This window comes from Stenotrophomonas rhizophila (assembly GCF_007667275.1).
GTDB classification, from domain to species: Bacteria; Pseudomonadota; Gammaproteobacteria; order Xanthomonadales; family Xanthomonadaceae; genus Stenotrophomonas; species Stenotrophomonas maltophilia_AE.
In genome coordinates this window covers 453,214-510,010 of record NZ_VDQT01000003.1, presented here as the reverse complement: position 1 = coordinate 510,010, position 56,797 = coordinate 453,214, and the positions used below count along the sequence as shown (strand labels likewise).

General features: G+C 66.9%; 48 protein-coding genes and 3 pseudogenes (2 of these 51 running past the window's edge). 21 read left to right on the top strand and 30 right to left on the bottom strand.

The features are described 5' to 3' along the window. The 3 genes from FSZ13_RS12860 to FSZ13_RS12850 form a co-directional block, all read right to left on the bottom strand. Window positions 1-667, bottom strand: partial view of a thiamine pyrophosphate-dependent enzyme gene (locus FSZ13_RS12860; RefSeq protein ID WP_145480256.1) — the beginning only. It extends 1,613 nt beyond the left edge of the window; only the first 667 of its 2,280 coding nucleotides appear in the window; it begins with the start codon at window positions 665-667; its stop codon lies off the left edge, out of view. Between the two features lie 89 nt (window positions 668-756). Next, complete coding sequence (locus tag FSZ13_RS12855) at window positions 757-1,299, bottom strand: GNAT family N-acetyltransferase (RefSeq protein WP_145480253.1); 543 nt, start codon at window positions 1,297-1,299, stop codon at window positions 757-759. A gap of 96 nt (window positions 1,300-1,395) precedes the next feature. Beyond that, the gene (locus FSZ13_RS12850) at window positions 1,396-2,220 is read right to left on the bottom strand and encodes a glycine zipper 2TM domain-containing protein (protein ID WP_145480251.1); all 825 of its coding nucleotides are present in this window, start codon (window positions 2,218-2,220) and stop codon (window positions 1,396-1,398) included. 161 nt (window positions 2,221-2,381) lie between these two features. Here FSZ13_RS12850 and FSZ13_RS12845 point away from each other — a divergent pair, with 161 nt between their 5' ends. Then, entirely contained in the window at window positions 2,382-2,603 is a 222-nt protein-coding gene (locus FSZ13_RS12845; protein WP_145480249.1) for a DUF6116 family protein, read from the top strand. Beyond that, entirely contained in the window at window positions 2,600-3,364 is a 765-nt protein-coding gene (locus FSZ13_RS12840; RefSeq protein ID WP_145480247.1) for a TatD family hydrolase, read from the top strand. Before FSZ13_RS12845 ends, FSZ13_RS12840 begins: the two co-directional genes overlap by 4 nt. Before the next feature lie 59 nt (window positions 3,365-3,423). Here FSZ13_RS12840 and FSZ13_RS12835 read toward each other — a convergent pair whose 3' ends face one another. Next, window positions 3,424-4,215 (bottom strand): tRNA threonylcarbamoyladenosine dehydratase, encoded by a 792-nt coding sequence (locus FSZ13_RS12835; protein WP_145480245.1) that lies wholly within the window; start codon window positions 4,213-4,215, stop codon window positions 3,424-3,426. A 93-nt stretch (window positions 4,216-4,308) separates the two neighbouring features. Here FSZ13_RS12835 and FSZ13_RS12830 point away from each other — a divergent pair, with 93 nt between their 5' ends. Together FSZ13_RS12830 and FSZ13_RS12825 are read left to right on the top strand one after the other, a co-directional pair. Beyond that, entirely contained in the window at window positions 4,309-4,746 is a 438-nt protein-coding gene (locus tag FSZ13_RS12830; protein WP_145480243.1) for a cytochrome c, read from the top strand. Window positions 4,747-4,865: 119 nt separating this feature from the next. Beyond that, window positions 4,866-5,360: a glycine zipper 2TM domain-containing protein gene (locus FSZ13_RS12825; RefSeq protein WP_145480241.1), complete on the top strand. Its 495-nt coding sequence runs from the start codon at window positions 4,866-4,868 to the stop codon at window positions 5,358-5,360. Window positions 5,361-5,444: 84 nt separating this feature from the next. Here the strand turns inward: FSZ13_RS12825 and FSZ13_RS12820 are convergent, their stop codons facing one another. After that, window positions 5,445-5,654 carry a cold-shock protein gene (locus FSZ13_RS12820; RefSeq protein ID WP_145480239.1) on the bottom strand — a complete coding sequence of 70 codons (210 nt, stop codon included), beginning with the start codon at window positions 5,652-5,654 and terminating at the stop codon, window positions 5,445-5,447. Window positions 5,655-5,890: 236 nt separating this feature from the next. Here FSZ13_RS12820 and FSZ13_RS12815 point away from each other — a divergent pair, with 236 nt between their 5' ends. Next, window positions 5,891-6,376, top strand: coding sequence for a DUF456 domain-containing protein (locus FSZ13_RS12815; RefSeq protein ID WP_145480237.1), 486 nt, complete (start codon window positions 5,891-5,893; stop codon window positions 6,374-6,376). A gap of 134 nt (window positions 6,377-6,510) precedes the next feature. Further along, entirely contained in the window at window positions 6,511-7,668 is a 1,158-nt protein-coding gene (locus FSZ13_RS12810) for a phospholipase A (RefSeq protein WP_145480235.1), read from the top strand. A 27-nt stretch (window positions 7,669-7,695) separates the two neighbouring features. Here the strand turns inward: FSZ13_RS12810 and FSZ13_RS12805 are convergent, their stop codons facing one another. Both FSZ13_RS12805 and FSZ13_RS12800 read right to left on the bottom strand, forming a co-directional pair. Beyond that, on the bottom strand, window positions 7,696-8,331 hold the full coding sequence (locus FSZ13_RS12805) for a glutathione S-transferase family protein (RefSeq protein WP_145480233.1): 636 nt from the start codon (window positions 8,329-8,331) through the stop codon (window positions 7,696-7,698). A gap of 136 nt (window positions 8,332-8,467) precedes the next feature. Beyond that, window positions 8,468-9,985, bottom strand: a complete 1,518-nt coding sequence (locus tag FSZ13_RS12800) for a fumarate hydratase (protein WP_145480231.1) — start codon at window positions 9,983-9,985, stop codon at window positions 8,468-8,470. A gap of 230 nt (window positions 9,986-10,215) precedes the next feature. On the opposite strand from FSZ13_RS12800, the gene FSZ13_RS12795 reads away from it, so the two are divergent. Further along, window positions 10,216-12,087, top strand: coding sequence for an ABC transporter ATP-binding protein (locus FSZ13_RS12795; RefSeq protein WP_145480229.1), 1,872 nt, complete (start codon window positions 10,216-10,218; stop codon window positions 12,085-12,087). 141 nt (window positions 12,088-12,228) lie between these two features. Beyond that, window positions 12,229-13,008, top strand: coding sequence for a ferredoxin--NADP reductase (locus FSZ13_RS12790; protein WP_145480227.1), 780 nt, complete (start codon window positions 12,229-12,231; stop codon window positions 13,006-13,008). Window positions 13,009-13,128: 120 nt separating this feature from the next. Here FSZ13_RS12790 and FSZ13_RS12785 read toward each other — a convergent pair whose 3' ends face one another. After that, window positions 13,129-13,611 carry a glutathione peroxidase gene (locus FSZ13_RS12785; RefSeq protein ID WP_145480225.1) on the bottom strand — a complete coding sequence of 161 codons (483 nt, stop codon included), beginning with the start codon at window positions 13,609-13,611 and terminating at the stop codon, window positions 13,129-13,131. A gap of 273 nt (window positions 13,612-13,884) precedes the next feature. On the opposite strand from FSZ13_RS12785, the gene FSZ13_RS12780 reads away from it, so the two are divergent. Continuing rightward, window positions 13,885-16,050, top strand: a complete 2,166-nt coding sequence (locus tag FSZ13_RS12780; RefSeq protein WP_145480223.1) for a M3 family metallopeptidase — start codon at window positions 13,885-13,887, stop codon at window positions 16,048-16,050. A 116-nt stretch (window positions 16,051-16,166) separates the two neighbouring features. Here the strand turns inward: FSZ13_RS12780 and cfa are convergent, their stop codons facing one another. From cfa to FSZ13_RS12765, 3 genes are read right to left on the bottom strand one after another with little or no spacing between them, the layout of a single operon-like run. Beyond that, on the bottom strand, window positions 16,167-17,285 hold the full coding sequence (gene cfa, locus FSZ13_RS12775; RefSeq protein ID WP_145480221.1) for a cyclopropane fatty acyl phospholipid synthase: 1,119 nt from the start codon (window positions 17,283-17,285) through the stop codon (window positions 16,167-16,169). 13 nt (window positions 17,286-17,298) lie between these two features. Continuing rightward, on the bottom strand, window positions 17,299-18,159 hold the full coding sequence (locus FSZ13_RS12770) for a DUF3298 and DUF4163 domain-containing protein (protein ID WP_186308929.1): 861 nt from the start codon (window positions 18,157-18,159) through the stop codon (window positions 17,299-17,301). A gap of 59 nt (window positions 18,160-18,218) precedes the next feature. Continuing rightward, entirely contained in the window at window positions 18,219-18,521 is a 303-nt protein-coding gene (locus FSZ13_RS12765) for a GNAT family N-acetyltransferase (protein ID WP_145480219.1), read from the bottom strand. 211 nt (window positions 18,522-18,732) lie between these two features. On the opposite strand from FSZ13_RS12765, the gene FSZ13_RS18485 reads away from it, so the two are divergent. Next, window positions 18,733-18,909 (top strand): hypothetical protein, encoded by a 177-nt coding sequence (locus tag FSZ13_RS18485; protein WP_186308928.1) that lies wholly within the window; start codon window positions 18,733-18,735, stop codon window positions 18,907-18,909. 110 nt (window positions 18,910-19,019) lie between these two features. Here FSZ13_RS18485 and FSZ13_RS12760 read toward each other — a convergent pair whose 3' ends face one another. The 3 genes and pseudogenes from FSZ13_RS12760 to FSZ13_RS18875 all read right to left on the bottom strand — a co-directional run. Beyond that, entirely contained in the window at window positions 19,020-19,643 is a 624-nt protein-coding gene (locus FSZ13_RS12760; RefSeq protein ID WP_102944669.1) for a rhomboid family intramembrane serine protease, read from the bottom strand. Between the two features lie 8 nt (window positions 19,644-19,651). Next, a pseudogene (locus FSZ13_RS18880) lies at window positions 19,652-20,506 on the bottom strand (MFS transporter); the annotation flags it as partial. A 117-nt stretch (window positions 20,507-20,623) separates the two neighbouring features. Next, a pseudogene (locus tag FSZ13_RS18875) lies at window positions 20,624-21,334 on the bottom strand (MFS transporter); the annotation flags it as partial. 131 nt (window positions 21,335-21,465) lie between these two features. Between FSZ13_RS18875 and FSZ13_RS12745 the strand changes: the two are divergent. Further along, window positions 21,466-22,308, top strand: a complete 843-nt coding sequence (locus tag FSZ13_RS12745) for an endonuclease/exonuclease/phosphatase family protein (protein WP_145480217.1) — start codon at window positions 21,466-21,468, stop codon at window positions 22,306-22,308. 70 nt (window positions 22,309-22,378) lie between these two features. On the opposite strand, the gene FSZ13_RS12740 is transcribed toward FSZ13_RS12745, so the two are convergent. Then, window positions 22,379-22,990, bottom strand: a complete 612-nt coding sequence (locus FSZ13_RS12740; RefSeq protein WP_145480215.1) for a superoxide dismutase — start codon at window positions 22,988-22,990, stop codon at window positions 22,379-22,381. 294 nt (window positions 22,991-23,284) lie between these two features. Between FSZ13_RS12740 and FSZ13_RS12735 the strand changes: the two genes are divergently transcribed. Continuing rightward, complete coding sequence (locus FSZ13_RS12735; protein ID WP_145480213.1) at window positions 23,285-23,764, top strand: ribonuclease domain-containing protein; 480 nt, start codon at window positions 23,285-23,287, stop codon at window positions 23,762-23,764. Then, the gene (locus tag FSZ13_RS12730; protein ID WP_145480211.1) at window positions 23,761-24,174 is read left to right on the top strand and encodes a barstar family protein; all 414 of its coding nucleotides are present in this window, start codon (window positions 23,761-23,763) and stop codon (window positions 24,172-24,174) included. Before FSZ13_RS12735 ends, FSZ13_RS12730 begins: the two co-directional genes overlap by 4 nt. 15 nt (window positions 24,175-24,189) lie before the next feature. Here FSZ13_RS12730 and FSZ13_RS12725 read toward each other — a convergent pair whose 3' ends face one another. Next, the gene (locus FSZ13_RS12725) at window positions 24,190-25,986 is read right to left on the bottom strand and encodes a hypothetical protein (RefSeq protein WP_145480209.1); all 1,797 of its coding nucleotides are present in this window, start codon (window positions 25,984-25,986) and stop codon (window positions 24,190-24,192) included. A gap of 9 nt (window positions 25,987-25,995) precedes the next feature. Beyond that, window positions 25,996-26,595 (bottom strand): NfuA family Fe-S biogenesis protein, encoded by a 600-nt coding sequence (locus FSZ13_RS12720; RefSeq protein ID WP_145480207.1) that lies wholly within the window; start codon window positions 26,593-26,595, stop codon window positions 25,996-25,998. Window positions 26,596-26,686: 91 nt separating this feature from the next. Here FSZ13_RS12720 and FSZ13_RS12715 point away from each other — a divergent pair, with 91 nt between their 5' ends. The 3 genes from FSZ13_RS12715 to zupT all read left to right on the top strand — a co-directional run bounded on the left by FSZ13_RS12715 (window position 26,687) and on the right by zupT (window position 28,391). Continuing rightward, complete coding sequence (locus FSZ13_RS12715; RefSeq protein ID WP_145480205.1) at window positions 26,687-27,037, top strand: 4a-hydroxytetrahydrobiopterin dehydratase; 351 nt, start codon at window positions 26,687-26,689, stop codon at window positions 27,035-27,037. Between the two features lie 17 nt (window positions 27,038-27,054). Next, window positions 27,055-27,477 (top strand): energy transducer TonB, encoded by a 423-nt coding sequence (locus FSZ13_RS12710; protein WP_145480377.1) that lies wholly within the window; start codon window positions 27,055-27,057, stop codon window positions 27,475-27,477. 104 nt (window positions 27,478-27,581) lie between these two features. Beyond that, entirely contained in the window at window positions 27,582-28,391 is an 810-nt protein-coding gene (gene zupT, locus FSZ13_RS12705) for a zinc transporter ZupT (RefSeq protein ID WP_145480203.1), read from the top strand. An 86-nt stretch (window positions 28,392-28,477) separates the two neighbouring features. Here zupT and FSZ13_RS12700 read toward each other — a convergent pair whose 3' ends face one another. Further along, complete coding sequence (locus tag FSZ13_RS12700; RefSeq protein ID WP_145480201.1) at window positions 28,478-29,455, bottom strand: RluA family pseudouridine synthase; 978 nt, start codon at window positions 29,453-29,455, stop codon at window positions 28,478-28,480. A 413-nt stretch (window positions 29,456-29,868) separates the two neighbouring features. On the opposite strand from FSZ13_RS12700, the gene FSZ13_RS12695 reads away from it, so the two are divergent. Beyond that, window positions 29,869-33,402 (top strand): Rne/Rng family ribonuclease, encoded by a 3,534-nt coding sequence (locus tag FSZ13_RS12695; protein ID WP_186308941.1) that lies wholly within the window; start codon window positions 29,869-29,871, stop codon window positions 33,400-33,402. A gap of 157 nt (window positions 33,403-33,559) precedes the next feature. After that, window positions 33,560-34,885: an RHS repeat-associated core domain-containing protein gene (locus tag FSZ13_RS12690; RefSeq protein ID WP_145480197.1), complete on the top strand. Its 1,326-nt coding sequence runs from the start codon at window positions 33,560-33,562 to the stop codon at window positions 34,883-34,885. An 8-nt stretch (window positions 34,886-34,893) separates the two neighbouring features. On the opposite strand, the gene FSZ13_RS12685 is transcribed toward FSZ13_RS12690, so the two are convergent. The 10 genes from FSZ13_RS12685 to FSZ13_RS12640 form a co-directional block, all read right to left on the bottom strand. Beyond that, window positions 34,894-35,736: an endonuclease/exonuclease/phosphatase family protein gene (locus tag FSZ13_RS12685; RefSeq protein ID WP_428999994.1), complete on the bottom strand. Its 843-nt coding sequence runs from the start codon at window positions 35,734-35,736 to the stop codon at window positions 34,894-34,896. Next, window positions 35,733-38,867: a discoidin domain-containing protein gene (locus tag FSZ13_RS12680; RefSeq protein ID WP_260844171.1), complete on the bottom strand. Its 3,135-nt coding sequence runs from the start codon at window positions 38,865-38,867 to the stop codon at window positions 35,733-35,735. Before FSZ13_RS12680 ends, FSZ13_RS12685 begins: the two co-directional genes overlap by 4 nt. Before the next feature lie 47 nt (window positions 38,868-38,914). Next, on the bottom strand, window positions 38,915-39,751 hold the full coding sequence (locus FSZ13_RS12675; RefSeq protein ID WP_145480192.1) for a carbohydrate ABC transporter permease: 837 nt from the start codon (window positions 39,749-39,751) through the stop codon (window positions 38,915-38,917). Then, a complete protein-coding gene (locus FSZ13_RS12670) occupies window positions 39,748-40,629 on the bottom strand; it encodes a carbohydrate ABC transporter permease (protein WP_068853081.1) in 882 nt (293 codons plus the stop codon). Before FSZ13_RS12670 ends, FSZ13_RS12675 begins: the two co-directional genes overlap by 4 nt. Then, the gene (locus FSZ13_RS12665) at window positions 40,626-41,834 is read right to left on the bottom strand and encodes a sugar ABC transporter substrate-binding protein (protein ID WP_429000000.1); all 1,209 of its coding nucleotides are present in this window, start codon (window positions 41,832-41,834) and stop codon (window positions 40,626-40,628) included. The genes FSZ13_RS12670 and FSZ13_RS12665 overlap by 4 nt, the downstream gene beginning before the upstream one ends. A gap of 120 nt (window positions 41,835-41,954) precedes the next feature. Then, the gene (locus FSZ13_RS12660) at window positions 41,955-43,568 is read right to left on the bottom strand and encodes a glucoamylase family protein (protein ID WP_145480188.1); all 1,614 of its coding nucleotides are present in this window, start codon (window positions 43,566-43,568) and stop codon (window positions 41,955-41,957) included. A 206-nt stretch (window positions 43,569-43,774) separates the two neighbouring features. After that, complete coding sequence (locus FSZ13_RS12655) at window positions 43,775-46,834, bottom strand: TonB-dependent receptor (RefSeq protein ID WP_145480186.1); 3,060 nt, start codon at window positions 46,832-46,834, stop codon at window positions 43,775-43,777. An 82-nt stretch (window positions 46,835-46,916) separates the two neighbouring features. Then, the gene (locus FSZ13_RS12650; protein WP_145480183.1) at window positions 46,917-47,954 is read right to left on the bottom strand and encodes a LacI family DNA-binding transcriptional regulator; all 1,038 of its coding nucleotides are present in this window, start codon (window positions 47,952-47,954) and stop codon (window positions 46,917-46,919) included. A 148-nt stretch (window positions 47,955-48,102) separates the two neighbouring features. Then, window positions 48,103-48,372, bottom strand: a complete 270-nt coding sequence (locus FSZ13_RS12645; RefSeq protein ID WP_145480181.1) for a BolA family protein — start codon at window positions 48,370-48,372, stop codon at window positions 48,103-48,105. Next, a complete protein-coding gene (locus FSZ13_RS12640) occupies window positions 48,369-48,668 on the bottom strand; it encodes a YciI family protein (RefSeq protein ID WP_145480179.1) in 300 nt (99 codons plus the stop codon). The genes FSZ13_RS12645 and FSZ13_RS12640 overlap by 4 nt, the downstream gene beginning before the upstream one ends. A gap of 351 nt (window positions 48,669-49,019) precedes the next feature. On the opposite strand from FSZ13_RS12640, the gene FSZ13_RS12635 reads away from it, so the two are divergent. The 3 genes and pseudogenes from FSZ13_RS12635 to FSZ13_RS12625 all read left to right on the top strand — a co-directional run bounded on the left by FSZ13_RS12635 (window position 49,020) and on the right by FSZ13_RS12625 (window position 52,607). After that, window positions 49,020-49,925: a segregation and condensation protein A gene (locus FSZ13_RS12635; protein ID WP_145480177.1), complete on the top strand. Its 906-nt coding sequence runs from the start codon at window positions 49,020-49,022 to the stop codon at window positions 49,923-49,925. Window positions 49,926-49,940: 15 nt separating this feature from the next. Further along, window positions 49,941-50,878 (top strand): annotated as a pseudogene (scpB, locus tag FSZ13_RS12630) (SMC-Scp complex subunit ScpB). After that, a complete protein-coding gene (locus FSZ13_RS12625) occupies window positions 50,871-52,607 on the top strand; it encodes a pseudouridine synthase (protein WP_145480175.1) in 1,737 nt (578 codons plus the stop codon). Before scpB ends, FSZ13_RS12625 begins: the two are co-directional and overlap by 8 nt. Window positions 52,608-52,686: 79 nt before the next feature. Here FSZ13_RS12625 and FSZ13_RS12620 read toward each other — a convergent pair whose 3' ends face one another. Then, window positions 52,687-53,121, bottom strand: coding sequence for a hypothetical protein (locus tag FSZ13_RS12620; protein ID WP_145480173.1), 435 nt, complete (start codon window positions 53,119-53,121; stop codon window positions 52,687-52,689). A gap of 42 nt (window positions 53,122-53,163) precedes the next feature. Beyond that, window positions 53,164-56,797, bottom strand: the 3' portion of a protein-coding gene (locus tag FSZ13_RS12615) for a DUF1592 domain-containing protein (protein WP_145480171.1). Its footprint extends 497 nt past the window's final position; the window shows 3,634 of its 4,131 coding nt (coding positions 498-4,131); its start codon lies off the right edge, out of view — the gene reads right to left on this strand; its stop codon occupies window positions 53,164-53,166.

Here is a 56,797-nt window from a genome sequence, read left to right as displayed (position 1 = left end):
CGGCGGTGTTGAATGCGGTCTGTGCGGTGGCGTGGTTGGCAGAGGCGTCGCCGAAGGAGCAGATCACCACGCTGTCGTCCGGAATCGGCAGGCGGTGGCCGATGCGCCGCGCGGTTTCGATTGCCAGCGCCGTGCCCAGCGCCTTGGGCAGGTGCGAGGCGATGGTGGACGTCTGCGGCAGCACCCACAGCGGCTTGCTGCCCCACACCTTGTGCCGACCGCCGCTGGCGGGGTCGTCGCGGCTGGCCGCGAACGACAGCGCCGCGTCCATGACCGGATCCATGCCCGGCAGCTGGCGGAAGCGCTCGGCCATGAACGCGCCGGAGCGGTAGTGCAGGAACGCCGGATCGGTATGCCGTGCCAGCCGCGCCACCAGCGCATTGCCCTCATGGCCGGACGACCCGATGGTGTAGAAGACCTTGTTCTGCACCCGCAGCACGCGCGCCATCAGGTCCAGGTGGCGGCTAGCCAGCTGCGAGTCGAGCAGCGCGTCGAAGCCTTGCGCGTCCAGGCTGCTGCCGGGAACGATCGGCGCATCCGGTGCCGGCCGCGCGCGGGGCTCGCCGTGCCACTGGCGGACGAACTCGATGAAATTGACGTCGCAGATCTCGGCCCGGTTCAGGGCCTTCATGCGCGCGGGAATCGGATCGGGAACCACGGCAACCATGCACACCCTCCAGCAGAGCCGAACGGACGACCGCGCCGAGCATCGCCGCAACCGGCGCTGCTTGCCAAGCGCAGGTGCACAAAACCTGGCTAGCCCGCCCGGGCCCTCCATTGCTGCCGCGACTGCCCCCAGATCTCGATCGGCTTGCCGTCGTGCGGCGGCGGCAGCTCGCCGATCCGCAGCAGGCGGCTGCCAAGTTTGCGCGCGACGACCTTGGAGTTTTCGTTCGCCGCGTCGATGGTGTGGATCACCTCGTCCCACCCCAGCGTGTCGAACGCCCAGTCGATGGCGGCCACCGCGGCCTCCGGTGCGTAGCCCCTGCCCCAGCTGGCGTGGCGGATGCTCCAGCCCACTTCGGTCCCCGGCCAGTCCAGCGGCTGCCACGGCCCCATGCGGCCCACCCAGTCGCCCGTGCTTTTCTCGATCACCGAGAACATCGAGAAGCCATACAGATGCCAGCTGCCCGCCAGGCAGCTGAAACTGCGCCAGGCCTGGGACGGGGCCTGCACCCCGCCCAGGTGCTGCATCACCTGCGGATCGGTGCAGAACGCGAGGAAGGCGTCGAAGTCCTCCGCGCGCGGCGGGCGCAGGATCAGCCGGTCGGTTTCCAGGCGCAGGTCGAAGATGCTCATGCGGGTGTCCCGTGGGTAAGCCGGGACCGATTCTCGCAGAACGGAAAAGGCCGGCAAGATGCCGGCCTTTCCAGGGTTGCCGGGCAGGGTCCGGCGCTACTGCTGGTTGGTATCCAGCGCGGCGGTCTGGGTGACCAGCTGGCCATCCACCACCGGCAGGCGGTCGCTGGCCGGCTTGTTGGCCATCTTGACGGTCTTTTCGACGCCATCGTAGCGGTAGGTCACGTTGTAACCGGTCACCGCATTGGTGGTGCCCATGGCGATGCGGTTGCCCGGCTTGCTGGCCATGCGCATGGTGCCGGTGGTGCCATCTTCGTTGCGGTAGGTCACGTTGTAGCCGGTGACCTTGGTCGACTCGGAGGTGGCCGTTTCAGTGTGGCACTGGCGCTCGGTACGGTTGACCACGCGGCCGCCGACGTGGCGCTTGTCGACCTGGTTGCCGATCATGCCACCGGCCACGGCGCCGGCCGCGGTGGCCGCCTTGCGGCCGTTGCCACCGCCGACCTGGTTGCCGAGCAGGCCACCAATGACCGCACCGGCCACGGTGCCGCCGACGTTGCCGTCGCGCTCGGGCAGGCGCTCCTGCACCACCACGTCCTCGCAGACTTCATGCGGGGTCTGCGTGGTCGAGGTTTCGCGCACCGGCTCGGTGCCGATCACGGTGGCGTAGGCCTTTTCCTTCTGGGTCAGTGGATCGACCTTGACCACGTCGGCGTATTCCAGGCGACCGGCCTTGTCCACGGCGACGTTGTCGGTGAGCGCACCGTCATCGGCGAGCGGCGTCGTGTCGAGGTTCGGGCGGGTCTGCGCGGCAGTAACCGGGTCGGCAGGGTTACCGCTTTTCATGAAGGCGGCGGTGGCGATGCCACCCACCAGCAGGGCGCCCGCAGCGACCAGGACAGTAGTAGTTGTGCTTTTCATAACCGACTCCCTGCGGACGATCCGCAACGTTCTTGATGCGGATTCCAGCATGCACTCCCTGAACAGAATCTCCACATGACGCATACACCTCACTTACCCATTCAGGTTCTGTCGTCGCAGGGCTCGTGATAGCGTTTACATCATCTGTCGAGGAGAGTGCGATGCCCGGTCCCCTGCTGCTGCCAGTCATGAAGTGGGCGCGCGGACTGCGCTACCCCACGCTGTTCAAGGTCACCGCCGCGCTGTTTGCAGTGACCTTGTTCATTCCAGACCCGATTCCGTTCGTGGATGAAATCCTGTTCGGGCTGGGCACCCTGCTGCTGGCCAACTGGAAACGTCGCAGCGACACCCTGCCCCCGCGCCTGGACCGGCGCGACGCGTGAACCTGTTCGACAGCCACTGCCACCTGGACGCCGACGAATTCGACCACGATCGTGCGCAGGTCATCGCGCGCGCGCAGGCCGTGGGCGTGCATGCGCAGGTGCTGCCGGCGGTGACCGCCGCCAGCTGGCCCAAGCTGCGCGACAGCGCGCGGCTCGCCGAGGGACTGTTCCCCGCCTACGGGCTGCACCCGATGTTCCTCGACCAGCACCGGCCGGAGCACCTGGACCAGCTGCGCGAATGGATCGCCCGCGAGCGTCCCTGCGCGGTGGGCGAATGTGGGCTGGATTTCTTCGTCGATGGCCTGGATGCCGACCAGCAGCAGTTCTATTTCGACGGGCAACTGCGGATCGCCCGCGCGTTCGACCTGCCGGTGATCGTGCATGCGCGGCGCGCGGTGGATGCGGTGATCGCCGCAATCAAACAGGTGGGCGGCCTGCGCGGGGTGATCCACAGTTTCCCGGGCAGCCCGGAACAGGCCGCGCAGCTGCACAAGCTGGGTTTCCTGGTCGGCCTCGGCGGGCCGCTGACCTATGACCGCGCGCAGCGCCTGCGGCGACTGGTGGCACAGCTGCCATTGGAGCAGCTGCTGCTGGAAACCGACGCCCCGGACCAGCCGGACGCCGGCATCCGCGGCGAGCGCAACGAGCCGGCGCGATTGACGGTGATTGCAGAAACCGTGGCGCGGCTGCGCGGCGAGCCGGTCGAGGCGATTGCAGAGCAGACCACGGCAAACGCACGCAGGCTGTTCGGCCTGCGGTAGAGCCACGCCCTGCGTGGCTGCGGGGTATACGGCGAAGAGCAGCCACGCAGGGCGTGGCTCTACGGCTTCTTCTTCAGCAGCATCTCCAACGCCTTGCCTACCGCCGCGAACGCAAACGCACCGGTGATGTGCGTGGCCGCGCCCAGGCCGGCACCGCAATCCAGCTTCAGCGCGGCATCGGCGCCCAGCTGCGGGCGCACGCCGCACACGCTGCCATCGGCCTGCGGGTATTTCACGTTCTCCAGCGAATACACCGCCGGCACCCCGAAGTAGCGCGAGGCGTTCTTCGGGAAGTTGAAGTCGCTGCGCAGTTTCTTGCGGATCAACGCCAGCATCGCGTCGTGCTCGGTCCGCGACACGTCGCGGATGCGGACCAGGGTGGGGTCGGTACGGCCGCCGGCAGCGCCCACGGTCAGGATCGGCAGCTTGCGACGGCGACACCACGCGATGGTTTCCACCTTGACCCGGAAACTGTCGCAGGCGTCGATCACCAGGTCGAAGCCGCGGTCCAGCAGCGCCTCCATGTTCGAGACGGTCAGGAACGACGCAATCGCATCGACCTCGATGTCCGGGTTGATCGCGCGGCAGCGTTCGGCCATCGCCTCGGCCTTGTTGCGCCCGTAGTGCCCGGCCAGGGCCGGCAGCTGGCGGTTGGTGTTGGAGACGCAGATATCGTCGGCGTCGATCAGGGTCAGGTGCCCCACCGCCGTGCGCGCCAGCGCTTCCACCACCCACGAGCCGACCCCGCCCATGCCGACCACCGCCACCCGGCGGCGCGACAGATGGTCCACGGTGCCCACTCCATACAACCGGTCGATGCCGGCAAAGCGTTCGCGCAATACGTCGTTCATGGCTGCCATTTTAGACGGGCCGGTGCCCGGCATGTACGCCCGCCACGCGCCGCGGGTAGGATGCAGCGAGCCACCCACAAGGAAGCCACCGCGATGAACACGCCTGCCCCCACCCGCCGTCCGTCCGCGGCCTACCGCTATCTGTTCGTTGCCGGGCTGGGCCTGGTCGTGGGCCTGGTCGCCACGGTGATGGTGTCGCGCGCGATCCAGGCGCGGCAGGATCCGTTCCCCGGCAGCCTGATGCAGGTGATGCAGCGCCAGGTCGCCCTGCTCGGCGACGCGCAGGCACAGAACCGCTGCAGCCTGGCCGACAGCGTGCCGCGCCTGCAGACACTGCGCTCGCTGTCCAACGACCTGGACCTGGCCTTCCCGGACCTGCGCGACAACGCGCAGTTCCAGCAGCATGCCAGCGGCCTGCGCGCGACCCTCAACACCGCGCTCGCCGCCCCGCCGACCGACTGCGCGGCCATGGGCACGCTGGTGGAAAAGATCCAGGCCGACTGCAAGGCCTGCCATCAGGATTTCCGTTGATTCATCTGCCAGCCACGAAGTGAGGACTGGATTGGCGCCCTGTTCACGCAGCACAGGACAGGATCTGCGCCATGCGCCCCAGACGCATTCGACCACCCCTTCTGGCCAGGAGAACCACCATGAAGATCCAACTCATTGCTGCAGCCGCCGTTGCCACCGTCGCACTGGCTGGCTGCGCCACCTCGCCCGGGTACGGCGGTGGCGGCTACAACAACAGTTACAACAACAGCGGCTACAACAACGGTGGCAACTACAACACCAACCGCTGCGCCGACTGCGGCATCGTGACCCGGATCAACCAGGTGGCTTCCGGCCGCACCGCACCGAGCGCGACCGGCGCGATCCTGGGCGGCCTGGTCGGCGCGGTGGCCGGGCATGAAATCTCCGACCATACCGGCGGCAGCAAGGGCAACCAGAACATCGCCGCGGCCGCAGGCGCGGTGGGTGGCGCGCTGGCCGGCAACCAGATCCAGAAGAACGTCACCAGCGACACCTTCGACATCACCGTGCGCATGGACGACGGCCGCACCGTGGTGGTCAACCAGCGCGACCTGGGCGGGATCCGCGAGAACACCTACGTGCGCGTAGTCAACGGTCGGGTGGTCATCCGCTGAGCCAGCGACGCTGGCACAGGCAAGAAAGAAGGCCCGCTTTCGCGGGCCTTCTTCGTTGTCAGGCGCCGGTTCTGGTCAACTGGATCAGGCCGGCTGGACCTTGTCGGCCTGCAGGCCCTTCTGGCCCTGCACCACTTCGAAGCTCACCGCCTGCCCTTCCTTCAGGCTCTTGAAACCTTGGGTTTCAATGGCGCGGAAGTGCACGAACACGTCTTCGCCGTTGGCGCGGCTGATGAAACCAAAGCCCTTGGCATCATTGAACCACTTCACGGTACCGCTCTCACGATCAGCCATCTCACTTACTCCCTGGTATCTCTGCTTTGTCGTTGGATACGCCTTTGCGGGCGGCTGACAGCAAGGGGGAAGCGAGGTGCATCGATGGAGCGGATCTTGAGGATCTACCATCATCAGGCCACGATCCACGGTGACCTTGCCAAGCTCAGCGACTGCAACTTAACCCGGGCAAAATGAAAAAGCAACTGCCTTAATTCCGATATGTCAACCCCATTTCCTTTGCCATACTTGGCCGCATGGACTCTTCATTCATCTTTTACGTTCTCGCCGTTGTCCTGGTCCTGATCGGCATCGCCGGGATCGTGCTGCCTGCGCTGCCAGGGATTCCGCTCGTCTTCGCGGGATTGCTGGTGGCTGCCTGGGGCGATGGCTTCGTGCATGTGGGCTGGGTACCGCTGACCGTGCTCGGGCTGTTGACCCTGGCGTCCTTCGCGGTGGACGTGATCGCCACGCTGGTCGGCGCCAAACGCGTCGGCGCCAGCCGCAAGGCGTTGTGGGGCACCTTCATCGGCAGCATCGTCGGCCTGTTCTTCATGCCCATCGGCCTGTTTGCCGGTCCGCTGGCGGGCGCCCTGCTGGGCGAGTACTGGCATACCCGCGAACTGGGGCGCTCGACCAAGGTCGGGCTGGCTACCTGGCTGGGGATCCTGCTCGGGTTCGCGCTCAAGCTGGCGCTGGTGATCGCGATGCTGGGGATCTTCGCCTTCGCCTGGTTCTTCTGAGCGCGATCGGCTTCACGTCCCGCGCACAGGGGACACCTGCATAAACGCGCTCATCCCCCAGCCGAGTCGCGCTGGCGGGAATCCGGGGCAGCAGCCACACTGTTCCGGTTCCTTCCCTTTACCGGCCCGCCCCCATGACCCACCGCCCCCGTTCGGCCCTGTTCTCCGCCCTGGCCCTGGCCACCGCCAGCCTGCCGCTGGCCGCCCAGGAATTGTCGCCGACCCCGGCCACGCCCGAGGCCTGCGCCCTGGTGGGCACGGACGCGGCGCGCCTGGCCTGCTACGACAAGCTGTTCCGGCCGACCGCGGAAACCACCCAGGCCGCGGACGCAGCGGCAGTCGCGGCCAAACAGGAACGTCGCGAGGAGCGGCAGGCCGCGCGCACCCCCGACGCACCGGCCACGGAGCGGGTCAAGCAGCGCTTGGGCGAAGTGTTCAAGAACGATGGGCATGAAGCGGCGCTGGCCAATGCCGGCAAGGGCTCGCTGCTGGACAGCCGCTGGGAACTGGCGCAGGACTCCAAGCTGGGTGCGTTCCAGCTGCGCGCCTACAAGCCGGTCTACCTGCTGCCGGCGTTCTGGACCAGCGACAAGAACCAGACCCCGCAGTCGCCCAACCCCGACAACACGGTGACCACGCCGCAGCAGTTGGACAGCAACGAGCTGAAGTTCCAGCTGAGCTTCAAGACCAAGGTCTGGGAGAACGTGTTCGGCGACAACGGCGACATCTGGGCCGGTTATACCCAGAGCTCGCGCTGGCAGGCCTACAACGCCGACAATTCGCGCCCGTTCCGCGAGACCAATTACGAACCGGAAATCATGATGATGTTCCGCAACGGCTACTCGATCGGCGGCTGGCGCGGGCGCATGAGCGGGCTCAGCCTCACCCACGTCTCCAACGGCCGCGCCGACCCGTTGTCGCGCAGCTGGAACCGGGTGATCGCCACCATCGGCCTGGACCGTGAAAACTGGGCGCTGGTGCTGCGGCCGTGGTACCGGCTGCCGGAAGACCGCGAAGACGACAACAACCCGGACATCGAGGATTACATGGGCCGCGGCGACGCGACCCTGACCTGGAACCGCAACGGCCACGAGGTTTCGCTGATGGCGCGGCATTCGCTGCGCGGCGGCGACCGTTCGCACGGCGCGCTGCAGTTGGATTACGGCTTCCCGATCAGCAACCTGCTGCGCGGCCACGTGCAGGTCTTCGACGGCTACGGCGAGAGCATGATCGACTACAACCACAAGGCCACCTACGTGGGCGTGGGCGTGTCCCTGCTGGAGTGGTATTGACCGGTAGCGCCACGCCCTGCGTGGCTGTCACGTCCAGTCGGTGATGCCTTCGCGGCGGTAGACCTCGGCGAACGCCGGGCGTGCTTTCAGACGCTCGGCGTAGGCCTTGAGTTCCGGCCAGGTATCGCTGGGCACCGGCATGTTGCGCGACCAGCGTATCAGCATCACCAGCATGAAATCCACCACGCTGACACGGTCGCCCAGGACGTACGGGCCGCCCTGCTGCAGGTGTCCGGCAAAGCGCGCCCACCCCGCTTCCAGCTGTTGCCGCGCACTGTCGCGGACCGCGTCGACGTTAGATGCACCGGCTACTTCATCGGCATAGAACCACGCACGGTACGCCGGCTGCAGGGTGTTGGCGCACCAGAACATCCAGCGGTAGGCCTGCGCGCGCGCTTCCGTCCCCGGCGCCGGCAACAGCCCCGCCTGCGGGTGCAGATCGGCCAGGTGCAGCGCGATGGCCGCCGCTTCGGTCAGGACCTGGCCGTCGATCACCAGCGTCGGCACACGCCCGGCCGGGTTCAACGCCAGGTAGTCGGCGGACTTCTGTTGGCGCGTGTCGAAATCGAGCAGGACCAGCTCATGCTCGATATCCAGTTCGATCAGCAGCCAGTGCACGACCAGCGAGGCGGTGCTGGCGGAGCCATACAAGGTCGTTGTCATCGGCGCGATACCTGCAGACAGGGAAGGTTCGGATTATGCCAAATGCAGAACGGCGCCTTTCGGCGCCGTTCCTGGGAGCGTGCCCACCAACGGTGGGCACCTACCGATGCGTTTCAGCGCATCGGGTGGCGCGGCCTCAGGCCACAACCACCGGGATCTTGCCGATGCGGGCCTGCCACTCGCGCGGGCCGGTGGTGTGCACCGACTCGCCGGTGGAGTCGACCGCCACGGTCACCGGCATGTCCTGCACGGTGAACTCGTAGATCGCTTCCATGCCCAGGTCGGCGAAGCCCACCACCCTGGCGGCCTTGATCGCCTTGGACACCAGGTAGGCCGAACCGCCCACCGCCATCAGGTACGCCGACTTGTTGTCGCGGATCGCCTCGATCGCGGCCGGACCACGCTCGGCCTTGCCGACCATGCCGAGCAGGCCGGTCTGCTCCAGCACCTGGCGGGTGAACTTGTCCATGCGGGTAGCGGTGGTCGGACCGGCCGGGCCCACCACTTCGTCGCGCACCGGATCGACCGGGCCCACGTAATAGATGAAACGCCCCTTCAGGTCGACCGGCAGCGGCTCGCCCTTGTTGAGCATGTCGACCATGCGCTTGTGCGCGGCATCGCGGCCGGTGAGCAGCTTGCCGTTGAGCAGCAGGGTCTGGCCCGGCTTCCAGCTGGCCACGTCTTCCGGGGTGATCGTGTCCAGGTCGACACGGGTGCCCTTGGAGGCGTCATAGGTGATCTGCGGCCAGTCTTCCAGCGACGGCGGGTCCAGCATCACCGGACCGCTGCCGTCCAGGGTGAAGTGGGCGTGGCGGGTGGCGGCGCAGTTGGGGATCATCGCCACCGGCAGGTTGGCGGCGTGGGTCGGGAAGTCCTTGACCTTGATGTCGAGCACCGTGGTCAGGCCACCCAGGCCCTGCGCACCGATGCCCAGTGCGTTGACCTTGTCGTACAGCTCCAGGCGCAGTTCTTCGGCACGGTTGGACGCGCCACGGGCCTTGAGTTCGTTGATGTCGATCGGCTCCATCAGCGATTCCTTGGCCAGCAGCATCGCCTTTTCGGCCGTGCCGCCAATGCCGATGCCGAGCATGCCCGGCGGGCACCAGCCGGCGCCCATGGTCGGCACGGTCTTGAGCACCCAGTCGACGATGGAGTCGGACGGGTTGAGCATGGCGAACTTGCTCTTGGCTTCGGAGCCACCGCCCTTGGCCGCCACGATCACGTCCACGGTGTCGCCTGGCACGATCTTCATGTTGACCACGCCGGGGGTGTTGTCCTTCGTGTTGACCCGCTTACCGGCCGGATCGGCCAGCACCGAGGCGCGCAGCTTGTTGTCCGGGTGGTTGTAGGCCCGACGCACGCCTTCATTGGCCATGTCTTCCAGGCTCATGGTCGCGTCATCCCAGCGCACGTTCATGCCCACTTCCAGGAACACGGTGACGATGCCGGTGTCCTGGCAGATCGGCCGGTGGCCTTCGGCGCACATGCGCGAATTGATCAGGATCTGCGCCATCGCTTCCTTAGCGGCCGGCGATTCCTCGCGCTCATAGGCGGCGGCAAGGCTCTTGATGTAATCGACCGGGTGGTAGTACGAGATGTACTGCAGCGCGTCGGCGATGGACTGGATGAGGTCTTCCTGCTTGATCGATGTCACGTAATGCTCGCTTGCTCGGGGCTGGCGGGGGTAAGCCCACCATTTTAGCGCCCCTGCCCGGCGGTGGTGGGAATGACTCCCGACAACCGACGCCTCGTGCATGCCGCGTTGGCCGCTGTCCCGGTAGCGCCGGCCGTTGGCCGGCCCTCACGAGCTCCGGATCGTGCAGGAGGGCCGGCCAACGGCCGGCGCTACCGGGCTTCACAGCGGGGGCAGGCACAATGTTCGGCATGCCCGCCTCCCCTGCTGCCGGCGCCGCCGGCCCCAAGAACCCCAGCCTGCGCGAACGCTTCCAGGCGATGCGCAACCTGCCCCCCTTCCTGCGCCAGGTCTGGCAGACCAGTCCCTGGCTAGCGTCGGCCAGCCTGGGCCTGCGGGTCATCCGCGCGTTGCTGCCGGTGGCGATGCTCTACGTGGGCAAGCTCATCATCGATGCGGCGCTGCTGCTGAGCCGCCACGAGGCCGGCTTCCCGCCGTTCGAGGAGGCGCTCTACAGCGGCCTGCTCAACCCGCTGCTGGGCCTGCTGGCGCTGGAGTTCGGCCTGGCTATCGCCTCGGACCTGCTCGGCCGCATCGTCAGCTACGCCGACACCCTGCTCTCGGAACTGTTCACCAACGTCACCAGCATCCGCCTGATGGAGCACGCGGCCGAGCTGGACCTGGAGGACTTCGAAGACCCGGACCTGCAGGACAAGCTCGACCGCGCCCGTCGCCAGACCATGGGCCGGATGAACCTGATGAGCCAGCTGTTCGGCCAGGTGCAGGACGCCATCACCGTGGCCAGCCTGGCGGTGGGCCTGCTGGTGTATGCGCCGTGGCTGATCCTGCTGCTGGCGGTGGCGCTGGTGCCGGCGTTCATTGGCGAGTCGCACTTCAACGCGGCCGGCTACAGCCTCAACTTCCAGTGGACGCCGGAGCGTCGCCAGCTGGACTACCTGCGCCAGATCGGGGCCAGCGTGGAAACCGCCAAGGAGGTGAAGATCTTCAACCTCCACCGCTTCCTGATCGACCGCTACCGGTTCCTGGCCGAGAAGTTCTTTCGCGCCAACCGCGCGCTGGCACGCAAGCGTGCGTTCTGGGGCACGCTGCTGGCGGCGCTGGGCACGCTGGGCTACTACACCGCCTACGCCTACATTGCGTGGCGCACCGTGCGCGGCGACTTTTCCATCGGCGACCTCACCTTCCTGGCCGGCAGCTTCCTGCGCCTGCGACAGTTGCTGGAAGGCCTGCTGATCGGCTTTTCGCAGGTAGCCAGCCAGGCGCTGTACCTGGACGACCTGTTCTCGTTCTTCCAGATCGAGCCGGAGATCCACTCTTGCCCGGACGCGGTACCGGTGCCGCAGCCGATCACCCGGGGCTTCGTGTTCGAGAATGTGGGTTTCCGCTACCCGGACGCCGAAGCGTGGGCGGTACGCCACCTTGATTTCGAGCTGCGTGCCGGCGAGGTGCTGGCCCTAGTGGGCGAGAACGGCGCCGGCAAGACCACCCTGGTGAAGCTGCTGGCGCGGCTGTACGACCCCGACGAAGGCCGCATCCTGCTCGACGGCCGCGACCTGCGCGACTACGACCTGGACGACCTGCGCGCCAACATGGGGGTGATCTTCCAGGACTTCGTGCGCTACAACCTGACCGCGGGCGAGAACATCGGGGTGGGCCTGGTCGAGGCGATGACCGACGATGCGCGCATCCGCGACGCGGCCCGGCGCGGCATGGCCGACGCGGTCATCGAGGGGCTGCCGCAGGGCTATGAGCAGCTGATCGGGCGCCGTTTCAAGCAGGGCGTGGATCTGTCCGGCGGGCAGTGGCAGAAGATCGCCATCGCCCGCGCCTACATGCGCGACGCGCAGGTGATGATCCTGGATGAACCGACCGCCGCGCTCGATGCGCGGGCAGAATTCGAGGTGTTCCAGCGCTTCAAGGAGCTGTCCGACAACCGCACCGCGGTGCTGATCTCGCACCGGTTCTCGTCGGTGCGCATGGCCGACCGGATCCTGGTTCTGGCCGAGGGGCGGCTGGAAGCCAGCGGGACCCACGCCGAGCTGATGGCACAGGGCGGGCGGTACGCGGAATTGTTCGAGTTGCAGGCCGCCGGGTATCGGTGAAGCAGCCGGGCAGAGCCCGGCTCTACGGGGGCGTGGAACGGGGCTCTGCCCTGCTGCTTCGACCCCATGACCCGGGTTCAATGAGAATTTATCTCATTTGAGATAAACTGGGTGCGACAACACAGATCAGACCCCACCCCCATGTCTTCCGCTTTCGGCGCCGAAACGGTGCTTGAAGTCCGTCACTGGACGGACGCCTACTTCAGCTTCACCACCACCCGCGACAGCGGTTTCCGCTTCGAGAACGGCCAGTTCGTGATGATCGGGCTGGAAACCGAGGCGCGTCCGCTGCTGCGTGCGTATTCGATTGCCAGCGCGAACTGGGAAGAGAACCTGGAGTTCTTCAGCATCAAGGTGCAGGACGGCCCGCTGACCTCGCGCCTGCAGCACATCAAGCCGGGCGACAAGGTGCTGGTGGGAAAGAAGCCGACCGGCACGCTGCTGATCAGCGACCTGCACCCCGGCAGGCACCTGTACCTGCTGGGCACCGGCACCGGCCTGGCGCCGTGGCTGTCGGTGATCAAGGACCCGGAAACCTACGAGCGCTTCGACAAGGTGATCCTTACCCACGGCGTGCGTTACGAGAAGGACCTGGCGTACCGCGAGCTGTTCGAAAAGGAACTGCGCGAGCACGAGTTCCTGGGCGAGATGATCGGCGACAAATTGCTTTATTACCCCGCCGTGACCCGCGAACCGTTCCCGAACCAGGGCCGCCTCACGGCGCTGCTGGAAAGCGGCGAAATGCAGCGCACCCTTGGCCTGCCGGAACTGAGCCCGGAAAACGACCGCGCGATGATCTGCGGCAGCCCGCAGATGCTGGCCGACCTGCGCCACGTGCTGGACGCGCGCGGCTTCCAGACCTCGCCTCGGATCGGCACTCCGGGCCATTACGTGTTCGAGCGCGCGTTCGTCGAGAAGTAACCTGCGCGGCGTGCGCCGGACGCATCGCGTGGGACACGCGTGGCGTGTCGCTACCGTATTGCCGCCCCGCCAGCGATACCGGTCACGAATCCGTAGGGACACGCCATGCGTGTCCAGCGGTCACCCCAACGCAGCCTCGATGTCGCCGCGCAGGCTTTCCGGCTTGTCGGTGGGCGCGTACCGCTCCCGCACCTTGCCATCACGGCCGACCAGGAACTTGCTGAAGTTCCATTTGATCCCGCTCAGGCCGAGCAGCCCCGACTTCTCGGCCTTGAGCCACGACCACAGCGGATGGGCGTTGGCACCGTTGACCTCGATCTTCTCCGACAGCGGGAAGTCCACCTCGTAGGTCAGTGAACAGAAGCTGCGGATCTCATCAGCATTGCCCGGTTCCTGGCGGCCGAACTGGTCGCAGGGAAAACCGATCACGACCAGGCCGCGCTCGCGATACTTGCGCCACAGCGCTTCCAGCCCTTCGTACTGCGGGGTGAAGCCGCATTTGCTGGCCACGTTGACCAGCAGCAGGGCCTGGCCTCGATACTGGTCCAGCGACTGGGGCTGGCCGTCGAGGTCCACGAACGAGAAATCGAAGGCGGTGGTCATGCGAGCACTCCGGGAGGGGTCAGGCCATTGTAGAGCCGCGCCGAGAGACCGATGGGCGCCCATTCGATGAACGCGTCGCCACGCGCCCGGCCCCTGACGCATGGCAAGGAACACGGTTTTGAGCGCGCATTGCCCTTCGCCGGACGCCCCGCAGCCACGCAGGGCGTGGCTCTACGGCAGGTATCGTTCCGCCCCCGCACATGCCTTTCGACACAAGCCCGGGCCCCTCGGGCCGGGTTACCCTCGGGCACTTGTCTGACCGGAGATTACCCCTTGACCACCCGTCTTGCCCTCGCCGTCGCCGTGACCCTCGGCCTTGCCCTGCCCGCCTATTCCGCCGTGGCCGCCACCCCGGCCGCCAACGCTGCCCAGCAGGCCAACCCGTTCTTCGCCGACAGCCGCCTGCCGCTGCACTACCCGCAGTTCGACAAGATCAAGGACAGCGACTTCGCCCCCGCCTTCGATGCCGGCATGGCCCAGCAGCTGAAGGAAGTGGAGGCCATCGCCAACAACAAGGCCAAGCCGACCTTCGACAACACCCTCATCGCCCTGGAAAAGAGCGGTGACACCCTGGACCGCGCTACCACCGTGTTCTTCAGCCTGGTCGGCGCCGACACCAACGATGCGCGCAAGAAGCTGCAGGCCGACTACTCGGCGAAGTTCGCCGCGCACAGCGATGCGATCGCGCTGAACGGCAAGCTGTTCGCCCGCATCCAGACCCTGTACGACACCCGCACCCAGCTCGGCCTGGACGCCGAAGGCGTACGCCTGGTCGAGAAGTACTACGAAAGCTACGTGCGCGCCGGCGCCAAGCTGAGCGAAGCCGACAAGACCAAGCTCAAGGCGATGAACGCCGAGCTGGCCAACCTGGGCACCAAGTTCAGCCAGAACGTGCAGAACGAAGTGAATGCCTCGGCGGTGACCGTGGACGACGTCAAGCTGCTCGACGGCCTGTCGGCCGAGCAGATCGCCGCCGCCTCCGAAGCAGCCAAGGCACGCAAGCTGGACGGCAAGTACGTCATCGCCCTGCTCAACACCACCGGCCAGCCGCCGCTGACCAACCTGACCAACCGCGACCTGCGCAAGAAGATCTACGACGCCTCGGTCACCCGTGGCAGCCGCGGTGGCGAGTTCGACAACACCGCGCTGGTCGCGCGCATCATGCAGCTGCGCGCCGACAAGGCCAAGCTGATGGGCTTCGAGAACTTCGCCGCCTACAACCTGACCAACCAGACCGCCAAGACCCCCGAAGCGGTCAACGCGATGCTTGGCCAGCTGGCCCCGGCCGCAGTGGCCAACGCCAAGCGCGAAGCCGCCGACCTGCAGGCGATGATCGACAAGGAACAGAAGGCCGCCGGCAAGCCGACCTTCAAGCTCGAGGCATGGGACTGGGCCTTCTACAGCGAGAAGGTGCGCCAGGCCAAGTACAACTTCGACGAATCCCAGCTCAAGCCGTACTTCGAGCTGAAGAACGTACTGGAGAACGGCGTGTTCTTCGCCGCCAACCAGGAATACGGCCTGACTTTCAAGCAGCGCACCGACCTGCCGGTCTACCACGACGACGTCACCGTGTATGACGTGTTCGATGCCGACGGCAGCCAGCTGGCGATCTTCATCTTCGACCCGTACGCCCGCGCCTCCAAGCGTGGCGGTGCGTGGATGAACGCCTACGTGCAGCAGTCCGGCCTGACCGGCTTCAAGCCGGTGGTGGCCAACCACCTCAACATCCCCAAGCCGCCGGCCGGCCAGCCGACCCTGCTGACCTGGGATGAAGTGACCACCACCTTCCACGAATTCGGCCATGCGCTGCACGGCATGTTCTCGAACGTGAAGTACCCGTACTTCTCGGGCACGTCGGTGCCGCGCGACTTCGTCGAGTTCCCCTCGCAGGTCAACGAGATGTGGGCCGACAACCCGGCGATCCTGAAGAACTACGCCAAGGATTACCGCAACGGCACTGCGATGCCGCAGGCGCTGCTGGACAAGGTGCTGGCCGCGGCCAAGTTCAACCAGGGCTTCGCCACCACCGAATACCTGGGCGCGGCCATGCTCGACCAGCGCTGGCACCAGATCGGCCCGGACCAGGTGCCTGCCGCCAAGGACGTGATGGCCTTCGAACGCGCGGCGCTGGAGAAGGACGGCATCTATTACGCACCGGTCCCGCCGCGCTACAAGACCCCGTACTTCAGCCACATCATGGGCGGCTACTCGGCCGGCTACTACGCCTACATCTGGTCGGAAGTGCTGGACGCCAACACCCAGAAGTGGTTCCGCGACAACGGCGGCCTGAGCCGCAAGAACGGCGACCACTTCCGCGCCACCCTGCTGTCCAAGGGTGGCAGCGTGGACGCGATGCAGCTGTTCCGCGATTTCGCCGGTCATGAGCCGCAGATCGAACCGCTGCTCGAGAAGCGTGGGCTGGTTCCGGATAAGAAGTAACGCGCCTGCAAGTCAGAACCGCCCGGCAGATGCCGGGCGGTTTTTTTTTTGCTTTGCCGGGTTCATCGCGGACACGCATGGCGTGTCCCTGGCCATGCCACACCGTTCGCGTGTGATCACCTCGGTGCGACATACCCGCCCGGCACGCCGTTGGGCGACAGCACCAGCTGCCACAGCTGGGCGTGCCGGCAGCGGAAACTGGCCATGGAGCCGGCCAGGTAGAAACGCCACATGCGCTTGAAGCGTTCGTCGTAGCGTTGCTGGTCCAGCTGCGGCCAGGCCGCTTCCACATTGGCGCGCCAGGCCTGCAGGGTGCGGTCGTAGTCGGCGCCGAAGCTGTGCCAGTCCTCCAGCACGAACAGGCCCTCATATGCGGCGGTGATCTGCGCCGCCGACGGCAGCATCGAGTTGGGGAAGATGTAGCGCGCGATCCACGGGTCTGTGCGGTGCCGCGACAGATTGCTGCCAATGCTGTGCAGCAGGAACAGACCGTCCGGCGCCAGGCAGCGCCGCGCCATCTCGAAATAGCTGCGGTAGTTCTTGTCGCCCACGTGCTCGAACATGCCCACCGACAGGATCGCATCGAAGCGCTCATCGACCTCGTGGTAGTCCTGCAGGCGGATCTCGATCGGCAGGCCCGCGCACAGCCTGCGGGCGAAGTCGGCCTGCTCCTGCGAGATCGTAATGCCCACGCCGGAAACACCATAGCGTTCGGTGGCGAACTTCAGCGCCTCGCCCCAACCGCAACCGATGTCCAGCACGCGCTGCCCCGGGCGCAGCCCGAGCTTGCGGCAGATCAGGTCCAGCTTGGCTTCCTGCGCGCTGTCCAGGTCGTTGGCCTGCGCCCAGTAGCCGCAGCTGTACACCAGCCGCTTGCCGAGCATGGCGTGGTACAGGTCGTTGCCCAGGTCGTAGTGGCGGCGGCCGACCTCCAGGCTGCCGCCGCCGGCCTGCAGGTTGAACAGCCGCGCCTTCAGCGCGTCGCCCAGCTCGCGCCAGCCGTGTACGCGCTCACCCAGGTGGGCCTGCAACACGTGCAGCAGGAAGCCATCCAGCGAGGCCGCGTCCCACTGCCCATCCATGTAGCTTTCGCCCAGCCCGAGCGAACCTTCGGCGATGACCCGCGAATAGAAGCGCGGATCGTTCACGTGGATGTCGTGCGGCCGGTCACCGTCGACGGTGACGTCGGCCTCGTGCAGCAACTCGATGACCCGTCGTTGCAGCCCCACGTCCACGGTCGGCCCCCTTCTAGCCCTTGGCGAACAGCCCGGCGTAGGCCGGGGCCACGTGCGGCGCCAGCACGGCGGCCGGCACGTCCACGGTCTGGGTGCCATCCGAATACGGCCCCACCTGGTACGGCGGGAACACGAAACGCACGGCCGTGATCAGCCCATTCGGATCGGTCATCGGCTGGAACTGGCTGAAGTTGTCGGCGCTGGCCCCGGTGCCGTCGGCAATCATCCGGCTGGCACTGCGCAGCGCCTCCTGCATCTGGCCCGGTTCCATGTCGTCGCTGCTCAGCCGGGTCGCCATGCGCTCGCGCAGCTGGTCGGCCACGTAGTCGCTGACCACGCCCCAGCCCTTGCTGTCGGGGATCAGCTTGTCGGCGGTCAGCATCTGCTGCGCATTCGGCAGCCACACGAACCGGGCCACCAGCGGCTCGCCATGGGCGCCCCCGGTGTAGCGGCTGCCGTCGGCGCTGATCACCAGCAGCTGCGGGGTCTCCAGCACCTTTTCAAAGCTCAGCGACAGCTCGTAGGGCATGGTCGGCTTGTCGTTGCCCAGGCCGTCCACCGCCTGCTGCAGTTCGGCGCGCGCGGCCGTGGCATAGTCCGACAGGGCCTTGGCCAGCCCCGGGAAACGGTTCACGTCCGGCGGATAGCTGATGCCCACCACCGCCTGCGGGGTGTTTTCGATGACATCGCGCAGCTCCAGCGGCGCCTCTGCCGTCGCCTGCGGCGTGGCGATGTCTGGTTGCGCGGCGGTGCTGTCGGCGGCGGGCGCGACCGCGCTGTCATCCTCGCGCTTGCATCCAGCCAGCAGCACCAGCCCCACGGCCAACGCCAGCGCGCCCATACGCAGCGCGCGGCGGTTTCCTGCGATGTTCATTGCAATCCCCTTGTTGAAACCCAGCATGATGATCCTTCGTCCGTGAAAAGCGCCTGTGTTCAAGACGCCAGCAAATCGTCGTATTCGGTGTGCCGTGCGAAGAACTGCTCGGCGTAGGCGCACGCCGGCACCACCTTGAGCTTGTTGTCGCGCGCATAGCGCAGGGCGACCTTGGTCAGCTCCCCCGCGATGCCGCGGCCGCCGATGGCCTCGGGCACCTCGGTATGGATAATGACCATCCGTTTGCGCTTGATCTGGTAGTCCAGCAGGGCCAGGTGTCCCTGGACCCGCGCCTGGAACCGGTGGCGGTCCAGGTCGTGCTCCACCTCATATGCCAATCCCGGCGGGGTGACCGAAGCCATGGCGGTGTCTCCTGCGGCGACTGTCGCGATAGTGCGCAGCGCGGCGCCATGATCGCGTGAAGCCTGAACAGGGGCAACAGGCGACGCATTGGGTCACATGCAGTCCTAAAGTCCGCCCGATTCAAGCCGATATCGGTTTCGGACAGGCCGCAAAAGCTGGCACGCGTTTTGCGACACCTGTCTGCCCCATCCGTGTCCCGAGGAGCGCCATATGGACCATGCACCCGATTTTGCCCTGCCGGGCGACGCCGACAGCTCGCTGCTGGAGGGCCTGTTCCAGCTCGCGCTGAACGGCCAGACCCAGGGCTCGGAATTCGACCTGATCGACCACGAGGTCTACGCCCGCCTGCTCAGCACCTACGGTACCGACCAGCGTTTCGCGGCGTAAAGCAGTCACGACCAACCGTCGTGACCTACCAGAGTTCGTGACCGGCCCCGGTTGATGACGACCATCTGCCCCGGTAGGTCACGACCGTTGGTCGTGACCCTCCCTCCCCCTCAGCCGCCCAGGCTGAAGCGCGGGTTGCTCAGCTCGGCCAGGAAGTGCCCGAAGATCTCCGGGCGCATCGCCAGCATGAAGATCACCCCGAACGCGGCACCGGCCAGGTGCGCGCTGTGGTTGATGCGGTCACCGCCCCTGCGGTCCATCCAGATGCTGTAGCCGACGTAGAACGCGGCATAGATGATCGCCGGCGCCGGAATGAAGAACACGAAGATGATGGTCCACGGGCTGAGCAGGATGAAGGCGAACAGCACCGCCGACACCGCGCCCGACGCGCCCAGGCTCATGTAGTTCGGGTTCTTCTGGTTCTTCAGGTAACTGGGCAGGATCGACACCACCAGCGCTCCCAGGTAGAACGCCGGGTAGGTCAGGTAGCTGCCGGTCAGGCTGGCCATGACCCGCTCGATCTGCCCGCCGAAGAAGAACAGCGTGATCATGTTGAAGATCAGGTGCGACCAGTCCGCATGGATGAAGCCGTAGGTCACCAGGCGGTCGTACTGGCGCTTGCGGTCCACCGCCGGCGGCCACAGGATCAGGCGGTCGGCCAGCGCGCGGTTGTTGAAGGCCATCCACGACACCAGGGCGGTGATGGCGATCAGCAGCAGGTTCACGGGGGTCATGGCAGTACTCAGGCAGCGCGGTAGTTGTCGACCATACGATAGCGCTTGGCATACCAACCGAAGGCCAACGCGGCGACAAACGCGAAGCCGGCGAAGAAGAACATCAGGAACGCCGCCTCACTGAGCCCGGTGCTGGCGATCTGGTGGGTCACCGTGTCGTTGCGCACCGCCGCGTTGGACAACAGCACCCACAGGTTGCCGATGGTGGTGGTCAGATTCCAGAAGCTCATGACCACGCCTTTCATCGCCTGCGGCGCCTGGCTGTAGGCGAACTCCAGACCGGTGGCCGAGACCAGCACCTCACCGAAGGTCAGCAGCGCGTAAGGCAGCACCTGCCAGAAGATGGACATGGCATTGCCGCCGTCCATCATCACCTGGATGCCACCCACCACGACCCAGGCCAGGCCGCTGAACGCGATACCCGCGGTCATGCGCCGCAGCGCGGTCGGCTCGAAACCAAACCGGCGCAACGCGGGGTACAGCACCAGGTTGTTGAACGGAATCAGCAGCATCACCAGCAGGGGATTCAGTGCCTGCATCTGCGAGGCGGTGAACCAGCTCGGCATCACCATGTCCTTGCCCTGCAGCACCCAGGTGGAGGCCTTCTGGTCGAACAGCGAGAAGAACGGCGTGGTGAGCGCGAAGATCACCAGCACGCGCAGTACCGAGCGGACGCCCTCGATCGACTCGTCCGGATGGTGTCCGCGCGCCGTCTCCAGCCGCAGCCACGCGCCGCCACCCACACCGATGAGCAGGGATACCAGTGCCAGGCAGAGCACGATGACGATGCCGAGCATCGGAGTAAAGACGCCCATGCCCAGGGCGACCACAACGCCACCCAGCGCCATCGCCAGGCCGGGCCGCTCGCGGCGCACCCAGAGCACTGCCGCCACCGCGCACGGGACAACCGCCCATACGCCAAGCCAGTACACCGATCCAACCGCGATAAGCACACCCAGCGCGCGCATCGCCTTCGACGCGGGACCCTCCACTGGTCGACGGGTCATCAGCGCAGTGCGAACCACATTGGCGAACGAGTCGGGGTCCTTCGGCGGCAGCGGCACCAGCACATAGCGCCTGCGGCCCAGCCAGAACACGAAGGTGGCCACGAACATCAGGATGCCGGGGATGCCGAACGCCCACTGCGGGCCAAGATTCTTCAGCGCCAGCGGAATCAGCAGCGAGGCGAACAGCGAGCCGAAGTTGATGATCCAATAGAATGCGTCGAACACCACCTTGGCCAGGTGCTTGTTGCCCTGGTCGAACTGGTCGCCCATGAACGAGGCCACCAGCGGCTTGATGCCACCGGCGCCGAGCGCGATCAGCCCCAGGCCCAGGAAGAAGCCTTCGCGGCTGTTCTCGAACAGCGCCAGGCAGGCGTGGCCGGCGCAGTAGACCAGGCTGAACCAGAGGATGGTGTGGTACTTGCCGAAGAACTTGTCCGCCAGCCAGCCGCCGAGCAGCGGGAAGAAATACACGCCGATCATGAAGCTGTGCATGATGTCCTTGGCCTCGGCTTCGCGGGCCGGATCAAGGACCTCCTGCAGCAGCAGCGAGGTGATCAGGAACTGCACCAGGATGTTGCGCATCCCATAGAAGCTGAACCGTTCGCAGGCCTCATTGCCGATGATGTACGGAATCTGGCGTGGCATCTTTCCCTTGCCAGCGCTGGCGGCTGCGGTCGTGCTCATGCGTCGGGGCTGTCCTGCGGGTTCAAAGGGCGCAAGGTTACCGGAACGATCCCGGCGGCGCACGCTGCGCCGGGACGTGACATTTGACCGAAGTCACGGCACGTCGACGGCCCAAGCGTAAACTTATCGTTATGCGCCTCCTCCCCACGGTTGTCGCAGGACACTGGCACGGCTGGCTCCTGCTCCTCTTGTTGACCGCCCCCGCACTCCCGGCCAACGCCCGCCAGGGCGAGGCGGCGCCGCGCCTGCTGAGGATCGCCACCCTGGAGCTGCCGGTCGGCGCCGACGCCGAGTGGGAACAGCGCCGCGAACAGCTGCTGCAGGTGCTGGAAGGACTGCAGCCGGACGTGATCGCGGTACAGCGGGTGCAGCAGTCGGAGGGCCGCAATCCGGCCTGCTGGCTGGCGACCCGGTTGCGCTACAGCTGCGACTTCGTCACCGCCGACCCGCCCAGCCAGCGCGTGCGCCATGGCAGCGCCATGCTCAGCCGGTTGCCGGTTTCCGAGGACGGGGTCACCCTGCTGCACCCGCCTGGCCAGTACAGCGCGGCCGGCATGCTGCGGATCAAGCTGCACGAGGAGCTGGTCAACATCTATGTAGCGCGGCTGCGTCCGGAACCGGACGAAGCGCAGGTGCGGCAGCACCAGACCAGCGACCTGATGACCTGGATCGGCGCCACCTCCGATGGCCTGCCCTCGCTCATCGCCGGCGACTTCTCCGCCGAGACCGAAGAGCTGGTGCGCAGTTCGCCCGGGTTCCAGCCGGTACGCAAGAATCCCGGCGAGCGGGTCGATCCACCGTCGCTGGCCGGTGCGGCCAGCGGGCACGGTCTGGACGTGCTGTTCCAGGTTTCGCATTTCGCCAGCGAGGGCCTGCAGCCGGTGAAGCTGCCGGCAGCGGAAGGGAGCCCGGGCACCGCATTGCGGCTGGGCATCCTGGCCACGTTGCGCGTCCAGGGCGAAGCACCGCGGTAGATCCCGCGGCAGGCGCCGGCCAGCGGACGGCACCACGGAAAAGCCGGGCATATGCCCGGCTTTTCGTCGATCAGGTGATCGCTTCCTGGTAACGGCGCTCGACTTCGTTCCAGTCGACGACGTTGAAGAAGGCACCGATGTATTCCGGGCGACGGTTCTGGTACTTCAGGTAGTACGCGTGTTCCCACACGTCCAGGGCCAGGATCGGGGTGTTGCCGTCCATCAGCGGGCTGTCCTGGTTGGCACTGCTTTCCACCACGACTTTCTTGTCCGGAGTGACGCTCAGCCAGGCCCAGCCGCTGCCGAAGCGGGTCAGCGCAGCCTTGGTGAAGGCTTCCTTGAACTTCTCGAAGCCGCCCAGCTGGGCATCGATGGCCTTGGCCACGTCGCCGACCGGGTTGCCGCCGGCGTTCGGCGCCATCACCGTCCAGAACAGGGTGTGGTTGGCGTGGCCACCACCGTTGTTGCGGACCACGCCCTGCAGGTTTTCCGGCAGCGACTTGGTCTTCTTGACCAGCTCTTCGACCGGCAGGTCGGCGTATTCGGTGCCTTCGAGCGCGGCGTTGACGTTGTTGATGTAGGTCTGGTGGTGCTTGGTGTGGTGGATTTCCATCGTGGCCGCATCGATATGCGGCTCAAGCGCGTCGTAGGCGTAGGACAGCTTGGGGAGGGTATAGGCCATGTGGTTCTCCTGGTAGCTCACTCGCCCGGCGAAGACCGGGCGTTGCGTGTCGATGATGGGGATGGCCGACGAGCTTACCAAGGCCCACGTAAAGGAAACTTCGTTCCGGCGAAAAGCACGCGTTACGCACAGGTGACGAAACCCAGGTGGCGCAGGGCCATCCCCACCGCGTAGTGCCACGCCCTGCGTGGCAACCAGGCGATCCCCACGCGTAGTGCCACGCCCTGCGTGGCAACCAGGCGATCCCGACAGAAGAAGCATTACAGTAGACCCACCCTCGCCACAGCAATCCCCATGCGCAAGCCCCTGCTGTTACTTCTCGCCATCGTGCTGCTGATCGGTGGCCTGGCTGCGATCAGGCTCTCCCAGCGCGCGCCGGCGCCCGACTTCGCCCCGTCACTCACCCAGCCCGCCCCCGCCGACACACCTCCATCCGAGGCACCGGCCAACCCGGGTGCCGCCGCGCAGCGCACGCACGACCCCCTGCCCGCCTTCCTGCCACCCGAAGCGCGCACCACCATCAAGCTGATCCAGCGCGGCGGGCCCTACCCGCACCGCCAGGACGGCGGCGTGTTCGGCAACCGCGAACAGCGCCTGCCCGATCGTCCGCGTGGCTACTACCGCGAGTACACCGTGGACACGCCGGGCGCGGGCAACCGCGGCGCACGCCGCATCGTCACCGGCGGCACCCCGCCGACCGGTTGGTTCTACACCGATGACCACTACGAAACCTTCCGCAGTTTCGAGGTCCCACCTGCCGGGAGCTGGCAATGAACCACGAAGCATTCGAATTGAACCTGGACGACATCAACAATGCCGGCGTGTATTCGGTCACCAATGAAGACATCGGGCCGCTGGCGGCCGCGATGCGGGGTGCCGGCCTGCGCGTGGCGACGATCGACCTGCGCGGCTGCAGCGACAAGCACACTTTGCTGATGCGCATCGCCGCGCAGATGGATTTTCCCAGCACTTTCGGCCGCAATTGGGATGCCCTGCTGGACTTCCTGCGCGACCTGTCGTGGTGGCAGGCCAACGGTTACGCGCTGTTCTTCAGCGGTGCCGACGACCTGAAGGCCGCGGACGGGACGGATTTCGACACCCTGCTGGATGTCCTGGACGACGCCAGCGAGACGTGGAGCGAACACGATGTGCCGTTCTGGGCGTTCGTCGCGTTGAACGAGTAGATGACGGCGTTGCCGTCATCGGCTGCCGTTGTCGTCCTGTAGTTCTTTTTTGAAGGGAACGTCCGGCGGTGGCCGGGCCACGGCTGGCTGGTCCTGCATGTTCGGGTTGGTCAAGCCGCAGCCGCCGCCGAACTGCAGGATCGAGACCACGCAGGAGATCTTCGAGCTGGTGCCGGGAATCGGAATTTCCACGGCCTTGATGCCCTTGCGCACCCATTCGGCAAGCAGCGACTCGTTCGGCGCCCAGTACTTGTCGAACGAGGTCGGCGTGTAATCGTACGGCGGGCGCTTGAGCCAGGTGCCCGATTGCGCGATGCGCTCGCGGCTCCAGCCGTCGTTCTCGCCACCGGGCGCGCCGCGCTCGCTGTCACCGCTGCCGTCCTGCCCCGGTACGCGCACGCTGCCGTCCGCGTTGAACAGCCCATCGCCGGTGCGCCCAGCCCCTTGGTTGGCCTGCGCACCACTGCGTTCGCCGTCGCGATTGCGAGTAGAGGCGCCCCAGTCGTCGCCACGTGCCGGGGTCGCCCAGTTGCCCGGCGTGGGCGACGGGCGAGCGGCCGGTGGGGTCGCCGCAGCCGGTGTCGCAGCCGTGCTGCGGTTCGGTGCGGCCGTGCTGGCACTGCTGGACGTGCTGGCCGCATTCCGGCTCGGCGTGGCGGACGCGGTGGAGCTGGCGGTCGACGGCGTGGCGGTTGCCGGCGCCGGACGCGGCGCTGCATTGGGCACGGCGCGCTCGCGCACGCTTACCTCCGGGCTGCGCCCGGGGACGGTGATCTCGCGCTGCGGCACCGGGGCCACCGCGACCGACACCGACGGTGCCGGCGCGATCTCGCGCTCACGTACCTGCGCTTCCCGCTGCGGCACGGTGATCTCCACGCGTGGGCCGGCAGTAGGAACCGGTGGCGTGGGCGCGTTGACCACCGTGACCTCGCGCTCGCGCACTACCAGCTCGGGTGTGCGCAGCTGCGGCTGCACCGGACGCACAGCCGGTGCGACCAGGGGCGGCGTGGGCGCTTCCACTACCTCTACGGTGCGCTCGCGCACCTGCAGCTCCGGCGCCTCGCGCGGGATCACCCGCACGTCGGTGCGCGGCACGCTGGTGGGCGGCACCACGAAATCAGTGGTGGCCTCGGCCACGTCGGTGGCCTGCACCGGTTGTTCGACCGGGGTTGGCGCGGGCGTCGGCGGCGTGGGGGTGGGCTCGACACTGGCGACCGGTTCTGCAGCCGCGGCCGGTGCGGGCGGCTGCGGTGCCGTGGCGGCCGGCGGCGTGCGCGGACGCGGTTGCGAGGAGGCCTGGCCCGCCGCTGCACTTGCCGCTGCGGCGGCGGCCGCGCCGCCGGCAGCGGCAGCCTGTTCGCCACCGCCGCTGTCCTGCGGTGTACCGCTGCCCAGGAATTCGACCTGGATTCGGCCGCCGTCGCCGCCCTGCTCCGGCGACACCGGCGGGCGGATCAAGGCCACCCACAACAACAGTGCGGCGAACATCACGTGCAGCAGCACGCTGATGACGCCGGAGGTCCAGCGCATCCAGCGCTGGTCGCGCGGGGCCGGATCCCAGGTCTGCCACAGCAGCCGGCGCATCGCCTGCAGCGTGCCCAACGCGGGCAGGCGGCCGGGCGACCCGGGCAGCGGTCGCGGCAGCAGTTCGGCAATGACTTCCGATGAGCGGAACGGGCGCGGCAGCGGCGTCAGCGCACGCAGCCACAGGCCCCACCCATAGGGAAGGCCCGTGGTTTTTTCGACGATGCGTTTTTCCGGCTGGCGAGCCAGCAGCGCTTGGAGGATCTCGTCAGCCCGGCGCAGTGTCACGCAGGACGATCAGGCAGCCGTGCCGCGGGGGATGTACGGCGCGTGCCCGCTTTCATGGTCGGTCGCGTCGCGCACGGCGGTGATGCCGGGCACGCGGCCCATCAGGGTTTTCTCGATGCCCTGCTTGAGGGTGACGTCGGCCATGCCGCAGCCCTGGCAGCCACCGCCGAAGCGCAGCAGCACCACCCCGTCGGCGGACACCTCCTGCACCGCGACCTTGCCGCCGTGCGAGGCCAGCTGCGGGTTGACTTCGTTTTCCACCACCCATCGTACGCGTTCCACCAGCGAGGCCGAGTCCGCCGGCAGCTCGCCCTTGATCTTCGGCGCCTTGATGGTGAGCTGCTGGCCGCCGGTGCCATTGGTGACGATGTCGATGTCGGCCCCGTCCATCCAGGCCACGCTGGTGGCGGCCACGTACAGGGTGAAGCCGTCGCAGTCCACCGCCCACTCGTCGCCGAGCAGGTCGGCCGGTTCGGCGAACTCCAGCCGGGCGTCGGCGCGCGGGGTACCCGCATCGACGGCGCTGAGGCGCACGCCCATGCCGGGCACGGCTTCGCGCTCGATGAGCTTGCGGAAATAGGTCTGGGCAGTGTCGGAGATCTGGATCATGCGGCTATTCTAGCGGCTTACATGTTATGCGCTCATTCGGTTTATACACTGTCCGGCGCATTGTTCAGACATACACGAGGTGGAGGATTCCATGGCCGACCTGATTCCCCTGGCGCAGGCCCATTGCGTGCCCCGCAAGGGCAGCGACCACAAGCTGGGCGAGGCCCGGGTGGCCGAGCTGCTGCCGCAGATTCCCGGCTGGGAACTGGCCGAACAGGGCCAGGCCCTGACCCGCACGTTCCGCTTCAAGGACTACTACCGGACCATGGCGTTCGTGAACGCACTGGCCTTCATCGCCCATGCCGAAGACCACCACCCGGACCTGGGGGTGCATTACGACCGGGCGGTGGTGCGCTTCTCCACCCATGACGTGGGTGGCCTGAGCGAGAACGACTTCATCTGTGCAGCCAAGGCTTCGGGCCTGACGGAGGAATGGAAATGAGTGTTCGAAACGCAGCCATGCAGCGCGTGGTGCTGCAAGGGTGGGTCGTTGGACTTGCGGTCGCAGGGCTGGCGGGGTGCGGTGGTTCGTCGGAACCTGCCGCGCCGGTGGCCGCGCCTACCGAGGTGGCGGCGGTGAAGACCCCTCCGCCCGAATACCCGGTTGAACTGGCCTGCCAGGGGATCGGTGGCACCAGCACATTGAAGGTGGTGGTCGGTACCGACGGCACCCCGGGCGAGATCACCCTGGCCAGCAGCAGCGGCAATGGTGATCTGGATCACCGGGCCCTGCAGGCGGTGACCAGGTGGCAGTTCAAGGCCGCCACCCGCGCCGGTCAACCCGTCCCGACCACCATCCAGGTGCCGGTGAGCTTCAATCCGCCGCAGCCCAAGCCGGATGAATGCTTCGCCATCGAAGAGCGGCTGCGCCGCGGCGGCTGAGCCCTGCCCCATCCCCACGGATGCCAGCCGGCGCCAGCTCCGTTTTCCTTCCGCGCCGCGGCTGTTCCGCGGCGCGCTGTTTATGTACAAGGACGCGTTGACGCATGCCGGATATCTCAAGTGGACACGTATGGCTGGCCCTGGCGGTGACCCTTGCGGCCGGGTTGGCAACCGCGCTGGGCAGCCTGATGGTGCTGTTCTCGCGACGCCCCAACCCGCGCCTGCTGGCGTTCGGCCTGGCCTTCGCCGGCGGCGCGATGGTGTTCGTGTCGCTGACCGAAATCCTGACCAAGTCGATCGATTCCTTCACCCAGGCCTACGACGCGCGGCTGGGCTTTGCCTACGGCACGGGCGCGTTCCTGTGCGGCGTGCTGCTGATCGTGCTGATCGACCACTTCGTGCCCAATCCGCATGACAGCCTGGACAAGCAGGACCCGATGTACCGGGAAAACAACAAGGCCTACATCAAGCGGGTGGGCCTGTTGACGGCGGTGGCGATCACCGCGCACAACTTCCCCGAGGGGCTGGCCACCTTCTTCGCGATGCTGGAAAGCCCGTCGGTGGGCATGCCGTTGGCGTTCGCCATTGCCATCCACAACATCCCCGAAGGGATCGCGATCGCGGTACCGGTGTATTTCGCCACCCAGAACAAGTTCTACGCCTTTGGTGCCAGCCTGCTGTCGGGCCTGGCCGAGCCGATCGGCGCGGCCATCGGCTACGTAGTGCTGTCCGGCGTGCTCAACCACGCCACCTTCGGCTGGGTGTTCGGGATCATCTCCGGGGTGATGGTGTTCCTGGCCCTGGACGAACTGCTGCCGGCCGCCAAGCGTTACGCCAAGGGCCACGAAACGGTGTATGGCCTGGTTGCCGGCATGGGCAGCCTGGCGATCAGCCTGGTGTTGTTCAAGTGGTAGGACGTGGCCGGCAGCGTACCGACCAACGGTCGGTACCTACCATTGCCTTCCGCGCCCGGTAGGCGACGACCGTTGGTCGTCGCGACTCACCCCAACCGGTTCAACGCCTCGGTCAATTCATCGGCCAACGGCGCGTTGAGGGTGTACGGGGTCTTTCCCGCGTCCAGCGAAAATTCCAGCGAGGCAGCGTGCAGGAACAGGCGCTTCAGCCCGATCTGCTCACGAAGCCGCTTGTTGACGTCCGGATCGCCGTATTTGTCGTCACCGGCCACTGGATGGCCCAGATGCTGGGCGTGCACTCGGATCTGATGGGTGCGACCGGTCTCGATGCGTACCTCGCAGTACGAATGCCCGCCCCGACGCTCCAGCACCTTGAAGTGGCTCACCGATTCCTTGCCGATCGCATTGACCTGCACGTGGCGTTCCCCGCCCTGGCGCAGCCCGACGTGCAGCGGCGCGTCCACCGTCATCACCCCGTCCGGCATGCGCCCGACCAGCAGCGTCAGGTAGCGCTTGCGGATGCCCGCACCGTGGTCCTCGCGCAGCAGGGCCTGCAGCTCGCTCAGTGCTGAGCGCTTCTTGGCCACGATCAGCAGCCCCGAGGTGTCGCGGTCGAGCCGGTGCACCAGTTCCAGGGTCTTGCCCGGCCGCAGCGCGCGCAGCGTTTCGATCGCCCCGAAGCTGATCCCGCTGCCGCCATGGCTGGCCACACCCGACGGCTTGTTCAGCGCCAACAATCGTTCATCTTCGTAAACGATGGCGTCTTCCAGCCGCTTCATGAACGCCGCCGGCGGGCCGGCCTTGTCGCCCTCCTCGGTGAGACGCACCGGCGGCACGCGCACTTCATCGCCGCCCTCCAGCTTGCGCTCGGCCTTGGCCCGGCCGCCGTTGACCCGGACCTGGCCACTGCGCACCAGCTTGTACACCAGGCTGCGCGGCGCGCCCTTGAGCTGTCCCAGCAGGAAGTTGTCCAGGCGTTGCCCCGCCCGGTCGTCCGGGACGGTGATGAGACGGACGCTGGTCTTGCCTTCAGCGGGCTTGGGAGGCGGTACGGTGTCGGTCATTGGCCTTTTATTCTGTTACACTCGGCAGGCGAGATAAGGGATTGATTTCGTTGGAAGTTGCTCTGGGCCAGAAGCCCAACTTCCCGCGATTCCGGCACAGTGCGCAGCCACCGCCCCCGGGGCGGCCATGTTAGCGGCTCACCGGCAGTCCCGGCCATCGCCGGATGCCTGACACGCGTCTGCGCTGAAAAAATGTCCCTGTGGCGCTCCAGCCTGGCTGAAAGCTGCCTCCGGCCCGCAACACCCAAACCAAAACAAAATGAAGCGCTCCCGCGGCCTGCCGTGGTGTTGTAGCGCTGGAAACCCAAGCCGCCCTCCCCGCGCATGCGCGATGGGCGTGCAAGCGTGACCAGAAGCGAAACCCCATGGCGTTCCGCGCGGTAGCAGCGCGCGAGGAACGCAATATGAAGCGAATGCTGATCAACGCCACGCAGGCCGAAGAGCTGCGGGTAGCCATCGTGGATGGCCAGACGCTGTACGACATCGACATCGAACAGCCGTCCAAGGAACAGAAGAAGTCGAACATCTACAAGGGCCGCATCACGCGCCTTGAGCCGTCGCTGGAAGCGGCCTTCGTGGAATACGGTGGCGAACGCCACGGCTTCCTGCCGCTGAAGGAAATCTCCCGCGATTACTTCCAGGCCGGGGTCGACCACAACAAGGCCGGCATCCGCGAACTGCTGCGTGAAGGCCAGGAAGTGGTGGTCCAGGTCGACAAGGAAGAGCGTGGCAACAAGGGCGCCGCCCTGACCACGTTCATCTCCCTGGCCGGCCGCTACATGGTGCTGATGCCGAACTCGCCCACTGCCGGCGGCGTCTCGCGTCGCATCGAGGGCGAAGACCGCGCCGCGCTGAAGGAAGCGCTGGACAAGCTGAACATCCCCGACGACATGGGCGTGATCATCCGCACCGCCGGCGTCGGCCGCGATGCCGAAGAGCTGCAGTGGGACCTGGACTACCTGCTGCAGGTCTGGAAGTCGATCGCCGAAGCCGCGCTGACCAAGCCGGCCCCGTTCCTGATCTACCAGGAATCGCGCCTGATCGTGCGCGCCCTGCGCGACTACCTGCGCGCCGACGTGGGCGAGATCCTGGTGGACACCCAGGAGCTGTACGACACCGCCCGCGAATTCATGCAGCAGGTGATGCCGCAGACCCTGCGCAAGCTCAAGCACTACACCGACGACATTCCGCTGTTCAACCGCTTCCAGATCGAATCGCAGATCGAAGGCGCCTATGAGCGCAACGTGCGCCTGCCCTCGGGCGGCTCGATCGTGGTCGACCAGACCGAAGCGCTGACCGCCATCGACGTGAACTCCTCGCGCGCCACCAAGGGCAGCGACATCGAGGACACCGCCTTCCAGACCAACCTGGAAGCGGCCGAAGAAGTGGCCCGCCAGCTGCGCCTGCGCGACCTGGGCGGCCTGGTGGTGATCGACTTCATCGACATGTCGTCGAACAAGCACCAGCGCGAAGTCGAGAACCGCCTGCAGAACGCGCTCAAGTACGACCGCGCGCGCGTCCAGCTGGGCCGCATCTCGCGCTTCGGCCTGATGGAAATGAGCCGCCAGCGACTGCGTCCGAGCCTGGGCGAGTCCAGCCAGATCGTGTGCCCGCGCTGCGACGGTCATGGCCGCATGCGCAGCGTCGAATCGCTGTCGCTGTCGATCATCCGCGTGGCCGAAGAACATGCCATGAAGGAAAACACCGGGCAGGTACTGGTCCAGGCCCCGGTGGAGATCGCCAACTACCTGCTCAACGAAAAGCGCAGCGCCCTGCGCGAGATCGAACAGCGCCACGACGCGCCGATCGTGATCGTCGCCGACGAGCAGCTGCACACCCCGCATTACGAAGTGACCCGCCTGCGTGAAAACGAGCTGGGCGAAGAGAGCGGCAAGCCCAGCTACCAGCGCGGCACCCCGCGCAAGCTGCCGGTGCATGCCCTGACCAAGGCACAGCTGAACATCCCGGCCGCGCCGGCGGTGACCAACGTCAAGCACAGCTCGCCGGCCCCGGTCCGCGAAGTGGTGGAACCGGTGGCTGCACCGGTCCCGGTCGCCCCGGCGCCGGTGGCCGCCCCGGCCGCCACCGGCGTGGTCGGCTGGCTGAAGCGCATCTTCGGCGGCGAAGCGGCCCCGGCCGCCACCCCGCAGCCGACCGCACGCCCGGCCCAGGACGGCAACCGCAACGGTCGCAACAAGGACCGCAACGGCAAGGACCGCAATGGCCGCCGCGACGAGCGTGGCGAGCGCGGTGAGCGTTCCGCCGGCCAGGGCCAGGCCCAGGGTCGCGGCAAGGACCGTCGCGATGATCGCGGTGGCGAACGCGCCGGCAAGGGCGAGCGTCGCGACGGCGAGCGCCGTGACGAGCGCCGCCAGGACGCGGCCGCGCCGCAGACCTCCACGGCCGCCGGCCAGCCCCAGCAGGGCAAGCCGCGCAACGAGCAGCAGCCGAAGGCGCCGCGCAACGAACAGCAGCCGAAGCTGAACCAGAAGCAGAAGCCGCCGCGCGCGCAGAACGAAGGTGACAAGCCCGCCCGCCAGCCGCAGGTCGACAGCGTCAAGCCGGTGCAGGCCGAGGCCAGCGTGGCCGATGCCGCGCTGGTCGCCGCTGCCGCCGTGACCGTGGTCGACACCGCGACCCCGGCAGTGGTTGCGCCGGCCGCCGCAGCGGTACCGACCCCGGTGACGACTGACGACACCCGGGCGGCCGTGGCCGAAGGCGACGCCGTCGAGCGCGGCGAAGCGCCGGGCACTGCCGACGATGCCACCGGCGAAGGCGCGTCGCGCCGTCGCCGCGGCCGTCGTGGCGGTCGTCGTCGTCGTCGTGGCAATGGTGAGCAGGCTGCAGGCAGTGATGGGCTGCATGACGACGCCGGTCTGGACGACGACGCCGACAGCGACGAGCAGGACGGTGACCAGGACGGCGACACCAGCGCCCAGGCTGCCCGCACGGCCGCACGCAGCACCGAATCGAACCCCGAGTTCGACTTCGATGACGATGGTGCTGCGCCGGTTGCCCCGGCTGCCCCGGTGCAGGCCCCGCGCCCGGCCCCGGTCGCTGCCGTCGCCGCCGCCGCGCCGGTGGCGGTGGTCAGCAGTCCGGTGCTGAAGGCCGATCACGCCGAACCGGCGCCGAAGGCCCCGGCTGCCGAGCCGGCTGCCGAGTCGGCTGCCGCGCCCACCGCGTCCTACACCGACCGCGTGCCGTTCGTGGAGTCGCCGATGCCGGCGGCCGCCCCGGTCGCCAAGGCACCGGCAGTGGAAACCGCGGCTGCGGAAGCACCGAAGGCCGTGGAGGCCCCGGTAGTGACGGAGACATCGAAGGCTGTCGACGCCCCGAAGCCGACCGAGGCCCCGAAGCCGGTGGAAGCCCCGGTCGTCGCCGAGGCGCCGAAGGCGGTCGAAGCCCCGCGCGTCACGGAAGCCGCGAAGGCGGTCGAAGCCCCCGTCGTGACGGAAGCTCCGAAGCCCGTGGCAGCCCCCGTCGTGACGGAAGCACCGAAGGCCGTCCAGGCCCCGGTCGCCGCCGAAGCGCCGAAGGCGGCTCATGCTCCGGCTGCCACCCCGGCGCCGACCGCGCCGGCCGCAGCGCAGACGCCGCCGTCGGCAGATGCCGCCAGCAGTGCCGGAGCGGTCGAGCACAAGGGGCCGACCGAAGTCGGCCGCCCGGTGCAGACCCGCATGCTGGACGCAGTGGACGCCGTCCCGACCGCAACGGCGGCCCCGGCACCGGCGGCCCCGGCACCGGTGGCACGTGCCGAGTCGGTTGATCCGGCCCCCGCAGTGCAGAACGGCCAGCTGTTCGGCAGCGCCCACGGCGATGCCGCCGCGACCGGTGCCGCCGCCCAGGCCGCACACGCCGAAGCCCGCGAAGACATCCCCACCGATGAACTCGCCCCGGCCGAAGCCGCTGCCAAGGAAGAGCAGGACAAGGCCGACAAGCCCTGACCCGCGCGACGTAGAGCCACGCCCTGCGTGGCTGCCATGCAAGACACAGACAGCGGCCTTCGGGCCGCTGTCTGCATTTGGGCATCTCGATTCGACACGCGTTTAACGCACACAGGCGCATGTTCCCACTTGCGGGGGCGCATGCTGAGGACGTGCCATGGCTACAGTGCCGGCTTCACCGATCCCGCCTGTTTTCCACTACCGCTATGACGCCGACAATCTTCTGTCCTGTGTCGGCACGTCCGACATGCCGCAGTGGCGATACTGGAAAGACGATGTGGTGGTCAACGCCGCCGAAGGCACCCAGGAACTGAGCTGGGCATATTGTCGCGATCATCTCGTCGCTGCCTTGCGCGTCGGCTCGACCCCTTCGACAACGGTGCTGGGCGTCGATCAGGCAGGCTCCGTGCTGCGTGAAGCCGATGCAGTGCACCGCAGCCGCTGCTACGCACCTTATGGCTACGCGTCCAGCGACGCCGGGCCTTCGCAGCCTGGGGAAACCGGGTCCCACCCGGGGTTCAACGGTGAGCTGTTCGATGAAGCCAGTGGCTGTTACCTGCCGGGTGCAGGGCATCATCGCCCCTACAGTCCGGTGCTTCACTGCTTCCTCGCGCCGGATTCGCTCAGCCCGTTCGACGAGGGCGGCCTGAATGCGTATTCCTATTGTGGCGGCGACCCCATCAATCGCATGGATCCGACGGGCCACTTCTGGAAGTGGATCGTGGCAGGCATTGGCGCCGTCGCAGCTGTCGTAAGCCTCGGCATTCTTGCCGTCCCTTTGATTGCCGGAAGCGCAGCGCTGACAGCCTCGGCTGTTGCTGGCGCCGCGCTGAGCGCCGTAGGGGCCGTGGCCGAGATTGGAGCGATCGCCGCAGAAGCCGCCGGAGACGAAAAAGCGGCGAGCATCCTCGGCTGGATCGGATTGGGCGTGACGGCTGTGGGGGTCGTTACTGCGCTACCGGCAATAGCCAAGGCGGCCGGCAAGGGCTTGGCCAAGCTGGGCAAGCTGTCGAAGTCCCGGGGCCTTGAAGTTGCCAGCAATCCTTCCGGGGGCTGGCATACGGGAGGATATCTGAAGCTGGGGGACGGCTCGCTTCCCCACGCGCGCCCGCTGGTCGACGGCCCCGAATTCACATATCGCACCATCGGAAAAAAGGCGAATTCCAGCGTCAGGTTCAAAGACCTTCCCAAAGAAGAGCAGTCAACCGTCCTGAAGATCGTGCGTAACGACGTCAGCAGCTTCAAGTACGGCAGGGACGGGATCGTCTTTGAAAACAAGGAGCTCAGGCTTCCGATCGAACGTCTGGGGCACTATCAGGAATACACGGTTCCGATTTACGGCACGAGTGGGCGAGGCGTGACCCGGATTGTTGCCGGCGGTGTCGCCAGGCATGGCCCCAGGGCGCTGTACCGAACCGCTGATCACTACGAAACCTTTACCCAGATCAGATTCCCGAAAAAGTGGCCGCGGCACCCGATCTAGACGTGCTCTCACGGTGCGAACTGCAACCGCGTCCACACGCCATAGTGATCCGACGCCCACCGCCCTTCCGCATACGGCTGGTCGAACAGCAGCCGCGCTTCGCGGGCCAGCAGCTTGTCCTGCTGGAAGAAGATGTGGTCGATGCGCGACGGCGCGTCGAAGTAGTGCCGGTTCAAGGTACTGGCCTGGGCCAGGTCGTTGTTCACGTGCACGCTGCCAAAGCTGTCGCCATAACGCTGGCGCAGCGGGCTGAGGTCGCCTGCATCCACCAGCGCATTGAAATCGCCGGCGATCACCACCGGCGCGTCGCCCGCGGTGGCGGCGATGAACGCCAGCAGGTCGGCTACCTGCTCGCTGCGGATGCGGCGGCCATTGTCATCCGCGCGCTCGTTGAGGTGGGTGGCGTACACGTTCACCGGCTGCCCGTCGACGTCGATACGCAGGTGCGCCACCGTGCGGTAATCGGTCCGCGGCGCCAGCAGATGCTCGCCGCGCGCCAGCACCGGACGGCGGGTGAGCAATGCATTGCCGTAGCGTTTCAACCGCCCCGGCGGATCGGTGGACACGAACTGGTAGTCGTAGCCCAGCCGGCGCGCCAGCCACGCCGCCTGGTTGCGCACGTGCGGCTTCTGGATCACTTCCTGCAGCGCGATCGCGTCGGGCTGCAGCGCCGCCAGCTCGCGTAGGATCACCTGGCGTCGCTGCGGCCAGTCTTCGCGGTCATGGTGCAGGTTGAAGGTCACCATGCTCATGCCCTGCTCCACCGGCGCGGCCGCGTGCGCCGGCAGCAGCGCCAGCGCACACGCCAGCAGCAGGCCCAGGCGGGCCACGCGTGCCAGCCCCAAGGTCACTGCGCCTTGCGTTCGGCGCGGCGCACCGAGGCCGGGATCTCGATCTCGACCCGTGCCGGCACCTGGGTGATCCGCAGCTCGCCGTTGAGCCACTGCGCCGGCTCGCCGTTGATGGTGGTGGCACCCGGGTCACCGCTGTACGGCCACGGCAGGACCAGGCCGCCCTGCGGCACTGTCAGCCCCGGCGCCACCTGCAGCGTGAGCTGCCGGTCGCTGCGGCTCAGGGTGTAGCTGAGCTGGCCGTTCGGCGTGCGCAGTCCCTTTACCCCTGCCCCGGCGCCTTCCAGCCAACGGCTGGGCACGCCCGCGGCCAGCACCAGGCTGTCATCCACGTCGCGGCTGTAGGCGAACATGTCCAGTGCCGAACGCACGAAGTCAGAGGCCACCCACGCATGCGGCAGGTCGCCCACGAAGAACGGCTTGCGCGGCGTATGCGAGACCACTTCGGCCCACTGGTTCCAGGCCTGCGGCGCACGGTCCCGGAAGAAGAATTCGGTCGCCTGCCAGGCACGGTCGCGCCAGCCCAGGCGCACGAAAGCGGCCACATTGCGCCACTCGTACGGGGTGTAATCCTTCCACTCGCGCTTGCCGTCGCGGCGCTCCTCGAACTGCTTCCAGTAGCGCTCGAAGGTGTTGTCCAGGTAAGGCTGCGGCAGCCGCCCCTGCTCGCCGCCCGGGGCCAGCGCGATGGTGGTGGAGGTGGCGTCGAAATCGCCCAGCTCGGCCGAACCGGGCAGGAAATCGATATTGTGCAGCGCGGTGGCCGCCAGCAGCGAGGCCTGCAGGTCATCACGGAACTGGTCGCGCGACTCGGCGATCTGCATCGCCTCGACCTTGCCCAGCGTGCTGGCGATAACCGCCGCGTCCTTGTAGCCGCGCAGCGCCCAGAAGTTGTCCCAGTAAGAATGCATCGGCTTGGCCGAATAGCCCTCGTGGCTGATCGACACCGGCATCATCCCGTAGAACGCCGGGTTGCGTGCGCGGTTCTCTTCAGTGCGCTCGCTCAGGCGCAGCTGTTCCATGTACTGATACGCGCCCTGCACGTGCGGCCACATCAGTTCCAGGAAGGTGCTGTCGCCGGTGTAGCGCCAATACTCGGCGATGTTGAAGATCAGCTCGCCATGGCTGTCGTTTTCCGGCACCGGGTCGGCGCCGCGCGGGTCGACGCAGCACGGCACCTTGCCGTTGTCGAACTGGTACGGCGCATACCAGTTGACGTACTCGCGCACCGCATCGCTGCGGCCCATGCGCAGCAGTCCTTCGGAAATCATCGCGCCATCGCGGATCCAGCTGCGCGAATACGAGCGCGTGCCCGGCTGCAGGCTCGGCCCGATCCGCGAGATCAGCATGTGCGCCAGTGCGGTGCGCAGGGTGTCGGCCAACGGCTTGCCTGCTGCCGGCACCTGCAGCGACACCTGGTCCAGCTTGGTGCGCCACATCGAGGCCACCTGCTGCTGCGCCTTGCTGGCGTCGAAATCCTTCGGCGTGGCCCAGGCGCCGGTCTGCGGCAGCACGAGGGCCACCTCGCGGGTCTGTCCCGGCTCCAGCCGCCAGCGGTACAGCAGCGCGCCGGATGCGAGCCCGGTCGGGTCGCGCACCTCGGTGGCGGTCGGCAGGTTGCCGCTGGCCAGGTGGGCGACCTCCAGCTTGCCATCGAACGGACTGGCAAAGGCAGCGTCAGGAACCTGGACCGGATACACACGCGGCGCGCCGTTGACCTCGACCTGGCCGGGCTCGATATCCAGGGTGTCGATCCGGCTCACCCCGCCCACGGTGTTGAGGAACTGGCGCGGCGGATTGACCTGCCAGGGTCGTACGGCCAGGGCCAGGGTGTAGTCGTGCGCGACCTTGTCCGGGTTGTGCAGCGTATAGCGGCCAACCAGCTGCGCCTGGTCCGGGCGGCCCTGGACGAAGCCGGTAACCTTCAGCGCTGCCTGCGGGTGGGTCCAGTCGACGCTGGCGATCGGCAGGTAATCGTCCTGCAGGGACTGCTTCGTTTCGACGTCGGCCCAGCTCAGTACCTTCTTGTCCACCAGCACGAACGGCTCGACGCTGAAGCTGGCCTTCTTCACCTCCAGCGCGCCGTCCTCGCCGATCAGCGCCTGTTCCTTGCCGCCGTCCAGGCCGAGCAGGGTCCAGTACGGCTGCTCGCCACTGAAGCCGCGCGGCACGAAGCCCCGGGTCAGGTCGGCGCCGACCGATGCGACGAAGTCGTTCGGAGTGGCGGCAAAATCCAGCGGCTTGATCGAGATGTCACGGATGCCGTAGCGCCAGCTGCTGCCGTGCGCCAGGTCGAAGCGCAGATAGCGCGCCTCGGTGTCGGGCAACGCCAGCCAGTCGCGGTCGCCGCCACCGCCGGCGGTGATCTCGCGCAGGATCCGCCAGTCGCGGCCGTCCACCGACGAGCGCACCACGTAGCGGGTTGCTTCCAGCCCCGGCAGCCACTGGATGACCGCGCCACCGAACTCACGCACCTTGTGCAGGTCAAGGCTGATGGTCTGCTCCGGCACCCCGCCGCTGATCCACACGGTGTCGGACTTGCCGTCGGCAATACGGCTCTGCAGCGCGGTGGCGGTGTCGGCGATCACCGACGGCGCCAGCGCCGAGGTGTCGGCCGGCGGCAGCGCCTGCAGGGTCAGCCGGTCGAAGCAGACCGTGCCGCGCCCGCCGACCTTGCTGTAGATCGTGAATTCCACCGCCGCGCTCCTGCGCAGGGTCTTGTCCGGGTCCGGGCCCCAGGCCTTGTCGATCTGGCGCTGGCGATACTGCACCGGCGTCCAGGTCTTGGGGAACGCGTAACCAGGGCGGTTGACCCACCACACATTGTCGCCGCTGGCATCGATCAGCTTGAACTGCAGGTCGTTGCCGGGAGAATCGCCGCGCAGCTGGAAGCCCACCTGGTAGTTGTCCGGCCAGGTGATGGGCAGTTCGCGGCGGATCGCCACGTAGCCGGAGACTTCGTGGAAGTCGTAGTCCACGCACAGCGCGCGCCCGCCGCTGGCACCGGCCACGCTGCGCAGCGAGCCGCTGACCTGGTCGGACACCACCAGCTTCCAGGGCGCCATGTCGTCGAAGGTGTCCAGGACCTTGGGCGCCACCGGCACTGCCGGGGGCGCGGCAGGCGCCGCCATCGACCACACCACACCCAGACCCAGAACTCCCGCGACGACGGCACGCTTCACCCTTTGACACTCCCCAGCAGCAGACCTTGGATGTAATAGCGCTGCAGCACCAGGAACAGTGCCAGCACCGGAACCACCGTGACCACCGCGCCGGCCATCATCATTTCAACGTCCATGATGTGTTCGCGCGACAACGTGGCCAGGGCAACCGGCAGAGTGTAGTGCTCCTGGTCGGTAAGCACGATCAACGGCCACATGAAATCGTTCCAGGCGCCCATGAAGGTGAAGATCGACAGCGTCACCAGCACCGGCTTGAGCATCGGCAGCACGATCTGGAAGAAGATCCGCAGCTCCCCTGCCCCGTCGATCCGCGCCGCTTCCAGCAGTTCGTCAGGAATCGAGCGCGCGTACTGGCGCACCAGGAAGATGCCGAACACGCTGGCCAGCGCGGGCACGATCACCCCGCCGAAGCTGTTGACCAGCCCGAGCTGCTTCATCAGCAGGAACAGCGGCAGCATCGCCACCTGCGCCGGGATCACCAGCGCCGCCAGCAGCACCTGGAAGATGCGCTCGCGGCCGACGAAGCGCAGCTTGGCGAAGGCATAGCCGGCCATGGTGTTGAGCAGCAGCGAACCCAGCGTGATCGCCAGCGACACGAACAGGCTGTTGATGAAGTTGTTGCCCATGCCGGTACGGGCGAACAGCTCGTGGTAGTTGGCGGTGGTCACCGCCGAGGGCAGCAGCGGCGGCGGGAAGTGCGCCGCTTCGCCGGTCGGCATGAACGACACCGACAGCATCCACAGCAGCGGCGCCAGGCTGACCGCCGCCAGCACCAGCAGCCCACCGTTCACCCACCACGCATGCCAGCGCGACTGGCCGATCTCACGACTCATACCAACTGCCTCTTGCGGCCGAAACGCAGCATCAGGCTGGTTACCGCCAGGATGATCAGGAACAGCAGGAACGCCACGGCCGACGCGCGGCCCAGGTTCCACCACTTGAAGCCTTCCTCGAACATGAAGTACAGCACGCTCACCGTGCTCTGCAGCGGGTCGCCGCGGGTCATCACGTAGGGTTCGGCGAACAGCTGGAAGTAGCCGGACACGGTGATCACCCCGACCACCAGCAGCACCGGGCCGAGCATCGGCAGGGTGATGTGCAGGAACTGCTTCCAGCGCGAGGCACCGTCGATGCGCGCGGCCTCGTACAGGTCATGCGGGATCGCCTGCAGGCCAGCCAGGAAGATCACCATGTTGTAGCCGAAGTTCTTCCACACCGCGAACAGCATGATGGTCGGCATGGCCCAGTTCGGGTCGCCCAGCCAGTCGATCGGGCTGATCCCCAGGTGGCCCAGCCCGTAGTTCACCAGCCCGTAGCTGGTATGGAACAGGTAGCGCCAGATCACCGCCACCGCCACCAGCGTGGTCACTACCGGGGCGAACAGCGCGGTGCGGAACAGCGCCTTGAAGCGCGCGGCCGGGGCGTTGAGCAGCATCGCTGCGCCGAGCGACACGCCAATGGACATCGGCACGCCGACCACCACGAAATACGTGGTGTTCCACAGCGACTTCCAGAACATCGGGGTCTGCAGCAGGTCGATATAGTTGCCCAGCCCGACGAAGCGCAGGTTGCCGCCGTCGGCCAGTGCGTACAGGTCGAAGTCGGTGATGCTGAGCGCCAGTGCGGAAAACACCGGCAGGCCGAAGAACACGCCGATGACCAGCAGGGACGGGCCGGCGAAGATCCAGCCGGCGAGCGAACGCTGCTTCATGGGCTCACCTCCGCGGCCGGCGCGGCAGCCGCCTCGGCCTGCGTGCGCTGTCCATGCATCCAGCGGCGCTTGGCCAATACCTTGTCCACACGGTCATCCAGTCGATTCACGGCTACATCCTGATCCAGCCCACCGCGTACCACCTGTTCGGTGACGATGCGCATTTCCTGCACGATACGTTCCCACTCCAGCACCTTCGGGGTCGGGCGCACCCGCTCGAGCTGGTCGCGGAACGGCTGCGCCAGCGGGTCGTTGGCCAGCGAGGCGAATTCCCAGGTGCTGCGTCGCGGCGGCAGGTCGCCGATGATGGAATGGAAGCGTTCCTGGATGGCCGGGCGCGACAGGAACTCGATCAGCTTCCACGACGCTTCCTTCTGCTGCGAGCTGCGCGAGATCACCAGGCTGGTGCCACCGGCGATGCCGGCACCCGGGCCGTCCGGGCCGGGCAGCGCGGCGGTGCCCCATTTGCCTTCCAGTTCTTTGGGCTGAAGCTTCTTGAACTCGCGGATGTTCCAGGGGCCGGACAGGTAGAACACGTTGAAGCCGCGGAAGAACTCGTCCCACACGTTGGAGATCTGCGTTTCGGACATGCGCGGCGCCCAGCCCTGGGCAAACATGTTTTCGTAGAACGCCAGCGTGCGGCGGAACCCCGGGCTGCGGAAGTTGCCACGGGTGTCGTGGTCGCGCAGCAGCGGGTCCGGCTGCTGCAGGGCGAACGACAGCTGCTGTTCGAACTCGTTGATCGGCATCAGGATCGCGTAGCGGTCGGCACCCTGCATCTTCTTGATCGCCGCCATCATGGTGTTCCACTCCGCCCAGGTGCGCGGCGGGTGGTCGAAGCCGGCCTGCGCCAGCAGGTCCTTGCGGTAGTACAGCAGGCGCGTGTCCACGTACCACGGGATGCCGACCAGCTGGTCATGGATGACATTGGTGTCCCAGATGCCCTGGAAGTAATCGGCCGGGTCCACCACCTTCGACCGGGCCACGAACGGCGCCAGCGGAGTCAGCGTGTCGAGCTCGGCGAACTCGGGGATCCAGGTATTGCCCAGCTGGAACACGTCCGGCAGCCCATCGGCGGCGAACGCGGTGAGCAGCTTTTCATGCGCGGCGGTCCACGGGATGTTCTGCACGTCGACGTGGATGCCGGGGTTTTCCGCTTCGAATTCGCGGATCAGCTCGGCCACCACTTCGGCTTCGCGACCCATCGCCCAGAACCGCACGGTCACCCCTTCCGGTTCCCGGCGGCAGGCACTCAACAACAGGCTGCCGATGACCAGCAGCAGAACACTCACCCACAGCTTGGGGCGCGACGACAAGGACACTGCTTACTTCCCCTGGGGCTGGTTGCGGTTGGTGTTGGAATTGTTCTTCTGTTCCTGCGCCGCGGCGGCGCGGGATTCGGCGATGCCCATCGAACGGGCCGCAGCGGCCTTTTCGTCCTTCTGCAGTTCCATCGGCTGGTCCTCGCCTTCCGGGGTCAGCCAGCCGCCGCTGAAACCGGCACGCTCCAGGCCACGGCGGATGTGCGGGTTGGTCTTCATCGTGTTCCAGACGAAGTCGTTGCGGTAGTTGGCGATCATGGTCAGGATCGGGCCCTGGTCGATGCCGATGTAGTCGCTGGCCACCCAGCCGCGATCCGGCACGATGCGCCCGGTCTTGAGCGGAATGTCGAAGTTGAAGCTGGGGTTGAACGAATCCAGGAAGCCGTAGCTGGAATACAGGTAGTCGCCGTAACGCTTGTGCATTTCCAGCGTGGCCGGGATCACCTCTTCCGGGGCGAACACCACCGAGGAGATCGCCGCGGTGGGGGCGATGGTGCCATCGTCGAAGTTCTCCCGCAGGCCGGCGCCGCGCGAGGAGTAATGGCGGAACTGGCGCTGCTCGCCGCGGAATTCCTGGGTGGTGTTCTGCGGGCCGTCGCTGGCGGTCAGGCCCCACACGTTTTCGCCGTATTCCTTCCACTGCGCCGGGTTGGCGATGGCGTACTCGCGCTGGGCCAGTGCGGCCGAGCGGCTGTTGAGGAAGTAGGTGCTGCCGCGTTCGCGCATGTACGCGTCCTGGATGTCGCGGAAGTCGATCCAGACGTGGGTGTACTGGTGGCCGAACAGCGGGCCGAAAGACAGGTATTCCTGGCCCTGGAACACGCCCCAGTCGTTGTCGTAGGTGCGCGTCCACACCGTCCACGCATCCGGGCTGACCGGGTGGCTGGGCGAGCCGAGCGCGAGGATGTAGACCATCATCGCTTCGTTGTAGCCCATCCAGTCGTGGTCGATGAAGCCGCTTTCCGGGAACCAGCCCATCGAGATCAGCGGGGCGCGCTGCTGCAGCCACGGCCAGTCGACGCGCTTGTACAGGGTGTCGGCGATGGCGCGGATTTCCTTCTCGCGGGAATCGTCGCCGGTGTAATAGGACTGCGCGAACAGCACGCCCATCATCAGCAGGGCGGTGTCCACGCTGGACAGTTCCACCCAGCTGTCATAGCGGTGGCCCTGCTGCATGTCCAGGAAATGGTAGTAGAAACCCTTGTAGCCACCCTTGCCGGTGCGCTGCGGGCCCATCGGCAGGTCGCGGAAGAACTTCAGCGTGGTCAGGGTGCGGTCCACGGCCTGGGTACGGCTGACCCAGCCGTTTTCCACGCCGATCGGATAGGCGGTCAGCGCGTAGCCCACCGAGGCGATGCTGGCGAACGGGCGCGACGGATAACGGTCCGGGCTGAGCCCGTTGACTTCGTTGGTGGTGTCCCAGAAGAACTGGAAGGTGCGGCGTTCGATGTCGTCGAACAGCGGCGGCAACTCCGGTTTCATCGGGCGCGGTGGAACGTCGGCTTCGACCAGGATCACCGGCGGCTTGGGTTTGGCGGGCTGTTCCTGTGCCTGCGGCTTGCAGCCGACCACGGCTGCCGCCATTACCGCCAGTGCCACTACGCGGGGTACCTTCATCGTGCCAACCCTCCGGAATCTTCGAATTCCACGCCAGCATACCGGGGCGTGGAGTGAAATCGTTTACAGCCTGCATTCATAAAAAACCGGTTCTCCCCAGACCGCGAGGACACGCATGGCGTGTCTCTACGGCTGGGGGACCGGCCTGCGGCGTAGTGACACGCCATGCGTGTCAAAACGCCATGGGTGTCACCACCTTCCCCTCATCAGAAGCGGAAGCCCACTTCCGCCTTCACCTGGCGCGGCGTACCGACGATGTCGCCGGTCTCGTTGTAGCTGGCCAGCAGCTTGCCGTTGGACTTGGTGTAGTTGTAGTTGGAGAAGTTGTCGAAGTTGAACACGTTGATGATGTCGATACGCGCGTACAACTCGGTCTCGCCCGGCATCTTGAACGTCTTCGTCGCCTGCAGGTCGACCGAGCGGTAGCCCCAGATCTTGCCACCGAGCAGGAAGCGACCGTTGCCGTCCGGCACCGCGGCGCCCGGGGTCGGCAGGTCGAAGCCGCTGGCCTGCGCCACCGGGTACCAGTCGTTGACCGCGGTCGGGGTGGCCAGGGTGATCTTGCCGCCGAAGGTGATGTCCCAGAAGCCGGCATACGAACCGGTCAGCACGATGCGATGACGCGGCGCACCGTTGGAACGGACGGTCGGGTAATCCTCGATCAGGCCACGGTCGAACGCGTAGTGCTCGTTGATGTCACGGTTGTGGCGCGCGGTCGTCCAGGTGTAGGCGATCGAGGTGCCCCAGCCGCTTTCCTTGGTGAACGGCTTCTGCGCCGACAGCAGCACCTGGGTGGCACGGGTCTTGATGCCCTGCTGGCCGATGATCAGGCTGCCGAAGCCCGGGATGTTGCAGCTCCACGCCTGGCTCAGGCCCGGCGAGGTGCCACCGCAGAGGCGCGGGTCATCGAAGAACTGGCCGGTCGGGTAACGGTTGCCCAGGGTGAAAGCGAAGCCGTCATAGGTCAGCGTGCGTGCGACGGTGGCGTCGGTCAGCCAGTCGCCGATCTGGTTGGACATGCCCAGGCTGAACTGGTCGGCGTACGGTGCCTTCAGGTTGTTGTTGAGCAGGTCCACTTCCAGGCCGGCATTGCTGGTCGAACCGACCAGGGCCTGCAGGTTCTGGATGCCGTTGAGCAGGTTCGGATCCCAGTCGTAGCACGCGGCCTGGCCATTGAGGCAGGCGCCCGTGGCCGGGTTGCGGAAGTAGATGGTCGGCTGCGGCAGGGCCAGCTTGGTGGTTTCCAGCTGCAGGTAGTCGAACAGGTCGCGGTCGTAGGAACGGCCGGCACCACCGTGGATCACGTGCTGCTCGTCGGCGTTGAGGTCATACGAGAAGCCCAGGCGCGGCTGCCAGGCATTCTTGAACGCCTTGCGGTTGCGGCCGTTGCTGATGTAGTCGTTGATGTTCAGGCCGCTGGCAGCCAGCGAGTCGGCATAGGTCTGGCCGGCCGGACCGCGCGGATCCTGGCTGTAGATCGCCGCCACCACTTCCGGCGGGGTCACGAAGTCCAGGTAGCTCGGGTTCTTTTCGTAATCCCAGCGCAGGCCCAGGTTCAGCTGCAGGTGGTCGTTGACCTGCCAGTCGTCCTGGATGAACAGGCCGATCTGCTTGACCTTGGAACGCACTTCACCGGTGACGCCGGTCACGCCGGTGACCGGCTTGACGAACTGCGCCTTGTACGGGATGTCCGACGGGAAGTCCGCATCACCCAGGGTATAGGTGAACTGCGGGTTGATCTCCTGCGCATCCGATGCGTACAGGTCGATTTCCTTGTACTTGGCGCCCATCTTGATGGTGTGGTCGCCGGCCCACTGGATGCCATCCAGGGTCAGGTTGTCTTCGATCGACCAGCCCTTCTGGCCTTTCACCTGCGAGTCCAGCGCCGAGGCGCCGCCGATCTGCACCAGGGTGCGGTCGTCGGTACCGTCCGGCGCGGTATACACGTAGCCGTTGCCGATGGTCAGCGGCACCGGGTTGTTGAACGAATCTTCGTGGGTGAGCATCAGCTCGTTGTAGAAACGCTCACCGCTGTGGTTCCAGCGCAGCGCGTAACGACGGTCGGTGTTCTCGGTTTCCTTGCCGTGCGACGGCGCGGTCTGGCCACTGAACTGCTGCTGGGTTTCGTCGCGGTCCTGGAAGGTCAGCTCGATGCGGTCGTTGTCGGTCGGCTCGACGTCGATCTTGGCGAAGATCAGGTCCTGTTCGAACGGCTGGCTGGCCGGGCCGAGCTGGGCGGCGGCATCGGCCGGCAGCAGGCCGACGCGGTTGGTCACCGAGCCCTCCGGGGCGATGGTCACCGGCAGGTCGAAGCGCTTGGCTTCGTAGGTCACGAAGAAGTGCGCCTTGTCCTGCACGATCGGGCCGCCCAGGGCGAAGCCGTATTCCTTCTCGGCCGACACTTCCTTGGTCTTGCCTTCCTGGCGCTCGGCCGGGGTCTTGGCGCGCATGTCTTCGTCGGTGTAGCGGTAGAACGCCTCACCCTTGAATTCATTGGTACCGGACTTGGTCGCCGCGGTCACCGCCGCGCTGGAGACCTGGCCGTACTCGGCCTTGTAGTTGCCGCTGATGACCTTGTATTCGCCGATCGCCAGCTGCGGGAACGGGTTGCCGGCGCTGCCGGACTGGCCGGCGACGCCGCCGCCCTTGACGTAGCTCTTCTGGCCCACGCCGTCGATGTAGACGTTGGTGCCGTCGGCATTGGTGGCACCACCGCGCAGCGAGGTGTTGCCCTTCGCATCACGGGTGAAGATCATGCCCGGCACCGCGTCGGCGAATTCCAGGAAGTTGCGCGACACCTGCGGGGTGGTCTGGATCTGCTGCAGGCTGACCGTCTTGCCCACTTCGGACGTACGCACTTCCTGCAGCAGGGTCGGGGCGACCACGTTGACGGTGTCGAGGTTGGTCGCGTTGGCGGTGCCACCATTGGCCGGGGCGCCGCTGAAGTTCAGCGTCGCGGTCGAGGCAACGGTCACGGTGACCTTCTGGGTCTGGCCGTTGGCGACCACGTCATAGGTGCCCGGATCCAGGCCCATCAGCGAATAGGTGCCATCGGCACGGGTGGTGGCGCGGCGCACGCTGCCGCTGGCCACGTTGGTGGCGGTGACTTCGGTACCGGCCTCGGCCTGGGCGACCTGGCCACGCAGCGAGGAGGTGGCGGACTGCGCCATCACGCTCGGCGCGGCGCCGAGCAGCAGGCAGCTGACCAGCGCACTCGTCAGCAGGCGGCGAGCCGGCATGCGGGTGCTGTTCTTGGAATACGTCATGTAAATCTCCGGGTGGTGGTGACCGTCATAGCGGCCGCCTGTCTTTTTTGTTTTCAGATGTGCCACGACCAACGGTCGTGGCCTACGACGTGGAACCGATACCGCATGAATCACGGACGATCAGGCGAGGTACAAGCGTCTGCTTGTCGCCCTCCGTCTCGCTGTTGTTGCCATCCATCAACTGCAGCAGGCGCGTGGCCGCCCTGTCGCCCAATTCGGCGATACTCACCTGCATCGTCGTCAACGACGGGTGAACGAAACGCGCCAGCGGAATGTCATCGAAGCCGGCCAGCGCCACATCCGTCGGCACCCGCACGCCCGCCTGGGCGAACGCATACAGGCATCCCAGCGCCATCATGTCGTTGGCGGCGAACACCGCATCGGGCAGTGCCCCGGCGGCCAGCAGCTCCTGCCCGGCGCGGTGGCCGGAGGCCTCATCGAAGTCGCCCGGCAGCTCGATGCCCTCCGCCGCGCTGCCGAACGCGGCCAACGCGTCGCGGAACCCGCGCAGGCGTTCGCGCGCATCGAAGTTCAGGTCGGGGCCGGCAATGAAGGCAATGCGGCGGTGCCCGCCATCGAGCAGGTGGCGGGTCATCGCCATCGCGCCGGCATGGTCGTCGATGCTGAGTACCGGGTGGTCCTGCTCGGGCAGATAGGTGTTGATCAGCACCGTGGGCAGCGACTGCGGCAGGTTGTCGGTCAGGAAGCCGGGGCTTTCGGCATACGGCGACAGCACCAGCAGCCCGTCGACCCGGCCGCGCATGGCACGCAGGGCCGCGCCCTGCTGCTCCTGGTCGCCGTGGTAGCTGGACACCAGCAGGTGCTGGCGGCGCGCACGCGCCACCTGGTCGATGCCGCGCATCAGTTCGGAGAAGAATTCGCCGTACAGGTCGGGCAGCACCACACCGATGGTGTTGGTGCGCCGGCTGCTCAGGCTGCGGGCGGCCGCGTGCGGCGTGTAGCGCAGGCGCGCAGCCACCTCCAGCACCAGCTTGCGCACCGGCTCGGCGACGTTTTCATGCCCGTTGAGCGCACGCGACACCGTTGCCACGCTGACGCGGGCTTCGCGGGCTACATCCTTGATGGTTATGGCTGCCTTGTTCACTTCGCCGCCCTCCACGGCTTAGAGATCTGGGCTTGGCGCGGAATGTAAGCGTTTTCAAACCCGGATGTAAACAGTCCGTTAGGCGAATGTCGCACGGCGGTAACCTCGAAATGTCCTGAAGAGGTCGCCCCGGGACTTGCCGGGACAAGGCGGGACAAGGGCTTCAGCCCTTTTTTGACGGCGCTTGGGCATCGATGGACAGCGCGTGGATGTCGGTCTCCATCAGGCTGCCCAGGGCCGCATAGACGGCACGATGGCGCGCCAGCGGCAACTTGCCCTCGAAGGCCGCGCTGACCACGCGGACATTGAAATGCCCGCGTCCATCGCGCGCGCCTTCGTGGCCGGCATGGCGGTGGCTGTCATCCACCACCTCCAGCAGCTCCGGGTCGAACGCCGCCTGCAGGGCCGCGCGGATCTGCTCGACCCGGTTCATGGCAGCACCCTGCGGAAGGGGCGCACCTGCACGCGGGTATAGACGCCGGCCTCCACATAGGGATCCTCGGCGCCCCAGGCCTGCGCCTGCTCCAGCGAGTCGAACTCGGCGATCACCACGCTGCCGCTGAAGCCTGCAGGGCCCGGGTCTTCGCTGTCGATGGCCGGGCACGGGCCGGCCAGCAGCAGACGGCCTGCATCACGCAGGGCTTCCAGTCGGGCCAGGTGGGCCGGCCGGGCCGCCAGCCGGGCGGGCAGCACATCGGTACCGTCATAGCCTTCAATCACATACCACACGGGCAACTCCAGGGGTTCAGCTGAACAACCCCGCGATTCTAGCCCGCCTCGCTGGACACTGCCGTTGTGAAGCCGTACTCTTGTCCCTATTGCACGTGGCTGGACGCAGCAACCCCGTCGTTACGGGATCCGCTGCCCCCAAACCAGTACACGTAGACGACCTCCCGCAGTTCCGTTGCCGCGCCTGTATCGACCCATCGTCGATGCCTGCTGGTCGAGCAACCTGCTGCTGTTTGAAATGTGGAACCACGCCGGCACAGGCGTGTCATGGCTTGCGATCCTGCCTTCCGGGCCGTCCCGGTCGGGTCCGGCGCAGCAAACTGGTCCGTTGCAATACCGACGTCAATATTGATGACTTCCGAACTCGCGCTCGACGCGAACCCGCAAACCCGGCCGACCGCCCCGCAGCAGCAGGAAATGCCGCTGGCCGTGGTGCATGGTCAACCGGTCCTGCAGATCCCGCAGGACCTGTACATCCCGCCGGACGCGCTGGAAGTCATCCTGGATGCTTTCGAAGGTCCGCTTGACCTGCTGCTGTACCTGATCCGCCGGCAGAACCTGGACATCCTGGACATCCCCGTCGCCGAAATCACCCGGCAGTACGTGGACTACATCAATGTCATGCAGGAACTGCGCTTCGAACTGGCCGCCGAGTACCTGGTGATGGCCGCGATCCTGGCCGAGGTGAAGTCGCGGATGCTGCTGCCGCGCCCGCCGAGCATCGAAGGCGAGGAAGGCGACCCGCGCGCGGAACTGGTGCGCCGGCTGCAGGAATACGAACGTTTCAAGCAGGCCGCCGAAGATATCGACGCCCTGCCCCGCCAGGACCGCGACACCAGCCTGGCCCATGCCTTCGTGCCCGACCGTGCGGCGATCAAGCTGCCGCCGCCGGTGGACCTGAAGGAAATGCTGATGGCGCTGCACGACGTGCTCAAGCGCGCCGAATTGTTTACCGGCCACGCGATCAAACGCGAGGCCTTGAGCGTCCGCCAGCGCATGGGCGACGTGCTGGGCCGTCTGGAAGACGGCAGGTTCTATCGCTTTGAAACGCTGTTCACCGCCGAAGAAGGCAAGCTGGGGGTGCTGGTCACCTTCCTGGCGCTGCTCGAACTGGCCAAGGAACAGTTGCTGGACATCGTCCAGGAAGCGCCGCTGGCGCCGATCTACGTCAAGTCCCTGGCCGCTGGCAACACCAACGAACCGCTGCAGTTCAACAGCGAGTTCGACGATGCCGACGCCGCCAACGAATCCGACTGAGCACCCGACCCACGCATGGATCAACCGCTGATCAACCGTATTGTCGAAGGGGCGCTGCTGGCCTCGAGCCAGCCGCTGACCCTGGCCCAGCTGCAGGGCCTGTTCCCGGAAGAGGAACCGGCGCCGCCGGGCAGCATCGAACGCGCGCTGGAACTGCTGCGCGAAGGCTGCGCCGATCGTGGCGTGGAGCTGGTCGAGGTCGCCTCGGGCTTCCGCTTCCAGGTCACCAGCGAGGTCCACGGGTTCATCACCCGGCTGTGGACCGAGCGCAAGACCCGCTACACCCGTGCCACGCTGGAAACCCTGGCGCTGATTGCCTACCGCCAGCCGATCACCCGCGGCGAGATCGAACAGGTACGAGGCGTGGCGGTGAGCAGCAACATCATCCAGGCGCTGGAAGAGCGCGAGTGGATCCGCGTGATCGGCCACCGCGACGTGCCCGGCAAACCGGCGCTGTTCGGCACCACCAAGGGCTTCCTGGATTACTTCGGGCTCAAGCGCCTGGACGAACTGCCGCCGCTGTCGGAGCTGCGCGACCTGGGTGAACTGGAGCCGCAGCTGCCGCTGGACAACGACGGCCAGCCGGCCGGTCGCATCGCCGCCGGCGCGGCCAGCCCGGACGCCGACGCCGAACCCCAGGCCGAGCCACAATCGGAACCAGAACCGGAATCCGAACCGGCACCGGAATCCGACCCGGCCGCCACCCGCGCCGCCGCGCGCGCCGCGCTGATGTCGGCACGGTTGGCAGAACAGGACGCCGCGCAGGACAATAGCGAAACCCAATCCCATGCATCTGCGTCGCCCGCCGACGACGATGCGGATGCAACCGCCAGCGATGGCGACCCCGAAACCGAAAACAACGCCGTCGCGAAGACGACCGTGGCTGTTGACGAAGCCGATCCCGAACCAGAGGCCGACGAAATGTCGCCGGCCGGAGCCAAGTAAATGAGTGACACCCCCCGCAAGCTGTCGTTGAACAAGCTTTCGCTGAAGCGCGAATCCGACACCGACCAGCCCAAGCTCGAAGAGCGCCTGCACAAGGTGCTGGCCCAGGCCGGCCTCGGCTCGCGCCGCGCGCTGGAACAGCGCATCGCCGACGGCCTGGTCAAGGTCAACGGCGAAGTGGCCAAGACCGGCCAGTCGATCAAGAGCGGCGACAAGGTCGAGCTGGACGGCCGTGGCTTCGTCGCCACCGCGCTGACCGAGACCTCGCGCGTGCTGGCGTACAACAAGCCCGAAGGCGAAGTGACCACGCGCGAAGATCCCGAAGGTCGCCCGACCGTGTTCGAAGCGCTGCCGGCCCTGAAGGGCGCACGCTGGATCGCGATCGGCCGCCTGGACATCAACACCACCGGCCTGCTGCTGGCGACCACCGATGGTGAGCTGGCCAACGCGATGATGCATCCCTCCTACGAGGTCGAGCGCGAATACGTGGTGCGCGTGCGCGCCCCGGAAGGCGAAGAGAAGGTGCCCGACGCCATCGTCGACCGCCTCGCCCGTGGCGTGGCGCTGGAAGACGGCCCGGCCAAGTTCGACGAGATCGAACGCATTGGCGGGACCGATTCGCACGACTGGTTCCGCGTGGTGGTCAAGGAAGGCCGCAACCGCGAAGTGCGTCGCCTGTGGGAGTCGCAGGGCTGCCAGGTCAGCCGCCTCAAGCGCACCCGCTACGGCAGGATCACCCTGCCGCGCGAACTGCTGCGTGGCCAGTCGCAGGAACTCACCGCCAAGCAGGTCGAGCAGCTGCGCGCCGAACTGAAGCTGGAAGAAGGCGCGCCGTCGGCGCTGACCCTGCAGCCGGTGATCGGCCAGCGCCGCGCCGCCAAGACCACCGTGCGCGTGTCGCGCGAAGGTGGCCGTGGCAATGCGTACGTCAACGGCCACAACCAGGCCGACGAAGGCCGCGAACTGCGTCGATTCGACAACGTGCGCGAAGACCGCGGCCGTGGTCGCGGGGGCAAGGGCGGCGGCTTCAAGGGTGGCCTGACGGTCACCGGCGAAGCGGCGGCCAAGCAGTCGCAGCGCCCGTTCAAGCAGCGCCCGGACAAGGGCAACCGCGCCCTGCCCGAAGGCAACCCGGCCGCGTTCCGCAGCTGGTACGTGCCCGATGGCGTGAGCACCGGCCCGAGCAACCACCGCAATGCCGGTCCGGGCGCAGCCCGCGGCCCGGGTGCGCGCGGACCGGGTGCCGGCGCAGGCGCCGGTGGCCAGGGCCGCCCGTACGGCAAGCCGAAGGGTCCGGGCGGCGCAGGCGGCCAGGGTCGCGGTGCCTATGGTGAACGCAGCGGCGGCGGCTTCGGCGGCGACGCGCGCGGTGAAAGCCGTGGCGGCTACGGCGGCCAGGGCCGTCCGGCCGGTGCTGGCGCCGGCAACCGCAGCGGCCAGGGCGCGCAGCGCCATCCGTACGGTCACCCGGGCAACGCGCCGAGCTTCCCGTCCGACCATGCCAATCCGGGCGCGAGCCCGTACGGCAACAGCCGTCCGGCCGGCGGTCGTCCTGCCGGCAATCGCGGCCCGGGCGGTCCGGGTGGCAACCGTGGCCCGGGTGGCCCCGGTGGCAATCGCGGCCCGGGCGGTCGCGGTCCGGGTGGCCCGGGCGGTCGTCCCGGCGGTGCACGCCCGGGCGGCAGCCGCGGTCCCGGCGGCGGTGGCCACCGTGGTGGCGGCCCGCGCGGCGGCTGATGCGAAATGAAAAAACCCGGTCATTGACCGGGTTTTTTTTGCGCTGGCAGCGTCGGCCGCTGGCCGGCCCACGCAATGACTAGCGGCGCTCGATGGTGAACCGGCTGCCGGCCACCCCCAGGTCCCAGCCCTTGCCGGTGCCGGCCAAGGCCAGGGATACGTCGCCCTTGGTGACGACCTGGGCGCTGCTGGACTTGTCCGCGCCTGCATGCGCTTCCACCGACGCGTAGGAGCCGATCAGGTCGTTGAGCGAATATGCGCCGGAGAACTTGCCCTTGCCGTCGGTGATCTTCGATTTGCCCACGGTCAGACCACCACCCTTGACGGTGATCTTCACCGGGATGCTGGCCCCGTTGTCGCAGGTGATCATGCCGGTGCCGGACGCGGTCTTGTAGAACACCGACCAACCGGCGAGGTTGTAGCTCAGTTCGCAGTCGATGTTGCCCGCCGCCTGCGCGGCCGGGACCGCGCCCAGGCCGGCCAGTGCGATCAGTGCCAGGAAATGCTTTTTCATCAGGGTGACCTCATGCCGGTGGAAGATGAGGCCGAATCTAGCTCATTTGGCAGGCTCCTCCTCCAGGCGCCGATTCATCGTTTCAGCGGTCAGCAAGGTAGAGGCCAGCTTGCGCACGTCGCCGTCGTGCAGGAGCGCGTCGCGCGCTTTCGACACCGTCTTCAGACTGGACTTGTCCGGCCGGGCGCCCATCGCATAACGATAGAAGCCGCTGGCCAGGCACATCATCGCCTCCCGGTTGGCTGCCACGTGCTCGGCAATCCCGCGGACGTCGTCGATATGCTCCACCCAATAGCCGCCAGCGGTGTCGATGAACGGCCCGGACGCATCGATGGGCACTTCCTGGTCGGTATAGCCCTCGTTGATGCCCAGCTCGGTCTGGCGCAGTTTCGCGGTCTGGTCGAAATTCTCCATCGACGCGCCGGTGTCGTTGAAGAACTTGTGGCAGGTCCAGCAGGTGCCTTCCGATGCAGTCGGCCCGGTGTTGATATGCCACTTCTCGCGCTCGCCGATCGGCCGGTCCGGATACGGGTCCGGGTCCGGCCGGATGGCGTTGGACGCGAACGTCTGGCAGAACAGGCTGTTGCGGATCACGAAGCCTCGCATCACCAGCGAGGTGGAGTGGTTGTTTGCGTATTTGACCGCGAACAGGCCGGCGTTCAGCACGCCGCCGCGCCAGTGCGCCTGCTCGGCCGTCAGCGTGATCTTCTTCAGCGCGCTGCCGGTAACCCCGCCGATTTCATAATGGTTGGCCAGCGCCTCGTTGAGGTAGGTATAGCCCGGGTTGAACGCTTCGCGCACGCCACCGGAGCCTTCGCGGAAGTTGTCTTCCAGGGTCATCCGGAACTCATCGCGCATCGCCGCGATCATCGTGGCGTCCAGGCCGGGGCGCGGCGATACCGGAAGGCCCGGGGCAAGGCCCGCGTAGAACGAAATGAACCGTGTCAGCTGCTGCGCCGAGCGTGGGTCGGCCAGCATGCTGTCGACCACCGCCTGCACCTGCGTCTCCGTTTCCAGTTCGCCATTGGCTGCCTTGTCCAGCAGCGCCGCATCCGGCGTGGTGCCCAGCAGCGTGAACGACAAGGCGGTGGCCCGCTCGTACGGCGTCAGGGTAAACAACGCATCGTCCGCATCCTTCGAGCCCATCTCCGAGCGATACAGGAAGTGTGGCGAGGCCAGCATCGCCAGCGCCACGCCCTGCACGCCGCCCTCCGGTTCCCCATACACGGTTTCGTAGCGCGTCTTCTCGGTAGCCGACAATGGGCGCCGGAACATCTCGCGCCCCAGGTTCGCCACGAAATCGGCCGCCGTGCTTCCGAAGCGAGTGGCCAGCGCGGCCTCGTCGATCGCGTCGCCCACCTTCAACGAGGTGTCGTAGTACTTGCGCACGTCCTCGGCGGTGAAGGTGCTGGCAATGGCCTCGACCGGATAGATGAAGTCAGGGCCGTCAGCCTTGTTGTCCGGCAGGTCTTCGGGATCCACCGTCACGCCCAGCACGTCGCGCACCGCGTTCGCATACTCGGTGCGGGCCAGCATTCGCAACTGGCGCGGGCCGGCCTGCGGACCCGGGTTGCTGTACTCGCGCCAGACCGTGTTCACCAGGTAACCGGAAATCTCCGATCCACAGACGCCATCGCAGTGGGTGCCGTTGGCGGTCATGTTGGTGGTCATGCCGATGACCTTCTCCTTCAAGGCATCGACATTGTCCACCCAGCGCATTGCCTTGACCGGATCGTTCCAGCTGGTGGCGGAGTGGCAGCCCACGCAGCCATTGGTGTCGTCCAGCAGCACCTGCTTGCCCAGGTCGTCCACTACCGTGTAAGAGGTGGTGCGGATCATTGGCGCGGTGTCGTAGTCCACCTGGATGCGTTCGCGCATGGGGGCCGGATACGCCTTTTCGGTGTACGGGTAATGCACCACGTAATCCCCATACTCCAGCGCCACCTTGGCCTCGCCGCCCCAGGCCACGTCCACCGGCACCCAGCCCTGGTTGCCCTTGCGCAGCTGCACCTGCCAGGCATCGGCCAGTGCGCCGGGAGGCTTGGCCGGGGCCTGCAGGGTGAGCTCGACGTTGACCTCGGGTCGTTCGATATAGGTCGCGGCAACCTCGGCATCCGGCGCACCCGCGCCCAGCGTGGCATGCATCTCACGCTGTTCGGGCACCCACTCGTCGAACGGCTTCCATTCCACTTTGTAGTTGCCATGCGGCAAACCGTTGAGCACAAGCCGCTTGCCCCAGGCCAGGCCGAAGTCACGGCGATCCCCATCCGGGCCGGTAAGGAAGCCGACCACCTGCTGGCCGGCAACGTCCGCGGAAGGCGCGGCCGGCGCCCTCAGCGTCAGTGTCGTGGCCGGCAGCCCGTCGGTGATATAGGTGAGACGGTAGATGTTGACCGAGATATCGTCGGAGACCAGCAGCGAACCGTCCGGCATCGGCAGGAATTCCACCGGGCTGCCGATGCAGCCGTTCTCCTGCATGCATCCGGTCGGTGTGGTCGGGCCGGTGCCGCGCCAGCCCTGCACCAGCGGAATGGACGCATCCACGCTGTCGCCGTCCAGGGTGAACACGGTGATGTTCATGCCGGGGCGTTCGTCACTGCCCTTGCTGTGCACGGCGGCCAGCAGGTGCTGGCGCCCGCGCTGCGGGGCGTAGGTCTTCCAGAAACGGATGCCCAGCGGCGCGAAATTGCTGCCGAAGTCGAACGCGGGCGGCGAGAAGTGCAGCGTGTTGATGTCCGAAGGCGCCTTGTCGCTGAGGATGGCGCCCGGCGGAATCCGCAATGCGTCCAGCTCCTCGCGGCGCTCCCACTCCGAGTCGGTGATGCCGATGGTGTCACGACCGAAGACGTAGGGCGCGCCGTAGTGCCGCGGCGCACGCAGCATGTTGAACACGTTCAACTCGTCGGGGTTGTCGAAGCCGTCGCGGTTGTTGTCGCCCGACCAGACCGTACCGGTGGCCGGCTGCCAGTCCATGCCGACGGCGTTGCGTATGCCGCGTGCCAGCACTTCGGATGCACCGGTGGCCGGATTGACCCGCAGGATGGTGCCGTAGCGCGGGTCTTTGACGGTAATGCAGACGTTGCACGGAATGCCTACGTCCGTGTAGATCCACTCGTCGGTGGGATCGAAGGTATTGAAGTGCAGCGAGTGCTTCTGGTGGTACCACCGCCACGGCGGCACGTCCGCCAACGGGAAGTCGGCGTCGTCCGCGGGGAATTTCCAGACCTCGGTGCCGATCAGCGCACCGGTGCGGTACTTCGTGTCGATGTCATCGATGCGCCGCAGGCTGCCGCTGGTGGCGTAGTACAGCGTGCCCTTGCGGTAGGCAACACCATGCGGCTCCTCCAACCCGGTGCCGATCACGTAAGTGCCCGTCGTGCCGGTCTTCTGCGCGTTCAATTCCAGCGCGTACAGCACCTGGGCACGACGATTGGCGGTGCTGCCCTCGCCCGCCGGAACGTCTGCCCAGTGCGGAATCGCACTGCTGCCCACGTACAGCACGGTGCCGGCGTCGTTGAGCGCCATCTGCCGCGGTTGATCCAGGCCCGAGGCGAACAGTTCGACCGTTATCCCTGGCAGGCCTTTCAGCCGGGCCACGTCCGGCAACCTGCGGAAGCGCGGCTTGAAGACGACGTTCTGGCCGGACGACTCGGTGATCCGGAGAACACGACCGGTA

Coding starts and splice junctions, on each gene's coding strand:
- FSZ13_RS12855 (WP_145480253.1), bottom strand. CDS start 1,299: ATGAGCATCTTCGACCTGCGCCTGGAAACCGACCGGCTGATCCTGCGC.
- FSZ13_RS12850 (WP_145480251.1), bottom strand. CDS start 2,220: ATGAAAAGCACAACTACTACTGTCCTGGTCGCTGCGGGCGCCCTGCTG.
- FSZ13_RS12845 (WP_145480249.1), top strand. CDS start 2,382: ATGCCCGGTCCCCTGCTGCTGCCAGTCATGAAGTGGGCGCGCGGACTG.
- FSZ13_RS12835 (WP_145480245.1), bottom strand. CDS start 4,215: ATGAACGACGTATTGCGCGAACGCTTTGCCGGCATCGACCGGTTGTAT.
- FSZ13_RS12830 (WP_145480243.1), top strand. CDS start 4,309: ATGAACACGCCTGCCCCCACCCGCCGTCCGTCCGCGGCCTACCGCTAT.
- FSZ13_RS12825 (WP_145480241.1), top strand. CDS start 4,866: ATGAAGATCCAACTCATTGCTGCAGCCGCCGTTGCCACCGTCGCACTG.
- FSZ13_RS12820 (WP_145480239.1), bottom strand. CDS start 5,654: ATGGCTGATCGTGAGAGCGGTACCGTGAAGTGGTTCAATGATGCCAAG.
- FSZ13_RS12815 (WP_145480237.1), top strand. CDS start 5,891: ATGGACTCTTCATTCATCTTTTACGTTCTCGCCGTTGTCCTGGTCCTG.
- FSZ13_RS12810 (WP_145480235.1), top strand. CDS start 6,511: ATGACCCACCGCCCCCGTTCGGCCCTGTTCTCCGCCCTGGCCCTGGCC.
- FSZ13_RS12805 (WP_145480233.1), bottom strand. CDS start 8,331: ATGACAACGACCTTGTATGGCTCCGCCAGCACCGCCTCGCTGGTCGTG.
- FSZ13_RS12795 (WP_145480229.1), top strand. CDS start 10,216: ATGCCCGCCTCCCCTGCTGCCGGCGCCGCCGGCCCCAAGAACCCCAGC.
- FSZ13_RS12790 (WP_145480227.1), top strand. CDS start 12,229: ATGTCTTCCGCTTTCGGCGCCGAAACGGTGCTTGAAGTCCGTCACTGG.
- FSZ13_RS12785 (WP_145480225.1), bottom strand. CDS start 13,611: ATGACCACCGCCTTCGATTTCTCGTTCGTGGACCTCGACGGCCAGCCC.
- FSZ13_RS12770 (WP_186308929.1), bottom strand. CDS start 18,159: ATGAACATCGCAGGAAACCGCCGCGCGCTGCGTATGGGCGCGCTGGCG.
- FSZ13_RS12765 (WP_145480219.1), bottom strand. CDS start 18,521: ATGGCTTCGGTCACCCCGCCGGGATTGGCATATGAGGTGGAGCACGAC.
- FSZ13_RS18485 (WP_186308928.1), top strand. CDS start 18,733: ATGGACCATGCACCCGATTTTGCCCTGCCGGGCGACGCCGACAGCTCG.
- FSZ13_RS12760 (WP_102944669.1), bottom strand. CDS start 19,643: ATGACCCCCGTGAACCTGCTGCTGATCGCCATCACCGCCCTGGTGTCG.
- FSZ13_RS12745 (WP_145480217.1), top strand. CDS start 21,466: ATGCGCCTCCTCCCCACGGTTGTCGCAGGACACTGGCACGGCTGGCTC.
- FSZ13_RS12740 (WP_145480215.1), bottom strand. CDS start 22,990: ATGGCCTATACCCTCCCCAAGCTGTCCTACGCCTACGACGCGCTTGAG.
- FSZ13_RS12735 (WP_145480213.1), top strand. CDS start 23,285: ATGCGCAAGCCCCTGCTGTTACTTCTCGCCATCGTGCTGCTGATCGGT.
- FSZ13_RS12730 (WP_145480211.1), top strand. CDS start 23,761: ATGAACCACGAAGCATTCGAATTGAACCTGGACGACATCAACAATGCC.
- FSZ13_RS12720 (WP_145480207.1), bottom strand. CDS start 26,595: ATGATCCAGATCTCCGACACTGCCCAGACCTATTTCCGCAAGCTCATC.
- FSZ13_RS12715 (WP_145480205.1), top strand. CDS start 26,687: ATGGCCGACCTGATTCCCCTGGCGCAGGCCCATTGCGTGCCCCGCAAG.
- FSZ13_RS12710 (WP_145480377.1), top strand. CDS start 27,055: ATGCAGCGCGTGGTGCTGCAAGGGTGGGTCGTTGGACTTGCGGTCGCA.
- zupT (WP_145480203.1), top strand. CDS start 27,582: ATGCCGGATATCTCAAGTGGACACGTATGGCTGGCCCTGGCGGTGACC.
- FSZ13_RS12700 (WP_145480201.1), bottom strand. CDS start 29,455: ATGACCGACACCGTACCGCCTCCCAAGCCCGCTGAAGGCAAGACCAGC.
- FSZ13_RS12695 (WP_186308941.1), top strand. CDS start 29,869: ATGCTGATCAACGCCACGCAGGCCGAAGAGCTGCGGGTAGCCATCGTG.
- FSZ13_RS12690 (WP_145480197.1), top strand. CDS start 33,560: ATGGCTACAGTGCCGGCTTCACCGATCCCGCCTGTTTTCCACTACCGC.
- FSZ13_RS12680 (WP_260844171.1), bottom strand. CDS start 38,867: ATGGCGGCGCCTGCCGCGCCCCCGGCAGTGCCGGTGGCGCCCAAGGTC.
- FSZ13_RS12675 (WP_145480192.1), bottom strand. CDS start 39,751: ATGAGTCGTGAGATCGGCCAGTCGCGCTGGCATGCGTGGTGGGTGAAC.
- FSZ13_RS12670 (WP_068853081.1), bottom strand. CDS start 40,629: ATGAAGCAGCGTTCGCTCGCCGGCTGGATCTTCGCCGGCCCGTCCCTG.
- FSZ13_RS12665 (WP_429000000.1), bottom strand. CDS start 41,834: ATGGGTCGCGAAGCCGAAGTGGTGGCCGAGCTGATCCGCGAATTCGAA.
- FSZ13_RS12660 (WP_145480188.1), bottom strand. CDS start 43,568: ATGAAGGTACCCCGCGTAGTGGCACTGGCGGTAATGGCGGCAGCCGTG.
- FSZ13_RS12655 (WP_145480186.1), bottom strand. CDS start 46,834: ATGACGTATTCCAAGAACAGCACCCGCATGCCGGCTCGCCGCCTGCTG.
- FSZ13_RS12645 (WP_145480181.1), bottom strand. CDS start 48,372: ATGAACCGGGTCGAGCAGATCCGCGCGGCCCTGCAGGCGGCGTTCGAC.
- FSZ13_RS12635 (WP_145480177.1), top strand. CDS start 49,020: ATGACTTCCGAACTCGCGCTCGACGCGAACCCGCAAACCCGGCCGACC.
- FSZ13_RS12625 (WP_145480175.1), top strand. CDS start 50,871: ATGAGTGACACCCCCCGCAAGCTGTCGTTGAACAAGCTTTCGCTGAAG.
- FSZ13_RS12620 (WP_145480173.1), bottom strand. CDS start 53,121: ATGAAAAAGCATTTCCTGGCACTGATCGCACTGGCCGGCCTGGGCGCG.